At 44.4% G+C, this 57,671-nt stretch carries 53 protein-coding genes and 1 tRNA gene (2 of these 54 cut by a window edge); 19 read left to right on the top strand and 35 right to left on the bottom strand.

The window, feature by feature from the left end:
* From E4T82_RS05840 to E4T82_RS05830, 4 genes are all read right to left on the bottom strand, one after another.
* A protein-coding gene (locus E4T82_RS05840; protein ID WP_135181930.1) for a beta-N-acetylhexosaminidase crosses the window boundary here: on the bottom strand, positions 1-808 show its 5' portion. Its footprint begins 1,070 nt before the window's first position; the window shows 808 of its 1,878 coding nt (coding positions 1-808); it begins with the start codon at positions 806-808; its stop codon lies off the left edge, out of view.
* 22 nt (positions 809-830) lie between these two features.
* Positions 831-980: a hypothetical protein gene (locus E4T82_RS12485; RefSeq protein WP_167753577.1), complete on the bottom strand. Its 150-nt coding sequence runs from the start codon at positions 978-980 to the stop codon at positions 831-833.
* A 121-nt stretch (positions 981-1,101) separates the two neighbouring features.
* On the bottom strand, positions 1,102-3,732 hold the full coding sequence (locus E4T82_RS05835) for an alpha-mannosidase (RefSeq protein WP_135181929.1): 2,631 nt from the start codon (positions 3,730-3,732) through the stop codon (positions 1,102-1,104).
* A gap of 1 nt (position 3,733) precedes the next feature.
* Positions 3,734-5,020, bottom strand: coding sequence for a glycoside hydrolase family 125 protein (locus E4T82_RS05830; protein WP_135181928.1), 1,287 nt, complete (start codon positions 5,018-5,020; stop codon positions 3,734-3,736).
* Positions 5,021-5,186: 166 nt separating this feature from the next.
* Between E4T82_RS05830 and E4T82_RS05825 the strand changes: the two genes are divergently transcribed.
* A complete protein-coding gene (locus tag E4T82_RS05825; RefSeq protein ID WP_135181927.1) occupies positions 5,187-7,274 on the top strand; it encodes a GH92 family glycosyl hydrolase in 2,088 nt (695 codons plus the stop codon).
* Positions 7,275-7,516: 242 nt separating this feature from the next.
* On the opposite strand, the gene E4T82_RS05820 is transcribed toward E4T82_RS05825, so the two are convergent.
* The 6 genes from E4T82_RS05820 to mvk form a co-directional block, all read right to left on the bottom strand.
* Complete coding sequence (locus tag E4T82_RS05820; protein WP_135181926.1) at positions 7,517-7,879, bottom strand: DUF1304 domain-containing protein; 363 nt, start codon at positions 7,877-7,879, stop codon at positions 7,517-7,519.
* Between the two features lie 13 nt (positions 7,880-7,892).
* Complete coding sequence (locus tag E4T82_RS05815; RefSeq protein WP_135181925.1) at positions 7,893-8,327, bottom strand: MarR family winged helix-turn-helix transcriptional regulator; 435 nt, start codon at positions 8,325-8,327, stop codon at positions 7,893-7,895.
* Between the two features lie 117 nt (positions 8,328-8,444).
* Positions 8,445-9,542, bottom strand: a complete 1,098-nt coding sequence (gene fni / locus E4T82_RS05810; protein ID WP_135181924.1) for a type 2 isopentenyl-diphosphate Delta-isomerase — start codon at positions 9,540-9,542, stop codon at positions 8,445-8,447.
* A gap of 9 nt (positions 9,543-9,551) precedes the next feature.
* Positions 9,552-10,628 (bottom strand): phosphomevalonate kinase, encoded by a 1,077-nt coding sequence (locus E4T82_RS05805; RefSeq protein WP_135181923.1) that lies wholly within the window; start codon positions 10,626-10,628, stop codon positions 9,552-9,554.
* Positions 10,621-11,655, bottom strand: a complete 1,035-nt coding sequence (mvaD, locus tag E4T82_RS05800) for a diphosphomevalonate decarboxylase (RefSeq protein WP_135181922.1) — start codon at positions 11,653-11,655, stop codon at positions 10,621-10,623. Before mvaD ends, E4T82_RS05805 begins: the two co-directional genes overlap by 8 nt.
* Entirely contained in the window at positions 11,648-12,583 is a 936-nt protein-coding gene (mvk, locus tag E4T82_RS05795) for a mevalonate kinase (RefSeq protein ID WP_135181921.1), read from the bottom strand. Before mvk ends, mvaD begins: the two co-directional genes overlap by 8 nt.
* 329 nt (positions 12,584-12,912) lie before the next feature.
* Here mvk and gshAB point away from each other — a divergent pair, with 329 nt between their 5' ends.
* Complete coding sequence (gene gshAB, locus E4T82_RS05790; protein WP_416222655.1) at positions 12,913-15,210, top strand: bifunctional glutamate--cysteine ligase GshA/glutathione synthetase GshB; 2,298 nt, start codon at positions 12,913-12,915, stop codon at positions 15,208-15,210.
* A gap of 142 nt (positions 15,211-15,352) precedes the next feature.
* Here gshAB and rhaD read toward each other — a convergent pair whose 3' ends face one another.
* From rhaD to E4T82_RS05760, 6 genes are all read right to left on the bottom strand, one after another.
* Positions 15,353-16,168 carry a rhamnulose-1-phosphate aldolase gene (rhaD, locus tag E4T82_RS05785; RefSeq protein WP_135181919.1) on the bottom strand — a complete coding sequence of 272 codons (816 nt, stop codon included), beginning with the start codon at positions 16,166-16,168 and terminating at the stop codon, positions 15,353-15,355.
* Between the two features lie 77 nt (positions 16,169-16,245).
* Positions 16,246-16,998 carry a class II aldolase/adducin family protein gene (locus E4T82_RS05780; protein WP_135181918.1) on the bottom strand — a complete coding sequence of 251 codons (753 nt, stop codon included), beginning with the start codon at positions 16,996-16,998 and terminating at the stop codon, positions 16,246-16,248.
* Positions 16,999-17,241 carry a hypothetical protein gene (locus tag E4T82_RS05775; protein WP_075104985.1) on the bottom strand — a complete coding sequence of 81 codons (243 nt, stop codon included), beginning with the start codon at positions 17,239-17,241 and terminating at the stop codon, positions 16,999-17,001.
* Positions 17,231-18,580: a PTS galactitol transporter subunit IIC gene (locus tag E4T82_RS05770; RefSeq protein ID WP_075104984.1), complete on the bottom strand. Its 1,350-nt coding sequence runs from the start codon at positions 18,578-18,580 to the stop codon at positions 17,231-17,233. Before E4T82_RS05770 ends, E4T82_RS05775 begins: the two co-directional genes overlap by 11 nt.
* A 23-nt stretch (positions 18,581-18,603) precedes the next feature.
* Positions 18,604-18,906: a PTS sugar transporter subunit IIB gene (locus tag E4T82_RS05765; RefSeq protein ID WP_075104983.1), complete on the bottom strand. Its 303-nt coding sequence runs from the start codon at positions 18,904-18,906 to the stop codon at positions 18,604-18,606.
* Positions 18,907-18,920: 14 nt separating this feature from the next.
* Positions 18,921-19,376 (bottom strand): PTS sugar transporter subunit IIA, encoded by a 456-nt coding sequence (locus tag E4T82_RS05760; RefSeq protein ID WP_135181917.1) that lies wholly within the window; start codon positions 19,374-19,376, stop codon positions 18,921-18,923.
* Between the two features lie 226 nt (positions 19,377-19,602).
* On the opposite strand from E4T82_RS05760, the gene E4T82_RS05755 reads away from it, so the two are divergent.
* The 5 genes from E4T82_RS05755 to E4T82_RS05735 all read left to right on the top strand — a co-directional run bounded on the left by E4T82_RS05755 (position 19,603) and on the right by E4T82_RS05735 (position 24,177).
* The gene (locus E4T82_RS05755; protein ID WP_135181916.1) at positions 19,603-20,340 is read left to right on the top strand and encodes a DeoR/GlpR family DNA-binding transcription regulator; all 738 of its coding nucleotides are present in this window, start codon (positions 19,603-19,605) and stop codon (positions 20,338-20,340) included.
* A 24-nt stretch (positions 20,341-20,364) separates the two neighbouring features.
* Positions 20,365-21,315 carry a 1-phosphofructokinase family hexose kinase gene (locus E4T82_RS05750; protein WP_135181915.1) on the top strand — a complete coding sequence of 317 codons (951 nt, stop codon included), beginning with the start codon at positions 20,365-20,367 and terminating at the stop codon, positions 21,313-21,315.
* 389 nt (positions 21,316-21,704) lie between these two features.
* Entirely contained in the window at positions 21,705-22,571 is an 867-nt protein-coding gene (gene hslO, locus E4T82_RS05745; RefSeq protein WP_135181914.1) for an Hsp33 family molecular chaperone HslO, read from the top strand.
* Positions 22,564-23,556, top strand: coding sequence for a tRNA dihydrouridine synthase DusB (dusB, locus tag E4T82_RS05740; protein ID WP_135181913.1), 993 nt, complete (start codon positions 22,564-22,566; stop codon positions 23,554-23,556). Before hslO ends, dusB begins: the two co-directional genes overlap by 8 nt.
* A gap of 309 nt (positions 23,557-23,865) precedes the next feature.
* Entirely contained in the window at positions 23,866-24,177 is a 312-nt protein-coding gene (locus E4T82_RS05735; protein ID WP_135181912.1) for a hypothetical protein, read from the top strand.
* Positions 24,178-24,573: 396 nt separating this feature from the next.
* Here the strand turns inward: E4T82_RS05735 and E4T82_RS05730 are convergent, their stop codons facing one another.
* Both E4T82_RS05730 and E4T82_RS05725 read right to left on the bottom strand, forming a co-directional pair.
* On the bottom strand, positions 24,574-27,024 hold the full coding sequence (locus tag E4T82_RS05730) for an ATP-dependent Clp protease ATP-binding subunit (RefSeq protein ID WP_135181911.1): 2,451 nt from the start codon (positions 27,022-27,024) through the stop codon (positions 24,574-24,576).
* 1 nt (position 27,025) lies between these two features.
* Positions 27,026-27,484 carry a CtsR family transcriptional regulator gene (locus E4T82_RS05725; RefSeq protein WP_135181910.1) on the bottom strand — a complete coding sequence of 153 codons (459 nt, stop codon included), beginning with the start codon at positions 27,482-27,484 and terminating at the stop codon, positions 27,026-27,028.
* A gap of 284 nt (positions 27,485-27,768) precedes the next feature.
* Here E4T82_RS05725 and E4T82_RS05720 point away from each other — a divergent pair, with 284 nt between their 5' ends.
* The gene (locus E4T82_RS05720; protein ID WP_135181909.1) at positions 27,769-28,113 is read left to right on the top strand and encodes a glutaredoxin family protein; all 345 of its coding nucleotides are present in this window, start codon (positions 27,769-27,771) and stop codon (positions 28,111-28,113) included.
* A gap of 292 nt (positions 28,114-28,405) precedes the next feature.
* Here the strand turns inward: E4T82_RS05720 and tsf are convergent, their stop codons facing one another.
* Positions 28,406-29,446: a translation elongation factor Ts gene (gene tsf, locus E4T82_RS05715; protein ID WP_135181908.1), complete on the bottom strand. Its 1,041-nt coding sequence runs from the start codon at positions 29,444-29,446 to the stop codon at positions 28,406-28,408.
* Positions 29,447-29,523: 77 nt separating this feature from the next.
* Positions 29,524-30,306, bottom strand: coding sequence for a 30S ribosomal protein S2 (gene rpsB / locus E4T82_RS05710; protein ID WP_135181907.1), 783 nt, complete (start codon positions 30,304-30,306; stop codon positions 29,524-29,526).
* 230 nt (positions 30,307-30,536) lie between these two features.
* Between rpsB and E4T82_RS05705 the strand changes: the two genes are divergently transcribed.
* A tRNA-Cys gene (locus tag E4T82_RS05705) sits at positions 30,537-30,607 on the top strand.
* 207 nt (positions 30,608-30,814) lie between these two features.
* On the opposite strand, the gene E4T82_RS05700 is transcribed toward E4T82_RS05705, so the two are convergent.
* The 7 genes from E4T82_RS05700 to pbp2a form a co-directional block, all read right to left on the bottom strand.
* Positions 30,815-31,036 (bottom strand): phage holin, encoded by a 222-nt coding sequence (locus tag E4T82_RS05700; RefSeq protein WP_135181906.1) that lies wholly within the window; start codon positions 31,034-31,036, stop codon positions 30,815-30,817.
* Between the two features lie 165 nt (positions 31,037-31,201).
* Positions 31,202-31,495 carry a DUF4298 domain-containing protein gene (locus tag E4T82_RS05695; RefSeq protein WP_167753576.1) on the bottom strand — a complete coding sequence of 98 codons (294 nt, stop codon included), beginning with the start codon at positions 31,493-31,495 and terminating at the stop codon, positions 31,202-31,204.
* Between the two features lie 144 nt (positions 31,496-31,639).
* The gene (locus E4T82_RS05690) at positions 31,640-32,644 is read right to left on the bottom strand and encodes a YdcF family protein (RefSeq protein ID WP_135181904.1); all 1,005 of its coding nucleotides are present in this window, start codon (positions 32,642-32,644) and stop codon (positions 31,640-31,642) included.
* Between the two features lie 63 nt (positions 32,645-32,707).
* On the bottom strand, positions 32,708-33,247 hold the full coding sequence (gene nusG, locus E4T82_RS05685) for a transcription termination/antitermination protein NusG (protein ID WP_135181903.1): 540 nt from the start codon (positions 33,245-33,247) through the stop codon (positions 32,708-32,710).
* Positions 33,248-33,334: 87 nt separating this feature from the next.
* Entirely contained in the window at positions 33,335-33,511 is a 177-nt protein-coding gene (secE, locus tag E4T82_RS05680; protein ID WP_135181902.1) for a preprotein translocase subunit SecE, read from the bottom strand.
* A 9-nt stretch (positions 33,512-33,520) separates the two neighbouring features.
* Complete coding sequence (gene rpmG, locus E4T82_RS05675) at positions 33,521-33,673, bottom strand: 50S ribosomal protein L33 (protein ID WP_075104965.1); 153 nt, start codon at positions 33,671-33,673, stop codon at positions 33,521-33,523.
* A 48-nt stretch (positions 33,674-33,721) separates the two neighbouring features.
* Positions 33,722-35,905, bottom strand: coding sequence for a penicillin-binding protein PBP2A (gene pbp2a, locus E4T82_RS05670; protein ID WP_135181901.1), 2,184 nt, complete (start codon positions 35,903-35,905; stop codon positions 33,722-33,724).
* Positions 35,906-36,672: 767 nt separating this feature from the next.
* On the opposite strand from pbp2a, the gene E4T82_RS05665 reads away from it, so the two are divergent.
* The 8 genes from E4T82_RS05665 (at position 36,673) to E4T82_RS05630 (ending at position 45,721) form a co-directional block, all read left to right on the top strand.
* Positions 36,673-37,641: an NAD(P)/FAD-dependent oxidoreductase gene (locus tag E4T82_RS05665; protein WP_135181900.1), complete on the top strand. Its 969-nt coding sequence runs from the start codon at positions 36,673-36,675 to the stop codon at positions 37,639-37,641.
* Between the two features lie 4 nt (positions 37,642-37,645).
* Positions 37,646-38,545, top strand: a complete 900-nt coding sequence (locus E4T82_RS05660) for an RluA family pseudouridine synthase (RefSeq protein WP_135181899.1) — start codon at positions 37,646-37,648, stop codon at positions 38,543-38,545.
* Between the two features lie 162 nt (positions 38,546-38,707).
* Positions 38,708-39,607 carry a ribonuclease HIII gene (rnhC, locus tag E4T82_RS05655; RefSeq protein ID WP_135181898.1) on the top strand — a complete coding sequence of 300 codons (900 nt, stop codon included), beginning with the start codon at positions 38,708-38,710 and terminating at the stop codon, positions 39,605-39,607.
* 10 nt (positions 39,608-39,617) lie between these two features.
* Complete coding sequence (gene lepB, locus E4T82_RS05650; RefSeq protein ID WP_135181897.1) at positions 39,618-40,211, top strand: signal peptidase I; 594 nt, start codon at positions 39,618-39,620, stop codon at positions 40,209-40,211.
* 100 nt (positions 40,212-40,311) lie between these two features.
* Positions 40,312-42,684, top strand: a complete 2,373-nt coding sequence (gene recD2, locus E4T82_RS05645; protein ID WP_135181896.1) for an SF1B family DNA helicase RecD2 — start codon at positions 40,312-40,314, stop codon at positions 42,682-42,684.
* A gap of 1,069 nt (positions 42,685-43,753) precedes the next feature.
* Positions 43,754-44,080, top strand: coding sequence for a PadR family transcriptional regulator (locus tag E4T82_RS05640; RefSeq protein ID WP_075104956.1), 327 nt, complete (start codon positions 43,754-43,756; stop codon positions 44,078-44,080).
* The gene (locus E4T82_RS05635) at positions 44,067-44,654 is read left to right on the top strand and encodes a DUF1700 domain-containing protein (RefSeq protein ID WP_135181895.1); all 588 of its coding nucleotides are present in this window, start codon (positions 44,067-44,069) and stop codon (positions 44,652-44,654) included. The genes E4T82_RS05640 and E4T82_RS05635 overlap by 14 nt, the downstream gene beginning before the upstream one ends.
* A complete protein-coding gene (locus tag E4T82_RS05630) occupies positions 44,651-45,721 on the top strand; it encodes a DUF4097 family beta strand repeat-containing protein (protein ID WP_135181894.1) in 1,071 nt (356 codons plus the stop codon). The genes E4T82_RS05635 and E4T82_RS05630 overlap by 4 nt, the downstream gene beginning before the upstream one ends.
* A 194-nt stretch (positions 45,722-45,915) precedes the next feature.
* Here E4T82_RS05630 and E4T82_RS05625 read toward each other — a convergent pair whose 3' ends face one another.
* The 3 genes from E4T82_RS05625 to dinB form a co-directional block, all read right to left on the bottom strand.
* Positions 45,916-46,185, bottom strand: a complete 270-nt coding sequence (locus E4T82_RS05625; RefSeq protein WP_135181893.1) for a DUF4177 domain-containing protein — start codon at positions 46,183-46,185, stop codon at positions 45,916-45,918.
* Positions 46,186-46,200: 15 nt separating this feature from the next.
* Positions 46,201-47,121 carry a 1-phosphofructokinase family hexose kinase gene (locus E4T82_RS05620; RefSeq protein WP_135181892.1) on the bottom strand — a complete coding sequence of 307 codons (921 nt, stop codon included), beginning with the start codon at positions 47,119-47,121 and terminating at the stop codon, positions 46,201-46,203.
* A gap of 154 nt (positions 47,122-47,275) precedes the next feature.
* Positions 47,276-48,343 carry a DNA polymerase IV gene (gene dinB / locus E4T82_RS05615; RefSeq protein WP_135181891.1) on the bottom strand — a complete coding sequence of 356 codons (1,068 nt, stop codon included), beginning with the start codon at positions 48,341-48,343 and terminating at the stop codon, positions 47,276-47,278.
* A 209-nt stretch (positions 48,344-48,552) separates the two neighbouring features.
* Between dinB and pflB the strand changes: the two genes are divergently transcribed.
* Positions 48,553-50,895, top strand: coding sequence for a formate C-acetyltransferase (gene pflB / locus E4T82_RS05610; protein WP_135181890.1), 2,343 nt, complete (start codon positions 48,553-48,555; stop codon positions 50,893-50,895).
* 60 nt (positions 50,896-50,955) lie between these two features.
* On the opposite strand, the gene E4T82_RS05605 is transcribed toward pflB, so the two are convergent.
* The 3 genes from E4T82_RS05605 to gla all read right to left on the bottom strand — a co-directional run bounded on the left by E4T82_RS05605 (position 50,956) and on the right by gla (position 53,600).
* Positions 50,956-51,888 carry a serine hydrolase domain-containing protein gene (locus tag E4T82_RS05605; protein ID WP_135181889.1) on the bottom strand — a complete coding sequence of 311 codons (933 nt, stop codon included), beginning with the start codon at positions 51,886-51,888 and terminating at the stop codon, positions 50,956-50,958.
* Complete coding sequence (locus E4T82_RS05600) at positions 51,885-52,598, bottom strand: CppA N-terminal domain-containing protein (RefSeq protein ID WP_135181888.1); 714 nt, start codon at positions 52,596-52,598, stop codon at positions 51,885-51,887. The genes E4T82_RS05605 and E4T82_RS05600 overlap by 4 nt, the downstream gene beginning before the upstream one ends.
* 150 nt (positions 52,599-52,748) lie before the next feature.
* Entirely contained in the window at positions 52,749-53,600 is an 852-nt protein-coding gene (gla, locus tag E4T82_RS05595; RefSeq protein WP_135181887.1) for an aquaglyceroporin Gla, read from the bottom strand.
* A gap of 90 nt (positions 53,601-53,690) precedes the next feature.
* On the opposite strand from gla, the gene E4T82_RS05590 reads away from it, so the two are divergent.
* On the top strand, positions 53,691-55,961 hold the full coding sequence (locus E4T82_RS05590) for a Xaa-Pro dipeptidyl-peptidase (protein WP_135181886.1): 2,271 nt from the start codon (positions 53,691-53,693) through the stop codon (positions 55,959-55,961).
* 173 nt (positions 55,962-56,134) lie between these two features.
* Here the strand turns inward: E4T82_RS05590 and E4T82_RS05585 are convergent, their stop codons facing one another.
* Together E4T82_RS05585 and E4T82_RS05580 are read right to left on the bottom strand one after the other, a co-directional pair.
* A complete protein-coding gene (locus tag E4T82_RS05585) occupies positions 56,135-57,298 on the bottom strand; it encodes an SIS domain-containing protein (protein ID WP_135181885.1) in 1,164 nt (387 codons plus the stop codon).
* A gap of 159 nt (positions 57,299-57,457) precedes the next feature.
* On the bottom strand, positions 57,458-57,671 hold the final stretch of the coding sequence (locus tag E4T82_RS05580; RefSeq protein ID WP_135181884.1) for a serine hydrolase. It continues 1,379 nt past the right edge of the window; 214 of the gene's 1,593 nt are visible here — the last part of the coding sequence; its start codon lies beyond the right edge, outside the window — the gene reads right to left on this strand; it ends in the stop codon at positions 57,458-57,460.

The following is a 57,671-nucleotide window of genomic DNA, read 5'->3' as shown; positions in this document are numbered from 1 at the left end:
ACATGTCACTCCACATTTGGCAGGTAAAACCGTATTTCTCCGCTATGCTCAAAACCCAATCCAAATGCTCGCACATGATAAGACTGCGCTCTCGTGCACCATGTTTATCATAATAGTGACCAAGCCCGACTAGATAGGCTTCATCCATGCCGATATTTATTCTACGTGTTTTGAGAGCAGACAAGCTCGTGAACATCTGCTCAATCAGTTGGTAAACCTTATCTTCACCAGCTAGCAAAATATCATCTACATCCCGTAGTTCCTGAACTTCTTTGACCTGCCATTTGACAAAAGCACTCAAATGGGCAAGAGTTTGGATACAAGGGACAAATTCCATATCAAAGAGATTGGCATAAGCTTCAATCTCTTTTAATTCCTCAACCGTATACCGTCCTCTGAAGTAGCCAAAGTAGGGTTGCCCCTCAATTTCATAGGTATCTTCCATGTAAAGTTCAAAGGTGGAATACCCCATTAAGGCTAAGAGTTCAATCATCTCCTTACAGGCATCAACTGTTAGCACCGCATTGCGCGAGCAATCAGCCATATAAGCCAAGCGCTCATAGGCTGCATCTTCTGTAAGAGAAACTTCATCTCCCTCTTCCAAGGCTGCTGTTAAGAGACTGAGCCCTCGGTAGAGCCGAAAAGGCTGGTCATAACCGAGACGATACTGGCCTTTTTCGCCTTCAAGGACGATAGAATGCTCTCTACAATGCGAGATTTCGATCTGACAATTCCTTAAATTCAACCGTTTTTGTATTTGCTCAACTGCCTGCTGTTGCTGGTCTGATAACCCTGTTATAACTACCATTGTTGTTCCTCCTGAAGCCAATTCACCAAGCCTTCATATACATTGCATCTTCCTGATAATGGCAAGCGACAATCTTTGGCACAAGGCCATAGTCAGGATACTGATTGACGATTTCTTCAACCTTTTTTCTGTACTCCAGCGATACATTCTCCATTTTGACTGATACTACCACCAATGCTAATCACATCTGGAACAAGGCTGTGCTGACGACGTTTGAAGTTGATTTTCAAAGAGTATTAATTCACTATACTGCCCACGTCTTCCGTTCCTTGTCTGAAAGTTCATTCATTTGACTATAGCAATTCCGTGCGAATTTCTTGTGGGTTCACAAAGTCTGTTTCTACCTGACAAGGCTCTTCCAAGAGATTCAGATACTGAGCTTCGTGTCCCAATGAGACAGGCTCTTGGCTCATATTATAATAGCGTAGAAGGGCCTGCTGACTAGCTGTTTGCTGTTTCAAGGCAGTCGGGCAAATCCGTTCTTCCTGCAAGGCTTTATGCTCCAAAGCACGACCAGTCGCTGGAACTATTCCTGTTTGGACAGGAACTTGAAGAGTGGTCAAAGGTGTCTGGAAGGCTTTAGCTCGTCTGAACGCCGCAAAGCGCTCTTCTGGACGGTGGCATTCCAGCGCATATTCTACTTCAAACGTTCTTAGACATTGAGCATCTGGTGTTGGGAAATAGCCCCAATCGCCCAATTCCCCTACCGATCGTAAAATAGTCAAGGCAAGGGTCTTGTCGTCTAACACTTCATACTCATAGAGTCCTTTATTTGCAACCGTCATTCCTTTTTCATCGTCTGTCAGACTGACAAAGGCTTGTTGGCGTTGGGTATTTTCTGGATTTTCCCAAGTTGCTGACGGCTGATTGAAGCGCTCCACCACTTCAAAAATACTCTCCGCCTCATGGCTTTGACCCGCATGATGCGTCTGGAAGAGCACGCGAATACGGTGGTCTTTTGCAGTATTGGTAAAGCGTGTTTTAAAGCGAATCTGAGGGTCGAAGGCAAGGACACATACATCTGTTGTAAGCTCTATCCTTGTCATTTCCTGCGAACGACCAGCGGTCCGTTTCATGTATTCGACCAATCCCTCTTGTTCCCGTTCTAACTGCTCATCTGCACTCACTGGAACCGTCAAGGCATGGGTCAAACGTAAGCGAGCAGTCTGGCTAGTATTTTCCATTACTGCTACATGAACCAATTCGGCATAGATTGGCTGAGTGTTGAGCGGTTGGAAATAGAGGTATTCATTGCCAATATCACCGCGGTCTTCAAACTGGATGAAATCTTCATAGACCTGTCCTGTCCGCTTATCATAGAGCGTCAAGCTAGACTCTTCCACACACAGTTTGAGATACTCTGTCTCAATCTGTCCATCTTGATAGAGCCCTGTTTCGTGAGCTTGCTCGCCTTCAACCAACTGGAAGGTCTGCCAAGAAACAGCCTCTAGGTCAACAGGTATGGTCACTTTGATTTGACGCGCGATATAGGCTTTACGAAAGGCATCTTTTGGTAACTGGTAGTTGAAATGCGCCCCTAAATCTTCAATGATGGCAGGAATAGGCTGTCCAGCCAAATCCTGCACACAGAAGGTGGGGAGCACCAAGTCTGACATCCGCTGAAAAGCCGTCGTTGGAGCTGCTTCTTTGAAATCACATGTGGCAACTTCTAACACAACACTCGCCTGATCTCGTTTACGATGCAAGCCAGTATTCACCACGGTAAAGAGGTATTCCCCACTTGCTTGTTCGGTATCTAGTTGGTCTTTCCAAGCGCTCAGGGCATTGGTCTTGACAAATGCTGCCACCGACTTGGCTTTTTCAAACCGCACTTCCATTTCGCGGTGAACCTCATCTACACTACAGCCGCAGATGCTATCATGCGGAGCATTTTGCAGCAAGGTTTTCCAAGCGTAGGTCAATTGGTCTTGGTAGTGGTCGCCCTTGGTCAAGACGAGCAGAGGCTCCACCACCTGCTCTAAGAGATTGCTGGTCTCCACATAGGCCTGCTTCAGGTAAATCCGTGCAGAAGCTGTATTGGCCAAGGTATACCAGCCATCCGTCTCCTGACTGGTCAGCTCACCTGTCACCTGCGACAGGTTGGCAGGAAGATGTTCCTTGACGGCGGCCACGTAATCATCAAAATTGCTGTGAACAAAGGTGATTTCTGGGAACAATTCATTGGCGACTCGAATAGCCTCACTTAGGTTTTTTTGCACAGGCTGATGATCACAGCCGTTCATCATGAGCCATTGATTGGTCGCTGCATAGCGCTCTACATCTGCTAATTTTTGTTCCCAAAAGACCTTTGCTTTCTCCTTATCAACTGGAATCTCATTTCCATTGCTGTACCAGTTCGCAAAAAGGATGCCTAAGACCTCACTGCCATCTGCCCCTTGCCACACCATTTCAGAAAATTGAGAGATGAATTGCTGGTCTGCTAGCACCTGATTGTCAAAGCCAATCGGCTTCACGCCACGGCCAAAGGCTGCCACATCTAGCCCTGTTTGCTTGAGCAATTGGGGCGCTTGCCCCATATTACCAAAGGTATCTGGAAAATAACCAATCGCAGTTGATTTGCCCCATTTTTGACATTCTTGATGACCGATGAGACTATTGCGAACATTGGACTCGCTACTGATGAGGTAATCATCTTGCAGGATATAGAAAGGCCCAATCTTTAACTTGCCTTGGTCAATATAAGTCTGTACCTTCGCTCGATTTTCTGGACGAATGGCCAAATAATCATCGAGCACAATGGTCTGACCATCCAGATGGAAGCTCTTAAATTCTGGGTCATGTTCAAATAGGTCAAACAAATCATCAAACAGCTCAACCAGCTGCATTCGATGCCCCTCAAAGGACTGGTACCATTCGCGGTCCCAGTGACTATGGGAAATAATATGAACAACAATGTTTTCCACTCTACACCTCCACTCTCATTCCATAATAATCAAGCACTAGTTCACAAAACATCATATTAGCCCATGAGAACCATTCGCGGGAGAACTTGGTCGGATCATCCACATGGAAACTTTCGTGCATGACACCTGTTCCACCGTCACAAGCCACCAACAGATCCAAAATCCGCTCTTTTTCTGCCTGATCCTTGGTAGTCAAGCCCTCAATACAGAGTGCAATCGGCCAGATATAGCGGTAAAATGTATGCGAACTTCCCAAGCCTTTGGCATATTCTCCCTCGTAATAATAAGGATTTTCCGTGCTTAAAATCGTCCGACGTGTCGCTTGATAGACCTCATCGTCCAGCTCACAATAGCCTAGGTAAGGAGCCGCAAGGAGGCTCGGCACATTTGGATCGTCCATAATGCTAGCATTGCCCAAACCATCCACTTCAAAGGCATAAATGGTTTCACCCGCCTGATTTTTAGTTCGTCCGTAGGTTTCGATTCCCTCTTTGATTTCTGCCTGCAATTCTCTTGCCTGCGGTACAAGTTCATCGCTATTAGGCAGCTGCAACTCTTCAAAGATTTCTACGACATAGCCCAAGACAACCGTCGCAAACATATTGGACGGAACAAGGTAGCTATACTCACAGGCGTCATCGCTCGGCCGAAAACCAGACCAGGTCATTCCCGTAACACCAAAGGCTGGTCCAGCCCCGTTATTCACCAAGGTATCTTCCTGACGGTCTCCTTCTCGGACAAACGAATACGGGGAACGGCTATGGTCTTGTTCCAATTTCCAAAGCTGGATAATTTCTTTCGTAGCTGCGACGAACTCCTCATCAAAGTGACTGGTTTCACCCGTCACCTTCCACAAGAGATAGGCCAACTGTAACGGATAGCAGAGCGAATCCACTTCATATTTCCGCTCCCAGATCCAGCCGGTCAAATCCGTCTGGTCCGTCTCGTGGTGTCCTTTCCAATTTTCTTCCATATTAAAGGCGTTGGCATACGGATCGTGCAAAATAAAGCGAAGCTGGCGTCTCAATACCCCTAAAATGGTCGTACGCAGGCGGTCATCGGTCTTAGCCAAAAACAAATAAGGCTTAATCTGAGCAGTCGAATCGCGCAACCACATGGCAGGAATATCTCCCGTCAAGACAAAGGCTGTATGATCGTCTAACTGTTTCACCGTATTGTCCAGCGTATCCGTATAACAACGCTCAAAGACCTGCACCCACTCTGGATGGTCTTTTGCGCGCTCTGCAATCGCTTGCAACCATTGATTGACTAGTTCTTTTGAATACATATTGTCTCCTTTACTTAGACTATTTCTCAATTTCTAGTATAAAACAAAGCACGATAAAAATCCTACACAAACTATAGTCCTTTCGATAATATCTTTTCCACTTGTCCCTATGAAGACAAATCATGATATAATCATGTTGGAAAACACTTTCACGGAGAGAAATGACATGAAAACCATCCTCGAACACATCGATACTCGCTACGGCTCTGACAACTGCCACGCCTACTCAAACGGCAACACTCTGCCCTACACAGGCCTACCATTTGGCATGAATTACTTTGTCCCCCAGACGACGGATAGTCAGGGAGCTTGGTTTTTCAATCCGACCATTCCGATTTTTCAAGGGATACGGCTGACCCACCAAGCAAGTCCATGGATTGGTGATTACGCTTGGCTACTATTGACCCCTGTTACAGGAAAGATTACACAAGCCAGCCTCTTTCACCGCCAGAGCAGTTACCGACCAAAAGAGGCCTCCTTCCATCCGCACCACCTAGCCATTCACTCTGAGCGCTACCAAATCACGACCGAGCTGACACCTACGACCTATGGTGCCTGCCTAAAACTCCAAAGTCTCCGGCAACAAGACTTGGCCCTTTTTCTCCACAGCGAAAAAGGATGTACATTTGAACAAATCGACAGCCACTCCCTACGAGGTTGCGTAAAGGATGTCACTGAAACCACCCACAAACCCATTACACTCTACGTTCATCTGCGCTTTGACACAGCGATTACAGCTGTGAGCCAACTGGAGCAAGACACCCTCATTGAACTGGCCGCACCACAGGCAGAAGTACAGATTGGAACATCCTACATTTCCCACGAGCAGGCCTTATTCAACACACCAGACCATCCTTTTAAGGACTGTAAAACCCAAGCCAAGAAACGCTGGCTCCGTTACCTCCATCGCTTTGATATTGTCGATGACGGAGGCTACGATACCCGCATGTTTCACCATGCCCTCTATCGAACTTTCCTCTTCCCTCAGACCTTCTATGAACTAGACCCTCAAGGACAGGAAATTCACCTTGACCTTGCTTCTAACCAAGTCCGACCTGGGAAATTCTTTACCAACAATGGTTTTTGGGATACGTTCCGCACCTCCTTTCCTCTCTTTGCCCTCGTAGCACCCGAGCAATACACTGCTTTTTTAGAAGGATTTTTGCATTTCTATCAGGAAACTGGCTACCTGCCAAAATGGCTGGCGCCTGACGAACGAGGGATGATGCCCGGTACCCTAATTGATGGGGTTATAGCCGATGCCTGCACCAAAGAGATTGCTCCAGAGCTTCACGAACAACTCTTTCAGGCTATGCTTGATAAGGCTGAAAAGATCGATCCGAAAAATATCTTTGGACGTCATGGAGCCCATACCTACAAAGAACTTGGCTCCCTCCCCTATACCCAATTTCATGAAAGTGTCAGCCATACCATTGACTACACCTACAGCGACTTTTGCATTGCGACTGTCGCCAAAAAACTCGGATACGATTCCATTGCTGAAGCATACCAGCAACAGTCCAAAAACTACCTACATCTCTTTGACCTTGAGACGGGCTATCTCCGAGCTAAAGATGAGCAAGGCAACTGGCGTCCAAACTTTTCACCCTATAGCTGGGGGCAGGATTATGCCGAATGTTCCAGTATCCAAGCAACTTTGGGGATTCTCCATGATATAGATGGGCTGAGGCAAGCTATGGGAGGAGGGCAAGCCTTCACCGACTGTCTCCTTCACATCTGCAATAGCAAACCCCTCTTTGAGGTCACAGGTTATGGCTACGAAATCCACGAGATGAGTGAGATGGCGACCCAAAACTTCGGCCAGCTAGCCATTTCCAACCAACCGAGTTTCCACATCCCCTACCTCTTCCAAAAGAGCCTGCGCCCAGAATACACTAGCCTCCTGATCAAAAGTATTCGCCAAGAAAGTTTCCAACCGGGCTTTGAGGCCTATCCGGGTGACGAAGACAATGGCAGTATGTCTGCCTGGTACCTTTTTAGCTGCCTAGGCTTTTATCCACTCTGCCCCGGTAAGGACGAATATGTCTGCGGCGTCCCCCTCTTTCCAAAGCTCAAGATTTATCTCCCCACAAATGACAAGTGGTTCACGATTACAAGCCATGATAACCACCCTCATTTCAACTTTGTCAAAACCATTGACCTTGATGGAAAGCCCGCAACCAGTTTTTCTCACCGCGAGCTCCTTGCCAGCACTCAACTCAACTTTAGCCTTGCTTGGTTACCAGTATCCTAGCATAGCAAAAATCCCAGCCACACGACTGGGATTTTTATAGTGGATTGAGGAGAAAGGATTAAGACAAGGCAAGGATCTATAGCTAGAACTAGCCTTCATCAAAACGACTTCACGATGTCCTAACCTTTATTCTATTTACCATAGGTATGGAATGTCGCAGGACGTCGCTATCGTCCGCACCACCTAAGAAAAGGATCACAACAGAACCTTTTCTTCAATCTGAAACGAAGAACGACCTCCGTTTATTTCAATAATAAGATACTCAAGAGCGCTAAAATCGCTGGTCCACCTTGTTTCAAGAGAATCGATTTGTTAGAGGTTGCTGCGCCATAAACCGCTGCACCAATCACATACAAGACGAAAAGCGTCACAATTTCCAAGTTATGAGAAATGAAAATCCCATAGAGAAGAAAGACTGCTAATAATCCATTGTAAATCCCTTGGTTTTTAAAGAGAACTGTAACGGATGGGCGCGCCAACTCGTCTTGAGCCATCTGAAAAGTCTGACTGGTCTTGGCTGAGGTCGTTGCAATCGTTTCAAGATAAAAAATGTAGAGGTGTTCGAGAGCAACAATGGTTGCTAAAATTGTAGTAATGAGTGACATCGTTTCCTTCTTTCTAATCTTTGTCAATCGTAATTGTTTCTAAGCCTGTTACTAGCTTAACCAACAGGGTTTGAAGCGTATGCATTTCCTCATCCGTCAAAATCTGCTCCATCTGCGCTTTTGCAGCCAAATGATGGCGCGGCGGAGACGTGACGAGCTGTTTTTTTGCAAACTCTGTCACATCCACCAGAATCTCCCTTTGATTTTGCGGATTGCGGGTTCTAGTCACATAGCCATTTTCCTCCAACACCTTAAAATGGCGAGTCAGTGCAGCCTGATTAATTTTCAACACTTCCTGTAGTCGAATCTGGCTACAAGGAGCTGATGCCAATAAAAACTGTAAGAGTTCATATCGTGTCAGACTGATTCCCAAACGCTTTTCAAACAACTGGGTAATCGCCTGATCCGTTACGTGGAGTTGGAATAGTAGGTCGTTTATTGCTAGCATGACATTTCCTTTTATGATTGACTTGTCAATTATTGACCAATCAATTATAATCCAAGCAAAAGAAAAAATCAAGACCTATGCTTGAAATTTTCATCGTTTTTCAAAAAACTTACGAAGTTACTTTTCAATGCTTTTGGACGAACGGTTGGCATAATGCGTCCAATCAATCCCCCGAGCCGAACACCAGGCTTGAACTGCTGGCGCTAGGACAAGATCCGTTTGACGTAGATCAGCTACCTTTCGAGCGCCTAGCAAGGTCATAATCGAAGCAAGGCTTTCGCAAAATACCTGCACTTCTTCAACAACCTGTTCAACGGAATCTTTCTCCTTGACTAGCTGCAAAAAGCGGTTGGACAAGCCTACTGCTTCAGCCCCTACTGCCAGTAATTTGACGATATCTAAGGGATTCTTCACACCGCCTGAAGCAATGATTTGCGGACGACTAGTTGCAGGTAAACTCATGGCTTCTACCATGGAAATCATAGTCGATTGCCCCCAACCATGGAGATAGTCATAGCGGCTTCTTGTCCAACGAGCATTCTCAATTTTCGCAAAGTCCGTGCCGCCTACTCCAGAAATATCAACCGTTTTAACACCAATAGAGGCTAATTGAGCCACCGTTTCATGGCTCATTCCAAAGCCGACTTCTTTCACAATGACTGGTACCTCAAGCACAGTAACAATCTGCTCTATATTCTTCAGCCACATTGAAAAGTCACGGTCTCCCTCAGGCATAACGATTTCTTGAGGGGCATTCAAGTGGATTTGTAGACCGTCTGCTTCTAGTAAATCTACAGCCCGCTTCGCATTTTCCACACCGTGATGAGCTCCTAGGTTTGCAAAGATAATCCCATGAGGGTTTTCTTTACGCATAATGGAAAAAGTATCCGCCACACTCGGATCTGTTAAGGCAACACTCACCGACCCCGTCGCCAAAGGAACCTTTGTTTCATGACCTAGAATCCCTAATAGTTGATTGATTTTCCCTGTTTTTTCACTCCCGCCTGTCATCGCATTGACAAAAAAGGGCATGGCAAACTCTAGACCTGCTACAGAAGTTTTTAAACAAACATCGGCCACTTTCATCTCTGGTAATGAATGATGGACAAAGCGTGTCTGTTCCATATCGCTTGCTGATGCCATTGTAAATTGCTGATTGGCCAGGGCTACATGCTGATCTTTGCGATTTGGACCAACAAGTTCATTTTCCAACATGATTTCTCCTTACTCTCTATAAGCGATTGACAAAGGTAAGGGAATAATTCCTACTTCTTCCCAGGCCTCTGTAATCTTCTCTTTCTGTTTAGGGGAATCTACCAAGCAAATGCCACAGTCCCCGCCGCCTGCTCCTGAAGATTTGGCAACGGCTCCTTGTGCTAGAGCCAGCTGGCATAATCGGGCAAGTTGAGGTGTTTCAATCACAATCCCCATACCTGCCGAAAATTCCTGTAACTGCTTCCGATTGGTCACTATGGTTTCTCTGACAATTTTCCTATCATTTTCGTGACAAGCTCGAATCAGCCTTTCTACACAAGTCCGATTACTTGCTAAAAATTGACGGTGGACAGCTTCTTTTTCGTCCTCCCCTAGTTGGCTTTGCATATCTGCTACCAATTGCTCTGTCGAAGCCGCAGAGCCTGTCCAACCAACCAGTAGGTCTAAGCCATCTGGTAAATCAAGTGACTCAACAGACAAACCCTGCCAGTCTTGCGTTACCAACTCAAGAATCGTCAAGTGCTCCATCATGTCTTTAAGCCAAGTCCTATCAACCGAATGATAGGCGACAATTCCACCAAAACTGGAGGCAGCAAGGTCCCCAAAGGAGCCTGTCATCCCGATTCGTAACTGGGCAAGGGCTGAGAGCTTATACACCAATAGCGGTACCACAGCTTGTTCATAATAAGCCAACACGGCCTTGACCACGCCAACTGTTACTGCCCCTGAAGAACCAAGCCCATACTTAGTACCTGACTGCTCATCATCTAAGTCCGAACGGATTTCAATCTGGTATAAGGTTTCTGTGTCAACTCCCAAAGTACGGACATAGTCCTCCACCACCCGCATACTGCTGGTAATCAACTGGTAGGGGTGGGGCGCATCTGGGCAAATGTGATGGTCATGACGGCTCCAAGTAACAAATAAGTCAGGATGTTGAGTGGAATGAATCTTTCCTGTCTCAGCCTGCTTCAAGCGGACAAATAAGTGCTGGTCAACCGCTGCAATAACAGCCGGATACCCTGCTTCAACGACCGCGTATTCCCCTGCTAGATACAATTTCCCAGGTGCGCTCGCTTCAATCATGGTCTCCACCTCTTGGAAAAGCACCTTGCGACTCCTGCCAGTCCGCGTCTGATAAGGTATAGGCGCCACATCCCGGAAGACTGGTTAAGACTTGCTCTGTCGGCAAATACTCAGTCAAGCCATTGACCAGCCGCCCCATGTCACTCGCTCGGCAAAGCACCTTGACATTCGGCCCAGCATCCATGGTCATATAAGCTGGCAAGCCCAAATCTTCCCGCACCTGACGAACTGCGTCCTGCGCTCGTAAGGTATCGGCCGTCCAGTAGGTAAAAGGAGGATTGGCAGACAGGGTTGTCGCATGCATTTTCATACCATTATGCTCGGTCAGTTGCCCCACTCGCTCAAAATCTCGCTGTGCAATCGCAGCCTTCATCTCTTTCAAATCCTGAGCAGCCGTCTCCACCCACATCGGATAAAAAGGCGAGGTCTGAACCGTATGCTCCATACCTACACGACTGGCAATCTTTTTCTTGCCCGTGTCCACCGCAAGAATAATCATCCCAATATCCCAACTGGCATCGTCAATCGGATGCGCCATCGAATCTGCTGCACTCATCCCCATGTCCCATTCGACAAAACCACCGAATAAACTGCGGGTACTAGAGCCTGAACCACGTCTAGCAAAGGTTGACAATTCCTCGCGGGACATGTCTAGTCCCAAAGCAGTTGCGGTCGCTAAAGCCAGAGCTGCAAAGGCAGAAGCTGAGCTCGCTAGCCCTGCCGCTGTCGGCACAAAATTGAGACTGTCGACACGAGCGTATGTTCTCTCACCTGTATATTCGCGAAATAAATTCAAAAATTGCGAAATTTTTTGATTTTCTTTTTCGGATTGTTTTTGATGGTTCAAATAAAACGCGTCTGACGTCAAGGAGTCATCAAACACAACCTTGGTGTCTGTATAAAAGGCGTCCAAGGTCAACGATAGGCTCGAATTCATCGGCAAAAATAAGTCCTTGTCCCGCTTTCCCCAATATTTAATCAGGGCAATATTGGTATGGGCACGCGCGATTCCCATTTTCTTACTCATGTCGTTCTCCTAAATACTGTATCCACGTTTGGCTAGCACCTGCTCCAGCTAAGGCCTGCCCAATTATCTCGGCTCCTTCCTTGGTTTTAGCAAGGGCAATCATACAGCCACCCCTGCCACCGCCAGTTAATTTTGCCCCCAAGGCCCCCGTTTGACGGGCAATGACAACCAGCCTATCCAAGCTCTCATCTGACACCGTCAAATCTTTCAGATAAGTGTGTGCTTGATTCATCACCCGTCCTAGCAATTCTGCTTGGTTATGCGCCAAATAATCCCGCGCTTGATAGGTCAAGTCTCCCAAAACTTTTATCCAATTTTCCACTTCACTACGGCGCTTGTAAAGCAATGCCACATCGGTGATGGCTTCCAAGGTATTGCCCGTCTTTCCCGTATCTGCTACGACAAGATAGGCATCAAGAGAAAGTGCCACGGGCTCAATCGGCTGACCCTTGATAAAAAAGACTGGTGCTGTTCCCGTCACCGTCGTTGCATCAATTCCTGACGGATTGCCATGAGCGATTTTTTCAGACGACTGGACAATTTCCCACAATTCCTCATCGGATAAGTTTTTTTGATAAAAAGCAAACAAGGCCCGCGCTACGGCTGCGGCTACGGCCGCACTAGAGCCCATCCCTCGTTCGGCTGGAATGGTGGAGTGAATTTCAATATGAATTGCTGGATCTGTCGGCGCCCCAATTCGGTAAAGGGAAAAACGAATGGCATGTTTCAAACTTTCCCAGATTTTGGGCATCTCATGAACCAACCCTTGATAAAAATCACAACTAACAGACAGAGCCTGCCCTTCTTCTTGAACTTCCGCCATAATCTGAACAGCAGAAAAAGGCATGGCAATGGCTGGCTGACCATAGACCACCGCATGCTCTCCCATCAAAATAATCTTACCTGTCGAATTTCCTCTTGCAATCATGATCTCTCCTTATACTCGTCAAAAATCAACATCTGACATCCTTCGTTCACCTTGCTGAACGGTTGAGAAAAGTAGGTACTTTTCTTATTTCCAACTTGAAATAGTTCTCAACTATTTCAACGACCTGCGGTTTTGAGGAGGCTAGCAAGACTAGCCTTATCTCCAGCCTTTCACAATTCTCAATTGTGAAAGCTAGTCAGATTTTGAAATTTATAGAGTATTCTGCAACTTATATTATACCATGTTTCAAGAAAAAGTTTCTACTATCTGATATTTCAGACCCAGGAAAGCACGTAAAACGTAGCAGAAATTTGTTTTTCCTCGCTAAAATCGCTACAATATTACTAGTAGAAATGACGAGGAAACAATCTATGACGATGAATTATTTACTCCAGCAAGCACCACAAAATCTCCCCATTCTGCAAGCCCGTTTTGGATTAGAACGCGAATCACTACGCATGAATGCAGCCCATCACATCGCACAAACCCCGCACCCCAAAAAGCTAGGCTCTCGCAATTTTCATCCCTACATTCAGACCGACTATAGCGAGTCCCAATTGGAGTTGATTACCCCTGTGAGCAACTCTACAAAGGAAGCCAGACGGGTACTGGGAGCTATTACCGACGTCGCCTACCGCTCCATGGAGACAGACGAGTACCTTTGGCCACTTTCAATGCCCCCGAAAGCGAGTGAAGAGGATATCCGCATCGCCCAGTTAGACGATGCTTTTGAGTACCAATATCGACAAGGTCTAGGACAACGCTACGGCAAACTCCTCCAGTCTATGTCTGGTATTCATTATAATATGGAGCTAGGAACTGATTTGATCCAGCAGTTATTTGAGACGAGTAACTACAGCTCTCTGCTTGCCTTTACCAACGACCTCTACCTCAAGCTAGCTCAACAATTCTTACGCTATCGCTGGTTTTTGACCTACCTATACGGCGCAAGCCCTGTTGCTGAAACAGGATTTTTAAAAGAGGACTTGAAACATCCTGTCCGCTCTCTTCGCAATAGTTCCTATGGCTATGTCAATGCTTCTACTATCCACGTGTCTTTTTCGGACTTGGCAAGCTATGTTCGTGATATCGAGCATCATGTTGCAACGGGCGACCTCTCTGCCGAGAAAGAATTTTACTCAGCTGTTCGCTTGCGTGGCCACAAGCACAATCGGGATTATCTGACCGAGGGAATCCGCTACTTAGAATTTCGCTGTTTTGATCTAAATCCTTTTGATACTCTTGCTATCAGTCAAGAAACCTTGGATACCGTGCATCTCTTTGCCCTTGCTCTACTTTGGATCGATAGCCCTGAGCAGGTAGACGAAACGCTCAAAACGGCCGCAGAGCTCAACAACCAAATTGCCCTAACCCATCCACTCACCCCACTACCCGCAGAAGCGGATGCGCAGACCATTCTTGACGCTATGGAAGCTGTCGCCTCCCATTTCCAACTGGAAGAGTATTACCAAGATTTGGTCGATACGGTTAAACAACAGCTTGTCCAGCCTGAGTTGACCCTATCAGGACAATTAGTCCGCCAGATCAAAGATCAATCGCTTCAGGAATTTGGCCGCATGCAGGGACAAAATTTTCATAGCCATGCTTGGAGAGCCCCCTATGCCCTCAAGGGCTACGAAGAGATGGAACTCTCGACCCAGATGCTCATGTTCGATGCCATTCAAAAAGGAGTTCATCTTGAGATTCTCGACGAAGAAGACCAATTTCTCAAACTCTGGCACAAGGACCATGTCGAATATGTAAAAAATGGCAACATGACCTCCAAAGACAACTACGTGGTTCCCCTTGCCATGGCCAATAAGACGGTCACGAAAAAAATCCTTGCAAGAGCAGGATTTCCTGTACCAGCAGGTGCTGAATTTTCAAGCAAGTCCGCAGCCCTACGCTACTATGGACAGATTGAAAAGCGTGCCATTGTGGTTAAACCAAAATCAACCAACTTTGGGCTTGGTATTTCCATTTTCCAAGATGGTGCCAGTCTGACAGATTACGAAAAAGCTCTAGACATCGCCTTTTTAGAAGACACACAAATCTTAGTTGAAGAATTTATAGCAGGCACTGAATACCGCTTCTTTGTCCTAGATGGAAGATGCGAGGCTGTGCTGCTACGTGTCGCTGCAAACGTGGTGGGAGATGGAATTCATACGATTGCAGAATTGGTGGATCTGAAAAACCAAGATCCACTGCGTGGACGCGACCACCGTTCTCCACTTGAAATCATTCATCTAGGCGATATCGAACTACTGATGTTAGACCAGCAGGGCTACCGTCCCGAAACCATTTTAGAAGTAGGACAAAAAGCAGAATTGCGCGGTAACTCTAATATCTCAACGGGTGGTGACTCAATTGATGTGACAGCTCAGATGGAAGAGAGTTACAAACAACTGGCAGCCGATATGGCGACGTCTATTGGAGCTTGGGTCTGCGGGGTTGACCTGATTATTCCAGATCCGACCTTACCGTCTAGCAAGGAAACTCCGAATTGCACCTGCATCGAGCTCAACTTCAATCCGTCCATGTACATGCACACCTACTGCTATGAAGGTCCCGGACAGGCACTCACTCCTAAAATTATCGCTAAGCTATTTCCTGAGATAGCGGATTGACGAACAAAAACGAGGTAAGGAACATATATATGTTCCTTACCTCGTTACGTTTTATAGATTTAACAGGTTGACGCAGTAGTTGTCGGGGTGGGACAACGAAATCAAACTCTTACGAGTTATCGATTTCTGTCCCACTCCCTTTTTACTCCTCTAAATATTTTCCTTTCACTTTCAGAGCCTGACAGACTGCTCTGAGGTTATCCTTTGATAGGACGTTGTTTTCTGCGATTGGTTTTCCACTAATCCGTTGCAAATCTAGGGCCAGTTTTGCTGCCTTATCGGCTGTTTCAATCAAGCCAAAGCAATCTTGATAATCAACCCCTGTCGATAAGACGCCATGTTTGGCCCATACGACAATGCGGTGCTCCGCCAATTCCTCCGCCGTATCCAATCCAATCTGGTGCGTACCAGGCACTTCCCATGGTAACACCGCAATCCCATCTGGAAAAACAACGATTGACTCTGTTAACACCGACCACAAATCAAGCGTCAACGATTGACTCGTCACCTCATTTAAGAGGGAATACAGCACGATATTCGTCGCGTGATTATGCACCACCACTCGATGGTGGGGGTTGATTGACAAGCGTTTTGCATGCGCCAAGATGTGCATATAAAATTCACTCGTAGGTTTGCGATTTTCCTCAAATCCCCAAAGAACTTCATACCCATTTGTTACAATCCGTACAACTCCTGTATCTCTTTTTACATGATCCTTTAAGGTCCTAAAATGGCTTCCCGACGCTGTAATCAACAAACACCGTCCAACAAGGCTCTCTGGAATCGCTTCGACTTCTACCTTGACCCGAGGTGCTGCCTCTTGCAGTTCACCTACCTCATCTTCTGAGAGCAAATAACTGACGTTTCCACCATTATATTCATCCCAACCATTGCGCCACATATCATACGTTATCATACAAAGTTCTTGGACTACCTGAGAATGCTCAAACTGTTTCATATCAACTGTCTCCTCTATGCTTATTTACAACCAAAAGGAGACTGGTCTTTCTCCCAGCCTCTCCCTCTCATGTCTACTTATTCATATCCTTCATCTTGTTCAATCTGATTCCAAATCGGTCTGTGATGAATTAAATCATCAATGGTTCCGATTTTACGGCCTTTTGAATAGTAGCCATCCAAAATACCTAATTTTTGGAAAATGGTCTGTTTATATGCTATTTCTGCATTCCACTCGACTGTATCAAGAATTTGAAGAGCTTTGTTTAAAGCCTCTTCTCCATCAGCACCTGGCGTTAAAATCAATACCCCATGGCTATCGAGCAGGTATTCTTTCGGCAGTTTGCCATCTGACTGCAACAACTCTTGGCGGACAATTTCTGCTAATTCAGGTGTCGTATTTGGAGCAAAATCCAAGACCTTGATATATTCTACTTTCTGCGTTGACTCTGTCACATTTGGCATGTCCAGATGGCTCGTTGCCCAGAACATCGCATTTGGTGCATGCGCATGGAAAACACATTTGATGTCAGGATTTGTACGATAGCAAGCAAAGTGCATGTTAATCTCACGCGTTACTTTCCCTTCACCAGCAACGACTTCCTCTGTATCATAATCCACAACTAAGACTTGTGATGGACTAATCTTTCCATGGTAAGCCTCTGACATCATTGACGGTGTCATGATAATGTATTCCTTACCATTTTTATCAACTGTTTTGAAGGAGAAATTCCCTCCAGCTGTATTTGTATTCTTACGGTGATATGTTAAATATACCGCATCTGCGAGAGCCTTTCTTTCTTCTGAAAATAGAATTTTTCCACTCGTCATCTACTCTTCCCCTTTCTTTTTTCCTTGGCGTAAGGCAGCATAAATTTTTTCTGCTGTTTCACGTTTTTCTTTTTGACTGTCATCATATTCTTTAAATAATTCATCGTATCCTTTGCGATAGACGATAAAACTTAGCACAATCGCCACGAGATTATAGAGATAGTAGCCCGTATTGAGACCAAGCAAGAACAAGATGACAGCAACCAACAATAGCATTAGCCAAAAGGCTTTTTTAGTTTTCATAACGTTTTGACGGTACTTCTTGTTGCATCATTGTTTTATACAACCATACGAACAAGACAAGGAATAACACCGCCCCTCCAATCGCAAGCACATTGGCATTAAAGGTTTCGGCAAATAATATCCGCAGTTCTGGTGCTTCAATCGTAGACCAAGTAATCAATTTCCCTTTTTCTACATCAACAGCGCCAGTCTGGTTTGCGAGACCTGTTAAAATCGGTGCAAAGTATGTTGCACTGTAAAGATAGAGTGGTAGGTAGATAACACCTAAAATCATCATCCGTGCCAAATTACCACCGGTCAGCAAAAGTCCGCCGACTGCGATAGAATAGTTTAATACACCTGCAATTGGTAATACCGTATTCCCCGGTAAAATCAACGAATAACCAATGAAGAATGGTACCATCAAGATAAGAGTTACCCAAACTTCTGAACGACCCGCGAGTAGCGGCCAGTCCATTCCGATATACACTTCACGGTCATTAAAGCGTTTTTTCATAAATTCAGACATGGCATCCGCAAGTGGTGAGAGAGATTGCATAAACAACTTGCTGACCATTGGGAAGAGGGCCATCGCTGTTGCAACCTGAATCCCTAGATTCAAGGAATTAGAGACAGTATACGCTCCTGCAAAACCAAGACACACCCCGATAATGAAGCCCATCACAGAGTTTTCTGAGAAGATACCAATCTTCTTACGGAGAGAGTCCGTATCTGCTTTTTTATTCAAGAATGGAATTTTATCCATCAATTTATTCACTGGCAACATGAATACAGCCGATAAATTCATACAGTGTGTAACAGTCACCATTGGAATACCTGTCAAATCTTCAATATGTTTTTGGAACATATCACCAAGTTTCAACTCAAGGACAACTTGGAGAGCTGCTACGAGGAAACCAGCCCATAATTTTCCACTCACATAATATACGAGGTAGCCAGTAAGAGCCTTGCCCCAAACGTTCCACATATCCACATTCAATGTTTTGGTCCAGTTAAAGCTGAGCATTAAAATATTAATCGCAATTTGAACAGCAAAGAAGGTGAAGGCAAAGGTCCAAGACCATACAATACTAGCGGCACCTGTCCAACCCAAGTCCAAGGCTGGCAGAGAAATACCTGTATTCAAAGCGAGTGCTTCAGAGGCAGGCGATACCGCTCCAGACATGAATCCAATAATCATGCCCATTCCTGTGAACGCAACCCCTAGCGTAATAGCTGAAATAAATGCTTTTTTAACTTTCATTCCAACCAATAATCCTAAAACTAGAATAATCAAGGGAACAAAGATAGCTGATCCTAAATTCAAAATCCATTGAATGACATCTTTAAAGATACTCATAATTTTTCACTCCTCGCCACGCATCATTTTTTTGTTGCGGCTACAATTTCTTCATAAACACCATCTACACCCATACCAGTTAAAAATGGTACACCCGGAAATACCGCTACACCTAGACGCTCTGCTTCTTCCAGAACTTCTGTTTCTGGTTTTGCAATGTAGACATAGATACTTGCTTGAGGTAGCTCGTTTAAAATTGATTTGTAATCAACCGCTTCAACAGGATAGCTAATGTTATCATCTTCAAAGCGTGATTTAATTTTCTCTGCAATGGTAGTACTAGTTGCCACTCCGCTACCACATGCGACAATAAGTTTTTTAGCCATAACAATGGACTCCTTTATAAATAATGATTTACTAACTGATACATGTCCAAATCTGTTGTTGTTTGAACAAATTCCTGTACAAATGCTTCCTGTGAAAAAACTTCCATCAGCTTTGCAAGTAGACCTACCTGTCCTGTAGGATCTTTGATCCCTAGGAACATGAAATAGCAACACGTCATCTCGGAATTATCTCCCATTTGGAGCATATCGAGGGGGGTGCTATTTTTTACAATAAAAATAAACGGTTTTTCAATCACCTGCGGATCGGTATGAGGAATTGCAATATTGACAAATTTTGTCTTTAGGCCTGTTGGAAATTGCTGTTCTCTCTCCAATAACGCCTCCACATACTGATCTGTTACATAGCCTTTTTCTTTTAACTCCTTTCCAATTAATTGAAACAGATCAACATGGTTAGAAACATTACAATCCAACTTTACCAAATCAGCTTGCAACATATCCTTATACATTTTTCACCTCTTTTTGTTAACATTTTGTTAAACTTTTGTTATAATTTGATTATAAGTTATTTTTTAGATGTTGTCAACGCTTTCAATGATGTTTTTTGATTTCTTTGTTAAACTTTTGTTTTTTTTTTTAGAGAAAACATCTACCATACCATTTGTTTTTGTATCTAGTTTTTTTATGATATGATAGTCTTAAAGTGTCTGAATATAAGAAAGGAATAGAAACTATATGAAAGCCAATCGGCAGAAGGAAATCCTCGCACTAGCAGATAAATTTGAGATTATTTCTTACACAGCACTCGCTCAATCATTAGGGGTTTCCGTCATGACCATCCGTCGTGATATCAATGAGCTCGTAAAAGAACAAAAGATTATCAAAGAACATGGTGGTGTACGAAAAGCCATTCGCATCAAACCAACTTATGAAAAGATGACGCTCTTTACAAAAGAAAAAGAGTATATCGCCGTCCTTGCGGCCAATATGATACTCCCTAAAAGCGTTCTCTACTTAGGAGCTGGAACAACTGTTCTTGCTCTGGCAAAACATCTCCGTAATGATCACAAGCACATCATCACTAATAGTTTGATTACATTTAATTGGTTAATTGAAAACCACTTTGAAAACGTTCTACTAACTGGTGGAGAATTTTATGCAAAAACAGGAGAATTCCATGGACAGCATGCCGAGCGACTGATTACTGATTTCTCAATCGACTACGCTTTCCTTGCAACAAATGGAATTACTGATGAAAACATGACCACTTTCTCTCCAACTGCAGGACGCTTGCAATCGGTGGTTCTCAATCAATCCAAGGAGACCTACCTATTAGCAGATCATTCAAAATTTGGGAATAGTGATTCATATATCTTTGGAAAATTAGACCGTCTGACAGCGATTATCACCGATAAAGATATTTCAGACGAGATCAAAGACTACTACGGAGTGTATACCGAAATTATCAACTAGTCTTTATCGAGAAAGGAATCATATATGGTACTAATTGTTACATTAAATCCATCTGTTGATCTACTTTATTTTGAAAAAAACTTTTCTCTTGCCGCTCATAATCGTTTTCAACATTCAACTATTATGGCTGCCGGAAAAGGCATTAACTGTTCACGCGCGCTCTCCTATTTAGGAATCCAAGCGACCTCACTAGCACTCGTAGGCGGCAAGACAGGTGTCTTCTTTAAAGAGCTACTCAAAACAGAAACCTTTCATCCCGTCTTTTTATCTATAGACGATGAGACACGGCATTCGATTACCATCATGCATAACGATGGTGTTCATACCGAAATTGTAGAGGCAGGACCAAAAGTATCAAGCCCTGAGCTCAGAATGGAAATATTTGATACCATTATAAAACTCGCAACAAAAGAAAAACCACGAGTTATCTCACTCAATGGCTCTATTCATTCAGATGATCCTTACTTCTATAACGATTTAATTGCTCTTTTAAGACAAAAACTTCCGACAACCACGAAAATCTTTGCAGATTTCTCCAAAGAGTCGCTCCACCTCATCGTAAATGACTCGTTCTACAAACCTGATTTCATCAAACCAAATATAGATGAATTTTCCGAGCTGATCGGTCAAGTCGTACATGATAAACAACAAGTGCTCGACTACTTAATAACCAATCCTATCCCTGTTCCATACACCTTGGTGTCCTGCGGCGAACAAGGAGCAATCGCCCAATTCAACGGCAAATTATACGACGTCACTGCGCCTAGTATCGAGCTCGTCAATCCGACTGGTTCAGGCGATTCTACTGTTGCAGGAGCAATCTATGCTTTTGAACATGGAATGAGCGATGAAATGGTGATTCGCTACGCTATAGCTAGCGGCACAGCTAACGCTATGGAGCAAGGTGTGGGGATTGCCAAAAGCGAGGTTGTCTCACAACTCCTTGATCAAGTCATCATCAAACCAATTCAATAAGCCTTTATTTAACAGAGGCTGGGCAAAAGTCACTTGCCTCGTTACGTTTCATAGTTTTAACAGTTTGGCGCAGTAGTTGTCTGGTTTGTAAAACGTTGATAAATCAACATTCTATTAGAAGAGGCTAGCGAACGATTCTTCGCTAGCCTTATTTCCAACCTTCCACAATTCTCGATTGTGGAAGCTAGTCAACTTGCGAGGGTGGGAGTAAAATAATCCAGTGGATTATTTTAGCCCGAACCTAGAAATAAAGGAGTGAGGATAATCGATTTCTACGAAATCACGATTTTTGTCCCACTCCCTGTTTTTTGATACCCCAAACCGTTTTTAGATGAGCTTCCAAACCCAACCTGCTGGTATTTTAACGCTGTTGTGCTATAATAATTCTTATGGACAAAATGATTAAAACAATTTCAGAAAATGGGCACTTTCGTGCCTTTGTGTTGGATAGTACAGAAACGGTTCGGACCGCTCAGGAGATGCACGATACTATGGCTTCCTCAACGGTTGCTCTGGGTCGTACCTTGATTGCCAACCAGATGCTTGCCGCAAATGAAAAGGGCAACACCAAAATCACCCTTAAGATTCTTGGCAACAGCTCGCTTGGTGCCATTATTAGCGTGGCAGACACCCACGGTCACGTCAAGGGCTATATTCAAAACCCAGACATTGACTTGAAAAAAACAGCAACGGGTGAAGTTATCGTAGGTCCTCTGGTCGGTCAGGGGCAGTTTTTAGTGATTACGGACTATGGCATGGGACATCCCTACAACTCCATGACCCCCTTGATTTCAGGGGAAATTGGTGAAGATTTTGCCTACTTCTTAACAGAAAGCCAACAAACACCATCAGCAGTTGGGCTAAATGTCTTGCTTGATGACGAAGACAAGGTCAAGATTGCAGGAGGTTTTCTCGTGCAGGTCTTACCTGGTGCGACAGAGGCGGAAATTGCACAGTTTGAAAAACGGATTCAAACCATGCCTGCCATTTCTAACCTGCTTGAGTCGGATAACCATATCGAGGCAGTTCTTGAGGCCATTTATGGTGACCAGCCTTTCAAACGCTTGTCTGAAGATACCGTCAGCTTCACCTGTGATTGCTCAAAAGAACGCTTCTTAACTGCTCTTGCGAGCCTGCCCAAAACAGACCTAGAGGAAATGAAAGAAGAAGATCAGGGAGTGGCAATTACCTGTCAATTCTGCCAAACCCACTACCAATTTGACGAAAACGACTTGGAGGAACTCATCAATGGCTAATCTCAACACTCCATTTATGATCGGAAATGTCGAAATCCCCAATCGAACAGTCCTAGCCCCTATGGCTGGTGTCACCAACTCTGCCTTTCGTACAATCGCTAAGGAAATGGGAGCAGGGCTTGTGGTCATGGAAATGATCTCCGAAAAAGGACTCCTGTATAACAACGAAAAAACCTTGCACATGTTGCACATTGAGGAAAACGAAGCCCCCATGTCCATTCAACTCTTCGGCGGAGATGCAGACGGACTATCACGCGCCGCAGAATTTATCCAGAAAAATACCAAGGCCAATATAGTCGACATCAACATGGGGTGCCCTGTCAACAAGGTGATTAAAAATGAAGCAGGTGCCAAATGGCTCAAAGACCCCGATAAGATTTATCAGATTATCAAGCAGGTCAGCTCTAGCATTGACCTGCCTCTGACCGTCAAAATGCGGACCGGTTGGGCAGACCCCAGTCTAGCGGTTGAAAATGCCCTTGCTGCAGAGAGTGCTGGGGTAGCAGCCCTTGCCATGCACGGTCGCACGCGGGAGCAAATGTATACGGGAACCGTTGACCTTGACACCCTCAGTAAGGTCGCAAAAGCCCTGACCAAGATTCCATTTATCGCCAACGGAGACATTCGTTCCGTCCAAGATGCTCGCCAACGTATCGAAGAAGTCGGCGCAGATGCCGTCATGGTTGGACGGACTGCTATGGGAAATCCCTACATTTTTGAACAGATCAATCACTATCTTGAAACCGGTGAGGTACTTCCTGACTTAAGTTTTGACGACAAGCTCAATATCGCCTTTGAACACCTCACTCGTTTGGTTCAGCTCAAGGGCGAAACCATTGCCGTACGTGAATTTCGCGGACTGGCTCCCCACTATCTACGCGGAACAGCTGGAGCGGCAAAAATTCGTGGCGCAGTCGCCCGCGCCGAATCAGTGCAAGAAGTGGAGACCCTCTTTCAACAAGCACGTGAAGCATATCAAAAATAAGAAGTAACTTAAAGAGTATCGGAAGCTGGACAATTCCAGCTTCTTCTTTTATAGGGAATGTCTCATAATCCCTATCTGTCTATACTCTCCTCCAGCATACAAGGTTTCCACTAAGCGATAAGGCAGAGCCTTCCCAAACCCATAAACAAAATAAAGAACCAGCCCTTGCTGCTTTTTTACATCGTGCATATCGTTGACTTTTCTTATCAATCCTTTTACAATAGAAGTATATAGAAAGCGTTTTCTCATTCCTGCCATTGTCTCTGATAGGGGCATCGACAAAGAACTCACTTAAAAGGAGGGGCAACCATGCATGACTACCACACTATAAAAAATAGTCATTTCGATATCTATTTTATCCTGATCATCCTCTTTATCTGGTCTATGATTGCTTGGTTTCCAGCGGATATTCCTTTCCCTTTCGGGAACCATTCGATGTCAGTCATCGACGTTATCTTTCGCTATTTTCTGCCAGCCAGCGGCTATCTGTCTATCCTAGCCTCTCTCCTTTTTAGGCGAATCAAGTTATTCCTATTTGGTCTACTCTGCTTACAACCTATCGTTGTCACGCTGGCGCTCTCCTACTTCATTTTCGGGCTGTTTGGCCTGGACGCTCGATGACCTGATACTCTTTGAAAATCAAAAGGTTACTTTGTCACCTTAGTATAAGTAACGAAGACGTAAAGAAATCTGTATGAAAATAGGAAACTGACGCAGTGTGTAGTACACACAAGGAAGTTTATCCCTAAAGGGAGCCTCAGCTGTAACCTGCTAAAGCTAGGACATCTGCGTCTCTTTTTCACTAAGATTTTAGTCTGAGTACAATTCTTGATGAAATTCAGTTCTATCTTTGATTGCGTTCCCTCGTCTATTGCTGATGTTCTTTGAGTATAACCTATCTCAGACACTATAAAAAGTCGTATCAAACCTAGATGTTGATACGACTTTTATATATACACGGGCTTACTCCCAACTCCGCCCCACAGCGACAGACTGCCACTCAGAGACTGGACTATCCTAGCGATGAATAGCAAAAGTTAATTCACCCGCTTTGACACCGATTTTCAACGTGTCCCCTGCCTGCAATTCTCCACGAAGAAGTTTCTCGGCCAGTAAATCTTCAACCTTGGTTTGAATCAAGCGACGGAGCGGTCGCGCGCCCATTTCCCGATCATAGCCCTCCTGTGCCAATACTTTCAAGGCTGACGGTTGAATCTTAAACTGAATCCCCTTTTCCTGCATGATTGCCTGAAGCGGACGAATCATCACCTTCACCACCTCTTGCATGTCCTGATCCGTTAGGCTATGGAAAACAATTTTTTCATCGATACGGTTGATAAACTCTGGACGATAGGCCTTTTTCAGCTCTTCAAAAATCCGTTTTTCTACGTGTTCGTGGCTATGTGAGACATCAACGGCTCCAAAACCAACTGTCTTATCATCTCGTAAGGCTGTCGCCCCAAGGTTTGAGGTCATGATGATCAGGGTATTTGAAAAGTCAACTTTCCGCCCCTTGCTATCGGTCAAGACACCGTCATCTAAGACCTGCAACAGAAGATTAAAGGTATCCGGATGTGCCTTTTCCACTTCATCAAAGAGCAGGACTGCATACGGCTTATTACGGACTTTCTCAGTCAGCTCTCCCCCTTCTTCATACCCTACATAGCCCGGAGGAGCACCATTCAAACGACTGGCCGCAAATTTTTCCATATACTCACTCATATCAAAGCGAATAAGAGCTGATTCATCGTCAAACAAGACTTCCGCCAGGGCCTTTGCCAATTCGGTCTTTCCGACACCTGTAGGACCTAAAAACATGAACGAGCCAATCGGACGTTTGCCTGTCCGAATCCCTGATTGATTACGACGAATGGCACGACTAACTGCAGAAATGGCTGCATCCTGCCCAATCACGCGCTTGTGCAGTTCCGTTTCTAAGTTCAAGTATTTCTTGACATCCATCTTACTCAACTTGGCAACTGGAATCCCTGATAAACGGCTAAGCGTAAGCAAGACATCCTCTTCTGTCACTTGAGCATCACCTAGGATTTCTTGGTTTTCTACTTCCAATTCTTTGATCAATAATTGGCTGACTGTTTTGTGTTTTCCAGCCATGAGTGCCTGATCTGCTACAGATAATTCAGACTGCTGACCACTTGATTTTTGCTGATTTTGCACTGTCGCACTCGCCTCATCTAGCAAGTCAATCGCTGAGTCTGGTAAATTTTTACTGGTCAAATAGCGCTTGGCAACCGTTACCGCTGTGCTAACTGCTTCATCTGTAATCTGAATCTTATGATGGCGTTCGTAAGCCTTCTTCAAGCCCTGCAGAATGGCGATACTATCTGCCACACTAGGCTCTTCAACCGTCACCTTGGCAAAACGACGAGAAAGGGCTGCATCTTTTTCAATATGCTTTTGATACTCGTCTTGTGTCGTTGCCCCCACTGTGCGAAGAGTTCCTCGCGCAAGGGCTGGCTTCAGGATATTAGCAGCATCCAAGGTAGAATCAATCCCGCTCCCTGAACCCATAATCGTATGCAATTCATCGATGAAGAGAATCACCTGCCCGTCCTCTTCAATATCACTGATGATATTGTTCATCCGCTCTTCAAAGTCGCCACGGAAACGCGTTCCTGCGATGACATTCATCAAATCCAGTTCCAAGACCCGCATCTTAGCTAGACTAGCTGGGACTTCACCATCCGCCACCCGTTGAGCCAAGCCTAGAGCAAGCGCTGTTTTACCAACCCCTGCATCTCCGACCAAGACAGGATTGTTCTTGGTCTTACGAGAAAGAACCTGAATCATTCGAGAAATTTCAGCCTCACGCCCAATAACAAGCTCAATCTGTCCCGCACGCGCTAGGGCTGTCAAATCCCGTGTGTAATCTTCCAAACCACCTGTCTGTGGTGCTGGAGGCATGCCCATCATATTGGCCATGGTTGGACGATTCGTCTTGCCACCTTTCATGATACTACGAATCGACTTCAAATCTTCCTTCGTAAATCCAGCCTTTGCTTCCAAATTCTTACGCAAATCGATGAAACGAATCTTGGTATCTGAATCCTCAAAATGAAAGCCAGCCTTGTCCAAGATTTGTGATGCAATGGATCGCTTATCCAAGAGCATGGCCATGAATAGATGCTCTGTCCCAACTTGCCTTGCCTTGACGACTTCTGCAATCTTCTGAGCAAAACGCGTCACCTCATTGAGGCGCTTTGAGCTTTGCAACAATGTAAATCCTTCCAATTCCTCCCGATAAACACGCTCGGTTACCAGATAAGTCGCATGCTCATAGTCCGCAACATCTGCGGGATAATCCGCCAAAGCGGCTCCCGCAATCGTGTCTAGGTTGATCACAAAAGCCAGCAACAGATGCCAGGTTTCCAAGTAGTCACACATATACCGTTGCCCGATTAACTGCGCATCCTCATAGGTACGTTGCAATCCCTTTGAAAATTCCATTCTAATCCTCTTTCCTATCCAATCGTCGTAAAATCTGTCGCATCATCCGTGCTCGAATCACACTTGCGTCTTGTCCTAAGACCTCATCGGTACCAGTTGCTAAAAATAAATTGCCTTCTCTCTCTGTCATCAACTGCTCATCAAATAAGAGCTGCAAAATATCCGCAAAGACTGTGCTGGACAATTCTGTTCCCATATTGTGTAACAAATCGTGAACCAATTCATGCTTATCCGAAAAGGTAATCCGACCAATCCGGATATAGCCTCCGCCTCCACGCTTACTTTCTACAATATAGCCACGACTAGCTGTAAATCGTGTCTTAATCACGTAGTTAATCTGACTTGGCACCACCTCAAATCGGCTCGCCAACTCACTCCGACGCAACTCTGCCACACTCACCTGATCTAAAATCGCCTTGATATGTTCTTCAATATAATCAGATGTATTTTTCATCACCATAGAATCCACCTCTTTCTCTGACTATCTTTGACTATCGTACCATTTTTGTTCAATAAAATAAAGTAAAAGACTTAAAAAGGCTTTAAATCAAGGGTTTCATCCCCTCATCATTAAAGCAGAACAGGGAGAGAACGGAGCTACTAACCTTCCACAAGCGAGCTGACAAAGTGTCCGTTTGGACCTCCCTGCTCGTGTTCGGAAGAAGGAAAGCCCTCAAATTCCAAACAGCATTCCTTGCCTTTCTCACTTGTTTTTTCTATAATAAAGAAAAGAAAGGAGTTACGATGTTTACCAATTCATTTCAAGAACTCGTACAAGATTTTACCCCCGTTTCAGTAGAAGAAGCGGAACACCTGCTTTTGCAAGAAGGGACGATTCTCTTTCTAGGGCGTGCAACCTGTCCCTATTGCCAACGTTTTGTACCCAAACTCCACAGCGTAGCAAAATCAGCTGGATTAACGGTGTATGTTATAGATAGTACCAATCCAGACCCTAGACTACAGGCACTTCGCCAGCACTATCAGGCAGCTACTGTTCCAGCCCTCTTATACACAGGACCAACGGGCGTTCAGGTTCGTTGCGACAGCTCCATGACAGAAGACGAAATCCGTCAATTCCTAACAGCCTAGTCCACATCAACAAGCAAACGGATACCTGTCAACTCACCTCAGTGAACGTTGGTTTCCTAGCCTAATGTTGAATTTCATTGAACAAGCAGAAATAGATCCCTATAGCCACACCTAGCTGCAGCTCTCCTGCGGAAACAGGTGTGGCTTTATAATAGTCGATTGAGAAAGGAATAGGACAAGGAAAGGATCTGCAGATAGAACTGGCGTTCATCAAAGCGACAGAACATTACAAATCTTGTATGAAAGCACAGAAAAAGAGAAGAACGGGGGTTCCTCTCTATTTATTTCAGTCTTATTTGCCAAGAGCTGCTGCCATTGTTGCAGCAACTTCTGATTCAAAGTCATTTGCTGCCTTTTCAATTCCTTCACCTACTTCAAAACGAGCAAAGGCTACAACGCTAGCATTTACTGAGTCAAGGTAGGCTTCAACGGTCTTGCTATCATCCATAATGTATACTTGTGCAAGAAGTGTGTAGGCTTGGTCAACTTTGGTGTTGTCAAGCATGAAGCGGTCCATTTTACCTGGAAGAATCTTATCCCAGATTTTTTCTGGTTTGCCTTCTGCTGCCAATTCTGCCTTGATGTCTGCCTCTGCTTGGGCAATCACATCGTCAGACAATTGTGCTTTTGATCCATATTTCAAGAATGGTAGGGCTGGTTTGCCAACCATTGCACGGCTTTCGTTGTCTTGCTCAATCTTGTGGTTTAATTGTGCCAATTCATCTTTCACGAATTGCTCGTCCAATTCTTTGTAAGAAAGAACAGTTGGTTTCATTGCAGCGATGTGCATAGACACTTGTTTTGCAAGGGCTTCATCACCACCTTCGATAACAGAGATAACTCCGATACGGCCACCATTGTGTTGGTAAGCACCAAATGCTTGGGCATCTGTTTTTTCAATCAAGGCAAAGCGACGGAATGAGATTTTTTCTCCGATAGTTGCAGTTGCATTTACGTAAGCTGCTTCAAGCGTTTCACCTGAAGGCATTGTAAGAGCTAGTGCTTCATCATTGTTAGCTGGTTTGCCTTCTGCGATTACTTTTGCTGTTTCATTTACCAATTCAACGAATTGAGCATTTTTTGCAACGAAGTCTGTTTCAGCGTTAACCTCAACAACTGCTGCTACGTTTCCGTCCACATAAACACCAGTCAAACCTTCTGCTGCAACACGATCCGCTTTCTTAGCTGCTTTTGCCATTCCTTTTTCACGAAGCAATTCAATCGCTTTTTCGATGTCACCATCTACTTCAACAAGGGCTTTCTTAGCGTCCATGACACCAGCACCAGATTTTTCGCGCAATTCTTTTACAAGTTTAGCGGTAATTTCTGCCATAGTATGTATGTCTCCTATTTCAATATTGAATAAAAAGGGGAGGGCTGAGCCCTGCCCCTTAGGTTGTTTCCAAATAATTAGTTGTTGTCACCTTCTACAACTTCAACGATTTCTTCAATAGATGCTGCTTCTGTTTCAGTAGCTGCCAATTCTGCTTCTACTGATTCAACGCTATCTTCACCTTGACGGCCTTCGATAATCGCATCCGCCATTTTCGCAGTGATCAATTTAACAGCACGGATGGCATCATCGTTTGCTGGGATAATCACATCAATATCATCTGGATCTGTGTTTGTATCGACCATCGCAACAACTGGAATACCCAATTTTTTCGCTTCTTTAACAGCGATTTGCTCTTTATGTGGGTCAACAACAAACATCACATCTGGAATACGTGGCATGTCTGCGATACCGCCCAAGAATTTTTCAAGACGAGCACGTTGTTTGTTCAACAATGCGACCTCTTTCTTAGGAAGAACATCAAATGTTCCCTCTTCTTCCATGCGGTTGATTTCTTTCAAACGCGCGATACGTTTTTGAATCGTTCCCCAGTTTGTAAGAGTTCCACCCAACCAACGGTGGTTAATGAAGTATTGACCTGCGCGGATTGCTTCGTCTTTCACTGCTTCTGCAGCTTGTTTTTTCGTACCAACGAACAAGATAACTGCATCGTTTGCAGCTGCTTCACGGATAAAGTCGTAGGCTTGGTCCGCTAATTTTACAGTTTGTTGAAGGTCGATGACGTGGATACCATTGCGTTCTGTAAAGATGTATTTTGCCATCTTAGGGTTCCAGCGACGAGTTTGGTGACCAAAGTGAACACCAGCCTCAAGAAGTTGTTTCATTGAAATTACTGCCATGAGTAATGTCTCCTTTTTGTTTTTTCTCCTCTCTCAAACGTCAACTTGCAGTCCAACCTTACGGCAACAGGCCCACAATGGATTTGAGATGAGTATTTGTTGCCTCTTGCAACTCTATTATCTTACCAAAATCCCAAGGATTTAGCAAGAGATATGTTGTTAAAAAATCATTCTGGGTGAATTTCCCGCTTGACCAATCGCATTTTTTTCGGTAGAATGTTAATTGTTATGGCGGTATAGCCAAGTGGTAAGGCACGGCTCTGCAAAAGCTTGATCGTCGGTTCAAATCCGTCTACCGCCTTTCAGTACCTGATTTATCAGGATATAACCGAATGAAAAGTCCGATTTTACGGGCTTTTCATCTTTTTGTTCGGATACAGTTGGTGGGCAAACTAAAAGACCTACTTTCCTCTTATTTTTTCAGAACATACAAAAAGCCCGCCCAGTTTCCTAAGCGGATGTAGCTGTATTATTCTAACGTTCTCCTAGAGGGAGATACGGTTGCCATTCACCCTTTTGTCGGGGGTTCTATGTCGGCTTCTTTGTTTAGCACACCTAAAAAGACAAGGGTACTAAAAATGATACAGGCCGTTTGCTCTATTTGATTCAAAGCACGACTAATCTCAATATTGAAATAACCAACCAAGATATTGTCAACTAGCATGAGTAATAGGGACATGAGACCAATCCAAAACATCTGACGCCTGAAACGGATTTTTAATCGATTCATAAACTACCTCCTCGCTTTTTATAAAAATACATTTTATCACATAATAATACATTAACAAAATAAAAAGCACCAACGCGATTGCTGGTGGTAGGCGGGAGAAACCATTTTTTAGAATCTAGATGTTCGAGGAGCTAGTCTACTCAAGAGCGAGTAGCAATACTCCCCCTACTTCTCTACCCCCACCTCTCCTAGCTCTTTCATGGTTTGCGTCAAGTCACGGTAGCGTACGATTAGATTGTAGACAGCATCTTGGGACAGGACACCTCGCGAGAAACTCTGCGGAATTTTCCCCGCCTCATCCATCTCGTAATGGCGCAGCCAGTCGCTACTCTCATAATAGGCAAACAAGGTCATCAGGGAGGGGAGAAAGTGTTCAAAGTCACCCAGTGCGACTTCTAAGACCTTGACAATCGTTTCTGCCTGATTCAAGATTTCATCCATTTCTTGGATTTGTTTCATATCGTTCATGGTCTTAGTATAACAAAAACACTAGCGGATTTGCTAGTGTTTTTAAGGAGATTATGAAAAATATTTAGGATTGACTATAGTATAGCCTCTTTTAGCTCAAATGAAATCAGTCTGTAGACCGATATTTCATATTTATCATAAGATACTCAGCAACATAAACACCAAAAATAAAGCAGACAGGATGAGCAGGGGGCGTTTCAGTTTTTGGAGAATCGCAACGTACTCACGGATAAAGGCGCTCGGTAGGTAGTAGGAAGCCGTCTGACAGCCCAAGCCTGCCCCTCTCATCTTTAGTTTTTTTGCATAGAAACTCGTCCGCAAGACGTGGTAGTCATTGGTCACAAAAAGGTAATAAGGATTGTCCCCTTTATCTGTCAATTGTTTGGAAAAAAGGAGATTTTCATAGGTGGTTCGTGATGTATCTTCCAGAATCATGACCTCATCTGGAATCCCCTTCTCACGGAGATATCTAGCAATGGCTGCGGCTTCTGAGACCTTCTCATCTAGTCCTTGACCGCCACTTGGAATCAATTTTACAGACGGATTTTTAGCCTTATGAAAGGCTTCAATCGCCTTATCAATCCGTTTAGCAAGAAGCGGCGTCACAGTCTCTCCATTTAACAAGCCTGCACCATGAATAATAATATAGTCATAATTCCGTTTCTTAGGCAATATGTGGTACAAGATGGAATAGAGGAAAAAGGCGACAAAGATTCCCGCAAAGAGGATGAAAAGAAAATTCATGTAGATGAAGCAGTAATAGATAAAAGGAGCATGTCGCGCAAGGAAGGGAGCATACTGGATTCCTAAAAATGCCAATCCTATGTAACTCAGGAGGCTGAAGCCCAAAAGGAGCGACAGACTATTCCCAAGGGACTTCCCCTCCTTTTTCAAGATGATAAAGCCGTTGAGGAAAAGAAAGACACCAACTAGGATAATCACAAAGGGCACTGACAGAAAGACCATGAGCAACAAGAGATAGATCGCGTCTGAATGGGCAAAGGCCAGCTCTAGGGCTGAAAGATACAGAAAACCCAAAGCAAACAGGAATAAAAAGGCATTGAGAAGATTTCTCGGTTCTCGCCAAAAGCTAATGACAAAAGCCAGTACAAACATTACAGTTAAGAAATAGAGTGGCATAAAATTTCCTTCATACATTTTTAACGATAAAAAAGAGAGAACAAATTCTCCCTTTTGATCCGACTACAATTCTGCAATCTGGCTCAAGTTTACTTCGGCAATAGTGTCATTTCCAAACATGGAGATGACCATTTTCACCTTGTTGTTATCAATTTCGGTAATCTTACCTGTGTAGTCAGTAAAGGCACCATCGATGATGCGCACGGTGTCTCCGACCTTGACATCCATGTCAAATTCTTGAACAGTTTGGCCCATAGATACCAAGATTTGACGAATTTCTTCTTCCAAGAGCGGTGTTGGTTTTGAACGGTTCCCGTGCGAGCCGACAAATCCTGTCACGTTCGGGGTATTCCGCACAACAAACCAAGCTTCGTCCGTCATGACCATTTCGACCAGGACATAACCCGGGAAGCGGTTTTCTTCTACTTCTTTGAACTCACCATTTTTCTCTACTTGGACGGTCTGAGTAGGGATTTCTACGCGGAGGATATTTTCCAACATATTGTAGGTATGGGCGCGTTGCAACAGGTTTTCCTTGACCTTGTTCTCATATCCAGAATAAGTTTGAAGGACAAACCAGCCTTTATCAAAACTATCTAACATAGCTTTCTTCCTTTCATAATAAAAAAGCCCGGAGGCTTTTCCCTTTTCTTCATTATAGCATGGCGATTTTCGTCTTGCAAGTATTTGCTAGAAAAGATTGATAAGGCTGATAATGCCTTTAGACAAGATCAAGTCAAAAAGATAAATAATTGCTACGAAAAAGATTGTGTATTGAATAACAGACACAAAATCTCTCCAGCTTTGCTTTTTGGTTGGCCAGGCTGTTCCTTTTAAAATCTGTATCGTATCGCTTAAAAATTTCACAACAAACTCCTATCTAGTTTCTTTGTGGACGGTGTACTGTCCACAGTGTTTACAATATTTATTTACTTCTAATCGTGTCGGCTTAGGATTGCTTGAAAGTTTAATCGAATAGTTTCGCGATCCACAAACTGCACACGCTAGGCTTGCTTTTTTCAGTGCCATAAAGCCCTCCATCTTTGCTATTTTATCATGTTTTCTAGAATTTGGCAACTACTCAAACCAACTCTTGAATTTATCCCAAAGGCTTTTAGCCCGTTGTGGAAGTTTGGCATCAATAATCTCTTGCTTGGTTTGGTCAATCAAACTCTGAGCCCGGTCCTTGATATCCTTGATTTGGTCTTGGTAATTGCCTGCACTTGGTGTTGGTGCAGGTTGAGCTGGTGACTCAATTCCATTTTGAACATAGGCATTTTCCACTGTAAAGTCTGTTCCAGCTGTATTTGGTAAGATGGATGCAACAACCGTTTGAAAGACACTAGGTGCCATCCAGGAATTCGTACCATCGATGTAATGTTGCTCATCTGTCTTTTCAAATCCGACCCATTGGCTGATGACCAAGTCTGGTGTATAGCCAATAATCCATTGATCATTGGTCAAATTAGAATTAAAGTTGGTCTCTGTTGTCCCTGTTTTCCCAGCCAGTGCATAGCCATAAACAGCCGCATTAGCTCCTGTACCATTGGTAAAGGTGCCAAGCATCATCGAGGTCATCTTATCTGCCACAGCCTTGTCCATGACACGACTTGTTTCTTCCTTGTGCTGGACCAGCACTTTTCCACCTGCGGTCTCAATCCGCGTAATCAAATGACTGTCTTTCATTACCCCAGCATTGGCAAAAGCAGAGTAGGCCTGAGCCATTTCAAGGGGATTGGTGGATACACCGCTTCCGATTGCCACTCCTAATACTGGCTCCACCTTGTCCATATTGAGGCCGAATTTCTTGCCGTATTCAAAGGCCTTATTCATCCCCAAAGTGTTAACCGTTGCGACCGCAGGTAGATTGTAAGACACTGCTAAGGCTTGATACATCGGAACCGTGTCGGACGTTGAATAGTCAAAATTATGCAGCGTATAGGTCCCGTAGGTCTCAGTATGATTGTCTAGCTCCTTGTTCATCGACCAGCCTGCTGCAATGGCGGGCGTATAGGCCACTAAAGGTTTAATGGCAGAACCTGGGCTACGCTGAGATTGAGTAGCAAAGTTAAAGCTGCGGAAGGTCGGATTCTCTGAGCTATTGACCCGCCCTACAAGCGCACGAATACCACCTGTTTTTGGATCCATCGCAACACTTGCAGATTGGGCATAGGAGCCGTCATAGTTCGAGGTCGGAAAAAGCGATTCGTTGTCATAAATCAGCTGCATGCTGGCCTGAGAATTTTGATCCAACTCCGTGTAAATACGATAGCCGTTGTTGATGATATCACTTTCTTTCAGACCATATCGGTCAATGGCTTCTGCCATGACAGCGTCAAAATAAGACGGATAGCTATAGTTGCTCTGCTTCCCTCCATAGGTATCCTGTAATTGACTCGCCAAGTCAATCTGAGCATCGGCATCTGCGGTCGCCTGATCTAGGTAGCCTGCATCTACCATGGCCTGTAGCACCGTATTTCTTCGATTGGTCGCATATTCAAGGGAATAATAAGGATTGTAAATCTCAGGACCTTTGAGCATCCCTGCAATCACCGCTGCCTGCTCAACCGTCAGTTGGCTCGCTGAGATCCCAAAATATTTCTGACTCGCATCTTCAACGCCCCAAACACCATTTCCAAAATAAGCATTGTTGAGATACATGGTCAGAATCTCTTCCTTGCTGTATTTTTTATTGATTTCAAGGGCTAGGAAATATTCTCTGGCCTTTCGGCTGATGGTCTGGTCTTGGGTCAGAAAGGCATTTTTAGCCAACTGCTGGGTAATGGTCGAGCCACCACCAGAGCGTCCCAAGGTTAGGATAGCCAGAATGGTTCGCTTGTAGTTGATCCCAGAATTTTTATAAAAAGTGCGGTCTTCCGTAGCTATAACGGCCTGCTGTAAGTTGGGACTAATCGCATCTAGCTCGACATAGGTTCCCTTTTGACCAGAAAGGGCTCCTGCTTCATTGCCGTCCTTGTCATAGATAACTGTGGTTGCTTTTAAGGCAGCCTGTAAATCCCCAACATTGGCGGTCTTAGCAAGAAAAAAGAGATACCCTCCTACGGTCAAAACCAGTAACCCCATCAAAATCAAGGCAATCTTGGTCAACTGATATCTTCTCCAAAACTTGCGAATAGGCTCAGGAATGCGGGATTTCTTCTTGGACTTCGCTTCGTGGTCGGTAGGCTTGCGCCGACTGCGGCGCATCTGACGGCCTTCTGCAACTAGATCTTCATCTTCTCTTCCATCGTATTGGTCCATAATCCTCTCTCTTTCTATTTAATTTTGTACCATTATACTACATTTTGCGCCATTCGACCCGATAGAACCTTCAAAACGGATTGTAGGAGCTAGAAAAGCCTTTCGATTTATAACAGCCCAAAAAGAAAGCGCCAACAAGAACGAAAACTCCCCATGTATCACCCTTTCAAAAAATCCGCCAAGAATACCGTGAAACTCGTGAAAGTCAAACAAAGATTTTTTAGAATGGTTTCTCAAGCGCCATCTCTCTAGTAAAGGAAAGATTATCCTAATGCTTCTTGTCTGGCTTGCTTGGACGTAAATGTGGGCTTATCCTGCCCTCTTTGTCTACCTGTCCGAAGGTATTGTCGTCCTGTATCTCCTCTACTGTTTTGATTTTTTAGTGACCTATCGTAACCATCGCAAATGACATTGTCATTTGTCAGAACATAGATAAACCCAAGAACTATTTAAACAAGTAAAAAAGCTCTGCTCACTCAACATTTCATTTCCGCGAGCGGGGCGATCCCCAACAGATACTTTACGCTGTGGTAAAAGTAGCATCATAACTAGTGGTGACGCTACTCGGAAATGTTGAGACCTTAGGGTCATCATTTAGGTATGGAATTCCGTAGGAAGTCGCTACCGTCCGCACTACCTAAGAAAAGGAGAGTATAAGAACTTTTTCTTCAAGCTGGCAAATGGCATTGTCATTTGTTTTTTCATTTGAGCGATAGCGCATAGATTGTGGTAGAATAGAAATATTCTGATTGAAAAGAGGCATTTGAATGACGGAACTGTATGATATTACGATTATTGGAGGTGGCCCTGCAGGCCTATTTACCGCCTTTTATACGCATTTACGCCAAGCTAAGGTGAAAATCATTGACTCCCTTCCTCAACTGGGTGGGCAGCCTGCTATTTTATATCCTGAAAAGACGATTTTGGACATCCCAGCCTTTCCTCGCTTGACAGGTCAGGAATTAACAGACAATCTCCTTGCTCAGCTCGAACCCTTTGAGACCAGTATTTGCCTCAACGAAACCGTAACGGCTATTTCACAAGGTGAGCATTTCACCATTACCACTTCAAAAGAAGAGCATGCCTCAAAGGCTATTATTATCGCTATGGGAGGCGGTGCTTTCAAACCGCGCCCGCTTGAGATTGCAGGGGCAGATGCATTTGAAAATATCCATTACCATGTAGCCAATATCCAGCAATATGTAGGACAACATGTAGTGGTCCTAGGCGGCGGAGATTCTGCAGTGGACTGGTCACTAGCCTTTGAGCCAATCGCTGAAAGCACTCAGATTGTACACCGGAGGGATCACTTCCGCGCTATGGAACATAGTGTCGAAGCCCTTAAAGCATCGAGCGTTACGCTCCATACTCCTTACAGTCCTAAAGCTCTCCAAGGAGAAAATGGACGCGCGACAGCAATTGAATTGACCAAGGTCAAAAGTGATGAAGAGCTGACACTCCCCTTTGATCATCTCTTTGTCAACTACGGCTTCAAGTCTTCTATTGGAACATTAAAAGAATGGGGACTAGAACTGGGGCGCAACCGCATACTCGTCAATAGCAAGCAAGAGACCTCTATCCCTGGTATCTATGCGGTCGGTGACTGTTGTTCTTACGAGGGAAAAGTGGACTTGATTGCAACGGGTCTGGGTGAAGCGCCGACTGCTGTTAACAACGCCATGCATTTTATCAATCCAGCTGAAAAGGTGCAACCAAAGCACTCTTCAAGTTTGTAAGCCTATGAAATATACCATTACCATTCCTGCTCAATTTCCCGCTATGACGGTAAAGGAAGCCTTAGAAGATTACTTCTTGATTCCGCGCAAAGTTCGCCACTTCCTGCGCACCAAAAAACATGTCCGCGTAAACGAGCAAGCCATCAACTGGCAGAGCTCAATTACGGCAGGTGACCAGCTAGAACTCATTTTTGACGAGGAAGATTATCCCGAAAAAGCCATTCCTTGGGGGAAAAGTGAATTAGTTGATGTTCTCTATGAGGATGAGCACCTAATTGTGGTCAACAAGCCTGAAGGCATGAAGACCCACGGCAATGACCCGACTGAAATCGCCCTGCTCAATCATGTATCCGCTTATGTCCAGCAAACCTGCTATGTCGTGCATCGTCTCGATATGGAGACCAGCGGTGCGATTGTATTTGCCAAAAATCCTTTTATCCTACCGATTCTCAATCGACTCTTGGAAGACAAGGTGATTTTTCGTGAATATCTGGCCCTCTGCCAAGGGCGATTCCCAGAAAACACACGGACCATAACAGATAAAGTCGGACGCCACCGCCATGACAGACGCAAACGAGTGGTAGACCCGCAAAAAGGGCAGCCAGCCCTTACTCATGTCACTCGATTAAAAACACTGGGAAAAACGAGCCTTGTTGCCTGCCAGTTAGAAACGGGACGAACACATCAAATCAGAGTCCATCTCTCTCATCACGGATATGCCATTATCGGAGATCCTCTCTACAGCACGATTCCTGCTAGTAGGCTCATGCTCCACGCCCACAAACTCACCTTTACTCACCCTTTTACCCTTAAAACCATTTCTGTTCAGGCGACTTCAAACAGTTTCCAAGAGGAATTGAACAACAAAGCTGAGGGGCAAATCGACACGTTCGATTTCCTTTAAGAAAAATTTAAGCTTGTAGCGCTATACTGTACCTATCCTAAAAATTTTTCTTTTTCATCAATCTCCTCAAACATCCTGAGACTGTTCAGGATGTTTGTTTTTCTCTCTAAACAGCTAACCTCTTGCTTCCATGCTTTCACACCTTTGTGATATAATAAGAAGATGAACAATCTTGTGATAACTGTAGATAAGAGACAGAAAGAGAAAATCAAGGCCTACTATACTGCCTACCAACAGCCGAATAACAATCCCTATGTGGAAGCTTTTTTCAAGACAGACGGTGTCATTATCACCCTTTATCGGTCAGGAAAGGTTATGTTTCAGGGAGAACACGCTAATCTCCATGCTCAGAAATGGGGATATCAAGCAGACAGTCTACACCCGCAGCAAGCCTTGTCCCAGCAGATAGCCATGATTGGAACAGATGAGGTGGGGAACGGTTCTTATTTTGGTGGACTTGCGGTCGTTGCGAGTTTCGTCACTCCAAGCGACCATGCCTTTCTCAAGTCGTTAGGTGTTGATGATTCCAAACGATTGACAGATCAAAAAATCTGCCAAATCGCACCCTTATTAAAAGAGAAAATTCCGCACCAGTCTCTGCTCCTTACCCCTCAGAAATACAACGAGGTCATTGACAGAGGCTACAATGCAGTCTCTGTCAAGGTGGCGTTGCATAATCAGGCGATTTTCCTGCTTTTGCAAAAGGGGGAGGCACCAGAGCAGATTGTCATCGATGCCTTTACTAGTAGCACGAACTACAATCGCTATCTGGCTCAAGAAGCCAATCGCTTTCCAAACCCTGTCGTATTAGAAGAAAAGGCAGAAGGAAAATACCTAGCAGTCGCCGTGTCATCCATTATCGCACGTGCCATGTTTTTGGAAAATTTAGCCCAATTAAGCCACGAAATCGGGTATGCCCTACCCTCTGGCGCTGGGAAAAAGTCTGATTACGTCGCGCGCGACATCCTTGCCCAATACGGCATGGCAGGACTAGAAAAAACGGCCAAACTGCACTTTGCCAATACCCAAAAGGCACAAGCGCTTTTATCACATCGTAAATGAGGTTTTATCAATGAAATATTTTTTGAAAGAATGGGGTGTCTTTTCCTTTATTCTCGTACTGATTCTGCTTTCCAGATTATTTATCTGGAGTTTGGTGAGCGTTGAAGGGCATTCAATGGATCCTACCTTGCGCGACAAGGATGCACTAATCATGCTAAAAATTGGAAAAATTGACCGATTTGACATCGTAGTCGCAAGCGAGATAGATGATGCTGGTAAAGAAAAATTGATTGTAAAACGCCTCATCGGACTGCCTGGCGACACTATCCACTATGAAAATGACACTCTCTACATCAATGGCCAGGAAGTTAAAGAAGAATATCTGGAAGAGTATAAGGCAGCATTTGCCAAAGACAAGCTCCAATCCACCTATTCTTATAATCCAAACTTTCAGGCGATTGCGCAAGACGCATCAGCTTTCACATTAGACGCACAAAGGAACTCTACTTTCACCGTCGAAATCCCCGAGGGACAATACTATCTTCTAGGAGACGATCGCCTCGTATCAGCAGATAGCCGTAAGGTCGGAACCTTTAGAAAAACGGCCATCAAGGGAAAAATCATCTCCCGTGTCTACCCATTTAATCGTATCCAAGGCTTTTAAAATCAATCACAGGCTTATCAAGCGCATATCCAGCACTAATTCGCACCTGGAGAGCGAGTGGCTTGTGATTTTTCAATAGCTTATAGAACTAGGAACTGATATGAGTGAAGTTTATTTTACAGGAACCATCGACCGCATTATCTTTGAAAATCCGTCCAATTTTTATAAGATTTTACTCCTTGAGATTGAGGATACCAATAGTGACTATGATGACTATGAAATCATCGTGACAGGAACTATTGCTGATGTCATTGAGGGAGAGGACTATCAATTTTATGGCCACTTGGTCACCCACCCCAAATACGGTCAACAACTACAAATCACGCGCTATGAACGCACCAAACCAACCTCTGCTGGCTTGGTCAAGTATTTTTCTAGCAATCAATTTAAGGGAATTGGGCGCAAAACTGCCGAGAAAATTGTTGAACTCTACGGCGAAAATACCATCGACCACATCTTAGCTCAACCTGAAAAGCTGACGCAAATCACAGGACTTTCTGCTAAAAATCGTCAGGCCTTTATCGAGAAACTGCGTTTCAACTACAGGACAGAGGTCACTCTGGCAAAGCTGGCTGAATACGGCATCCCCAACAAACTCGCCTTTCAAATCCAAGACCAGTACAAGGAAAAAACGCTGGACATCATCCAAGAGAATCCCTATCAACTGGTGGAAGATGTTCAAGGGTTGGGCTTTACCATCGCCGATAAGATTGCAGAAAACCTAGGGATTGCAAGCGACTCACCACAGCGTTTTCGGGCTGCCATGCTCTTTAGTCTGATTCACCAGTCCATGGAGACAGGCGACACCTATGTCGAAGCCCGTGACCTACTTGCGCACACCATAGAAGTACTGGAAACAGCCCGCAGAGTGGAGCTAGACCCTGCCCTTGTCGCACAGGAATTGACAGGCTTGATTCAGGAGGGGAAGGTACAGCAGATTGACACCAAAATCTTTGACAACTCCCTCTTTTTTGCAGAGCAAGGCATCCATAAGCAGATCACGCGCCTATTAGACAAGCAAGAGGTTCACACCTTTCCTACTGAAAAGATTGATGAAGCCATCGCAGAAGTCGAGCAACTCTCTGGCTTTTGCTACGATACGATTCAAAGACAGGCCATTCACCAAGCCCTCAACAATCCCCTTTTTATCCTAACTGGAGGACCTGGAACTGGTAAAACAACGGTCATCAATGGTATCATTTCCATCTACGCTATGCTCCATGGAATCAATCTGACCAAGGTGATGGGAGATTGCCCGATTTTACTAGCTGCGCCAACGGGTCGAGCGGCTAGACGGATGAATGAGTTAACAGGACTTCCAAGTGCGACCATCCACAGGCATCTGGGCTTGACCGAAGGACAAGAAGAAAGCTACCGCGATGACTATCTGGATGCTGAATTTATCATCATTGACGAATTTTCCATGGTGGACACCTGGCTAGCAAACCAACTCTTTCAGCACATTTCATCAACTACTCAGGTTCTCATCGTGGGTGATGCCGAACAGCTCCCGTCTGTCAGCCCCGGTCAAGTCCTTGCAGACCTACTGAAAATCCCTCGCATTCCAAGCATTACCTTGGAAAAAATCTTCCGCCAATCCGATGATTCGACCATTGTGACCTTAGCCAACTATATCCGTCAAGGGCATCTGCCCCCTGATTTCCGGGAGAAAAAGGCTGACCGTTCCTACTTTGAAGCGCAGAATGAACAGATTCCTGCCCTCATCGACAGAATTGTCAGCGCAGCCATTCAATCAGGAATCAAGGCACAGGAAGTCCAAATCCTTGCTCCCATGTATCGAGGACCAGCAGGGATTGACCAGCTCAATATCACGACTCAAGCCCTCCTCAATCCGCTCGCAGAAGGCCAACTGGAATTTCTCCAAAATGATATCCACTTCCGCCAAGGAGATCGCGTCATTCACTTGGTCAACGACACCGAAGCCAATGTCTTTAACGGAGATTTGGGCTATATTACAGACCTTCTACCTGCCAAGTACACCGATTCCAAACAAGACGAAATCACAATGAACTTTGACGGGAGCGAAATCGTCTACCCCCGCAACGAGTGGTACAAAATCACCCTGGCCTATGCCATGTCGATTCACAAATCACAGGGGAGCGAGTTTCAGGTGGTCATTCTGCCCATTACACGGACCAGCTACCGCATGCTCCAACGAAACTTGCTCTATACAGCCATTACCCGTTCAAAGAGCAAGCTCATCCTCTTGGGAGATTACAGCGCCTTTGACTACGCTGTAAAAAATGCAGGTACTGTTCGCAAAACCTACCTCAGAGAACGCTTTGAAACGGAGCAGGCTGAGCTAACACTGGAAACTCCGACCATGGAGACTACCAGTCCAGAAGAAACGCCACCTCAGTCCTACCTTCTCAGTGAGGAAAATATCCTAACGATTAATCCCATGATTGGGATTACAAAGGAAGATATAGAAGCATTTTTTAAGAATAATTAGCACAAACAAACTGGAGAAATACTTCTCCAGTTTGTTTGATTGTCATCCCCCATTTTCAAAGAAAATCAAAAAATAGCCGAATGTTATAAAATAAAGACCTTCTTAGATAGTGAAGAAGGTCCTTTTAAATCAACTTAAGCTCCGATAACGAGATAGCCCAACATCAGTGTGATATAGAATGCAAAAATCAAGCATATCCCGAAAATAAGGTATTTGATATTTCTAAAAAAAGCGGATAACACAATGAATAGGCCACCAATAATTGGGAATATATCAAGTAACATTTTATTTCTGATAACGTAATCTCTCCCAGATATTGACTTGGAAGAAATAGTAGAGAAATCCAAATGAATAGTATCACTCCAATAATGTGATTACTATATGTATTTCCGATTTTATATATCACTTTTAAAGAATTTTTCATCACTCTATTAAACTCCTTTTCAAACAAGTTAGGCTGATATTTCTTATTCTCAATATAGCACTACAGTTTTCAAAAAACAAGTCTGTTTTTTGAAAAATAGTGATGTTACAATAAAATAGTTAGGCTAAAATGTATAAAAATAAATCCTACATCATTTAAAGGTCACAGCCTTTCCCTCGTAACAGATACCTGACCTTTTATGCCATAACCTTCCGTGAAAGTAGGTGGCTTATACACCAAATCGACTATCAGCTATTTCCCTCTAGTAGCGCCTAAAGACGTTCGCTGGTAAATGCCATGATTACTTGACGAACGCCCGTAACAACGGGCTTTTATAGTGGATTGAGAAAGGAATAGGACAAGAAAAGGAGTTGCAGATAGAACTGGCGTTCATCAAAGCGACTGAACGATGTCCTAACCTTTATTCAATTCACTATATCTTGTTCTAAAACTGCCGCCTGAAATAGATTTTCTTTCAACAAAAGGAAATGAGTAAATGGAGGCCCCCTATAAATTCTCTTTTTTCGCAAAAATTCTATTGACATTTCCAAACGATAGGTGTATATTTAATATATATCATATTTTGATATATAAATAATCACAACCTATTCTCAGCGTCTACCACAAAGAAAAGGAGGTCTTGAGATGTACTTTCCCGTACCCGCTGTACTGACAGAATTTCTCATCCTAGCGATTCTAGAGTCCAATGATTCCTACGGTTATGAGATTAGCCAGACCATTAAACTGATTGCCAACATCAAAGAGTCAGCCCTCTATCCCATTTTAAAGAAAATGGAACAAAATGATTACTTGGCGACCTATTCCCGAGAATACCAAGGTCGTACTCGGAAATACTATGGCTTGACCCAATTGGGACACGAGCATCTCATCAATCTCAAGGAAGATTGGGATACCTACACATCAACTATCAATGGCATCATAGAAGGGAGCATTCGTCATGACAAGAACTGAATACATGGAGCAGTTGGAAAAACACCTGAAAAAACTGCCCCACAAAGAATACCAGGAGGCCGTCAATTATTTTAAAGAATACTTTGATGATGCGGGCCCAGAAGGAGAAGCTGCCTTGATTGAAGAATTAGGATCACCCAAGGAAGCTGCTAGCGACATTATCAACAATATCCTCGACCGCCATATCGAAGAAGAAATGACAGCCGAGCGAAAAAATAAGACTAAGACCATCTGGCTCGCTCTGCTTGCACTCTTATCACTTCCGATTGCCATTCCGCTCTTGCTATGCTTGATTGGAGTGCTCCTTCTCATCATAGCAGGAGTTGCAGGATTAATTCTTTCAGCCTTTCTTTTGGGACTCGGTCTCATCGTGACAGGTGGCTACTTTATCTGGGAAGCCTTTACCCTCTTTAGCCAGTCCCTTCCAGCCTTTCTCATGGGATTTGGTACTGGGATTGGTCTCATCGGTGGCGCTACCATTCTCTATGTGGTGACCGGCCTCTTTGCCTACTGGTCAGGTCGCCTAGTCAAGACCCTCTTTCAATGGATTCTTAAGCGAGGTAAAACAGCATGAAAAAGAAAGTTACCATCACCTTACTAACTGGTTTTGTCGCCTTGATTTCTGGCCTGATTCTCTGCGGTGTCGGCTATTTTCTAGGTGGCATTGAGGACATCGAAACCATAGCCACTCCTGTCTTAACAGAAGAAACCTATCAGGATATTCGAGAAATCAACCTCAATTTCCAAGCACGAGAGGTACGAGTTGAGCAATCACCCGACGACAAATTCCATGTCCGCTATGCCAATTTCGATAATTTTCGCTATCATCACCTCTCCCTCCACCAAGAGAAGCAGACCCTCACCGTTGAAGGGAACAATTCCACATTTCACATACAAGGAATCATGCAATTCCTAGGGCAGGAATTAGCCATTCAGCGCAATCGAGAACTTCAAGAATTGGTGATTACAGTTCCCAAAGGAAAAACCATTGAAAGACTTTCTGGCGCAACCTATTTCTATCCCACTTCTCTCTCCCTAAACAATGTTCACATCAAACACTTGGACTGGGGTGGTTATATCAATGGGGACAATGTGACAATGGAAGGCGGAACCATCAGTGTAGCTAATAGCCTTTATTTCGCTAACTCTCATTTGAAAAACACGACGATTGATGCGCCCATCGAGACACAGTCCTACCAAACAAGTACCCTCGAAAATGTCACGATTCAACGGGCCAACTCCATCCACCTACATGATACAACGATTCTCGGCACCACCAAGATGGAGGCAACTAGTTCCTACCATATATACATCAACGTCAACCTATCTGAAAAGAGCCAAAAAGATACCCAGCTAGATTTGACAGTAACCTATGATTGGGATCAACTGCGCGAACACTATTACTATCCGGAATATGTCGAGCCAGAAACAGATGAAGCAACCCAAGCGCAAGAAGAGTTCCGCAAAGAACATCTGGAGCAGATGGGCATCAAGGCCGGTAGCGAGTACAAGGACGTCAAAATCGAAGAAGACAAAGACGGTGCCAAGGCAAGCTATACTCCCAAAGACGCAACCAATAAACTGATTATCCGCACAACCAATAAACAAATCAACCTTGGAGCAGTGAAGTTGAGTCATTAAAAGCAAGAAAAAACAACGAGTCTAAGACAAAAAGTCTAAGCCTAAATATAAAAAACGAGCAAAACTAGTTTTCTGACACTAAGAATTCTGTTTTGTTCGCTTTTTGTTCTAATTTATCACTTTAAAGATTTGATGATAAAGAATCTCAAAAATCAAAATCATAGTTTGTCCTAGACTCTTTCTTTTTCACCACTTTACACAATCTTTTCAAAAACCATCGTAGCTTGAATGCGGTCACCTCCGCCCAAGCCTTTGCTTCCACCATTAGCTGTTGTAATAGTGTGAAGTCGATAGCCTTTCTGAACCTGTTGATTGATGACACGCTCTAGTTCCGTTAGATTGCCAGACCCTGTGCCCCAAAACTTCTCTTTCAATGTCACCTGAAGGACTACGTAATGTAGATTTTCCACACCAGAAGCTACTGAAAAAGAGCTTTCTTCTTTCATCGTATCAAAAAATCCCATCGTCTACTCCTTTTCTTACACTTCCTCAACGGTCACTTTTTCAAGCAAGTCTTGGTACTGGTTCTTATCCACCTCTGGGAAATACTGCAAGCAGTTGGCTGCAGAAAAGGCTGCCGCTTCACGCAAGTAGAGTTCAGGCACTTCTTGTCGGCTCAACCCCTTAACCAAGACTCCCAAGTAAAAGTCACCTGAAGCAATCGGATTGAGCGCCTCAACCTGCAGAGGGGCTACTCGGAAAAAGCGTTGCCCAATTTTTGCCAAGCTCCCTTTAGCTCCCATGGTCACAATCATATTCTCATGAGGCGTTTTTCCTTTTAAAATCGCTAAAATTTGCTCTGGACTATCCTCGTCCAATTCTGGATAAATGTCTTTCAACTCCTCATTGTTAATCTTGACCAAACTCGGCTGGGATTGATAGGCTGCACGCAAGGCTGCGCCACTCGTATCCACAATAGTATGTACTCCCGGGTGACGGTTGATCAATTGCTGGATGTAGTCATCTGGCATTCCCTTCATCAGACTACCCGAAAAAACCAACCAGTCTCCGTCTGACAAACTATCTTCCAACTGGCTAGTGAATTGTGCTAGCAGGTCTTCCGTCAAGTCCAAGCCTTTCTCATAAAACAAGGTCACATCGCCTGTCTCTGTTTCGACATAAATGTTACAGGTACGGGTATTTTGCGAGTTTTCCACAACCTGCAAGGCATTGCCCTTATCCGCATTTAAGTCCTGAATATACTGGCCAATACGACCTCCCAAAATGGTGTGAATGACGTAGTCAGACTCACCATTTTCCTTGAGCGCATAAGCGACATTAAAACTTTTCCCACCAGGATACTCCCTTACCTCTCTCGGACGAAGAGGGATATTTTTTTCAATCTGCCCTACTAAAAGCGTTCTGTCTAAAGCAGGGTTGGGACACACTAAATGAATCATGATACAAAGGCCTCCTTAGGTGTTTTTTTTTTTATTGTACCACCTTTTTTATTATTTGTATATATTTATCTATATATATTATTACACTGACTTAAGAATTCTGTTATTGATAGAATCCCCTCACAGACCATCCGTTTTCTCTTCTTTCCAATGACTACTGTTCAAAATTCGTTAGCGTGACCCCGAGCAAGCGAATACCCTTGTGCCACTCTGCCACCTGCTCCAAGATTTCTTCGACCCGCTGCTGGATGAGTTCTGCCTGATCGGTGGCCTCTTCCATACTCACCCGTTTGGTCAAAGTGGTAAAGTCAGCATAGCGAATCTTAAGAACGATGGTGCGTCCTTTTTTCTCGTGGCGTTGCAGGTTTTCAGCTACCCGCTTGGAGAGGCTAGCTAGTTCTTTTTTAGCATCTTCTTCCAGATAGAGAAGTTTCCGATAGGTGCGTTCCTTGCCAATCGACTTGCGGATGCGGTTGACCTTGACAGGTGAATTGGAAATCCCCCGCGCCTTACGGTACAAATCATAGCCAAAGCGCCCGAAGGTATCAATCAAAGTCATCTCTGGAACTTCCAGTAAATCCGATCCCGTATAGACCCCCATATCATGCAGTTTTTCAACGGTCTTCTTGCCAACCCCATGAAATTGCTCCACTGGTAAGTGCGATAAAACATCTATTGCCTCATCTGGTAAAATCACGGTCAACCCGTGGGGTTTTTCCATGTCTGAGGCAATTTTTGCCAAGAATTTATTATAAGACACGCCCGCAGAGGCTGTCAGATGGAGTTCACTCCAGATGTCATACTGAATGAGCTTTGCAATTTTGACGGCCGACTTGATTCCTTTCTTATTTTCCGTTACATCAAGATAGGCTTCATCGATACTCATGGGCTCCACAAGATCTGTATAGCGGTGAAAAATCTTCCGCACCTGCTGACCAACTGCTTGGTATTTTTCATGATTCCCTGAAATGAAAATTGCCTGGGGACAGCGCTCATGGGCTTCCTTGCTACTCATAGCCGAATGCACTCCAAAGACCCTTGCCTCGTAGTTGCAGGTTGAAACAACTCCACGACCACCAGACAAGCGCGGATCCCGCCCAATGATGACAGGCTTACCCTTCAAGCTAGGATTATCCCGCACCTCAATGGCAGCAAAAAAGGCATCCATATCGATATGAATGATTTTTCGTGATGTATCATTGATTAAGGGAAAAATCAGCATCGTTTGACCACCTCTTCCCTCTAGTATAGCTTAACTTTTCCATTTGTGCCAAAAATCGCTACAAGTCTATGAAAATTAATGAAAGAATGTAAGAGAGGTGCAAGTCTTTTCATTGATTTTCAAGAGTTTCTCCCTTGTATAAAGTGGTTGCAAGTGGTATAATAAGAGCATAAAGACGCATTGCGCCTAAATATAAAAGGAGAACCCTCATGTCAACAAAGGTTAAAACCAAAAATGTAACTGAAGACATTTTCGCTCAGGCTTGGGAAGGCTTCAAAGGTGATGACTGGCAAGAAAAAGCTAGCGTAACCCGCTTTGTTCAAGCAAACTACACTCCGTATGACGGAGACGAAAGTTTCCTTGCAGGCCCAACGGAACGCTCTCTTCACATTAAGAAAATCATCGAAGAAACAAAGGCAGGATACGAAGACACTCGTTTCCCAATGGATATTGACCGTGCGACTTCAATCGCTGATATCCCAGCTGGTTTCATCGACAAAGAAAACGAAGTCATCTTCGGTATCCAAAACGATGAATTGTTCAAATTGAACTTCATGCCTCGTGGTGGTATCCGTATGGCTGAAACCACATTGATTGAAAACGGCTATACTCCTGACCCTCTTCTTCATGAAATCTACACCAAGCATGCTACAACTGTAAATGACGGTATCTTCCGTGCCTATACATCTGATATTCGCCGTGCGCGTCACTCTCACCACGTTTCTGGTCTTCCAGATGCTTACTCACGTGGACGTATCATCGGTATGTACGCTCGTCTTGCCCTTTACGGAGCAGACTACCTAATGGAAGAAAAAGTGGCAGACTGGAACTCAATCACCGAAATTGATGAAGAGTCTATCCGTCTTCGCGAAGAAATCAACTTGCAATACCAAGCATTGCAACAAGTTGTTCGCCTAGGTGACCACTATGGTGTTGATGTCCGTCGTCCTGCTTTGAATACAAAAGAAGCCATCCAATGGACAAACATCGCTTTCATGGCAGTATGTCGCGTGATCAACGGTGCTGCAACTTCACTTGGACGTGTACCAATCGTACTTGATATTTATGCAGAACGTGACTTGGCTCGCGGAACATTCACTGAATCAGAAATCCAAGAATTCGTTGATGATTTCGTATTGAAACTCCGTACAGTTAAGTTCGCTCGTACAAAAGCCTTTGATGAAATCTACTCAGGAGACCCAACTTTCCTTACCACTTCTATGGCGGGTATGGGAAATGATGGACGTCACCGTGTTACAAAAATGGACTACCGTTTCTTGAACACACTTGACAACATCGGTAACTCTCCAGAGCCAAACTTGACAGTTCTTTGGTCTGACCAACTTCCATACTCATTCCGTCGCTACTGTATGGCAATGAGCCACAAACACTCTTCTATCCAATACGAAGGGGTTACAACTATGGCGAAAGACGGATATGGTGAAATGAGCTGTATCTCTTGCTGTGTGTCACCACTTGACCCAGAAAGCGAAGACAAACGCCACAACATCCAATACTTTGGAGCACGCGTAAACGTTCTTAAAGCACTTCTTTCAAGCTGGAACAACGGTTATGACGATGTCCACAAAGACTACAAAGTATTTGACTGTGTAGAGCCAAATAACTCTGAAGTCTTTGAATACGACGAAGTGATCGCAAACTTTGAAAAAGCACTTGACTGGTTGACTGATACCTATGTAGATGCGATGAACATCATCCACTACATGACAGACAAGTACAACTACGAAGCTGTTCAAATGGCCTTCTTGCCAACCTTCCTTCGTGCAAACATGGGATTCGGTATCTGTGGATTCGCCAACACTGTTGACTCACTTTCTGCGATTAAATACGCACAAGTAAAACCAATCCGTGACGAAGATGGCTTCATCTACGACTACGAAGTAACTGGTGACTTCCCACGTTACGGTGAAGATGATGACCGTGTAGACGATATCGCGAAATGGCTCATGGAAGCATTCTTCTCTCGCTTGAACAAACATAAATTGTACAAGAACGCAGAAGCAACTGTTTCTATCTTGACCATCACTTCAAACGTTGCTTACTCTAAACAAACAGCGAACTCACCTGTTCACCGTGGAGTATTCCTCAACGAAGATGGCTCTGTCAACACTTCTAAAGTAGAATTCTTCCCACCAGGTGCAAACCCAACTTCTAAATCTCGTGGTGGTTGGTTGCAAAACTTGAACTCATTGTCTAAATTGAACTTCAAACATGCAAATGACGGAATTTCATTGACAACTCAAGTATCACCAAAAGCACTCGGTAAGACATTTGACGAGCAGGTTACTAACTTGGTAACAATCCTTGATGGTTACTTTGAAAATGGTGGACAACACGTTAACTTGAACGTTATGGACCTTCAAGATGTTTATGATAAAATCATGAACGGTGAAGACGTTATTGTACGTATCTCAGGTTACTGTGTAAACACCAAGTACCTCACTAAAGAACAAAAAACTGAATTGACACAACGTGTCTTCCACGAAGTTCTTTCAATGGACGATGCTGCTCGCGAAGTTGCAGGTAACTAATACTAAAAAAGTAGTTCTGAAAAATCAGAACTACTTTTTATCAATTATTATCTATGCAAGTTAAGCTTGGCTTTCCAGAGCTGTTACGATGACCTGATACAGTTCTCTGCGTTTTTCAATCCACAAGGGACGGTCATCCCCGTCATAAGTACGATTGGTGAGAAAGATGGCTGCTAGTTGTTTTTCAGGATGGACTAGCAGAAAAGGACCTGTATAGCCTGTGTGGTCCAGCCAACCACCGTCTTTTAAGCTCCAGACGATCGAACGCGGTTGGGAGGAGCTGATATTCTGAGCCAGATGTCTCGCAAAGTCCTCTTGCAGATAATGGTCGAGAAAGACTTTCAAGTCCTCTAGGGTTGAAAATAGGCCCGCAGAGCCACAATGCACTCCCAACACTTTGGCCTTAGGATCGTGGACGATACCTGCCTGTACTCCCTTGACGGTCGGAACAGCAGGAGAAACAGGTCCAAACTGTGTTTCTTCCATCCTCCACGGTATAAAGATACGCTCCTGTAAGATGACATCTAGGGGTTGACCGAGCAACTCTTCCAGCATAAAGCCAAGTAAAATCAGGTTGATATCGGTATAGTGAAAGTCCTTATCATCTGTCACCCGAATCTGGTCGATTGCCTCTTTTAATCCTGCAAAGTCTAAAGAATCCCGATTTGGGATATAAGGGTCAATCCCTGTCGTATGGGTGACAAGTTGACGAATGGTCACACTATTATCATGAAAGCGAGGATAATAGGTCACAAGAGGCTTATCTAGCTCAAGGATACCCTCTTGTAGTAAAAAAATCAGGACTGTACCTACGCCGACAACCTTTGAAACAGATGCCAAATCATAGGTCAATCCTGCTTGCGTTACGATACCTTCCTCACTATGACCGAGGTAATATTCTTCCCATTTACCCTGGTGATAGAGGGCTAGACTCGCCCCTCGGTATAATCCTTCTGCTATTTGCTGGTCAATTTTTTCTAAGATAGCTTTCATTTTTCAAACCACAGCTCAATATTGCTCATATCCCTTGTCTGCAAGAAGCGCTCTTTCTTATCCTTAAAGAAAGGAACCTGTAGCTTTTCTTCTAAAGTTGCCCAATCTATATCAGCTGAAACAGGGATGCGCAAGCTGTCCAAGTCCCAAGTGGACTCGCTAGATGCAAGCAAATCCTGTCCGACTGCTTCACGGAAGGCAAGCATTTGCTGCCCTGGCAAAATCTGCTCATAAAAGCTACGACTTTTTTCGGGTTGTGCCGTGTTAATAACAATTGTTTCAACGGAAAAAGCAGTCAATTTCTCAAAGTCGTCCAAGGCCTGAAAGGCTACTGGCGGTAAGTTCTCCACAAGTTGTGAAGCATCATCTTCTGCGTGAAGCAAGAAACAATCATTTTCTGGTGAAATAGCTTCAAAAGCGTAGCCACGAGCTCCTTTATAGAGCTTGGTAAAAACTGCTCCGCGTGCTAGTAAGGCCTCGATTTCTGTGGGATGCTCCACCCGAATCACGATTTTATGTAACTTTTTAGGACCTTTCACAGCCCGTGTCCGCATACTTGGTGACTCTACCAAAATAAGCTTAATCTCTGCACTTTCTTTCGCTCCAAATTCTGCAAAAGCAGCATCCTCTAAATAGGTCTTGAATCCAAGATTATCTTCTAAAAATTGCTGATTGGCTCTTCGATTATTTATCCGAATGACTGGAATCATCTTCTTTACTTTTACCTACTCCATTTCCCTTACTTCAATACCTCTCTATTGTAATGGAAAACGCTAAAATTTACAAATAATTGACTGTACATCGAGATCAATTCTTCTTCTCTTTAGACAACAAAAGAGGCTACAAGGCCTCTTTTTGTTTTATCCGTAGATGAGTTTGTAAAGTGCGACGGCGCTGATACCTGCTGCGATTGGCGCAAGGACTGGCACCCATGCGTACCACCATTTTGAATCAGCTTTCGCTTGACCAAGAACAGATTTTGGTAACAATTGGTGCAAGATACGTGGACCCAAGTCACGAGCAGGGTTCAAAGCTGGACCAGTTGGACCACCGACAGCCGCTACAAGAGCCATTACCAAGAAACCAAGTGCCAAGTGAGCCACGTTCAACCCTGGGTTCAAGAAATTGCTCATTTGCACTTTCAAGGTTGGATCGGATAAGTCTGCACCCTGTTTTGTCAAAAAGCCAAGCACTTCTGCACCAAAGTAATGTTTGGTAATCGCCATTGCACCGAAGAACAAGACGAATGAACCGAAGAACTCGTTCAAGAATCCGTTGATCCATGACGCCTTACGGCTCGCTACTGTCCCGTCATCAAGTGCTGAAATCGTTGAAAATGATCCCAAAACATGATTTGGATTTTCTGTTTTCATGAAGTAAGGACGGTAAACACCAACGACCACTGCTTGACCTGCAATGGCACCGAGCAACTGGGCTACGATATAACCGGGAACCAAGGCCCAGTCAAAGTAACCAGATACTGCTAAACCAAGTGTGAAAGCTGGGTTGATGTGGTTTCCAGAAACATTTCCGAACATCAAAGCGGGCATCATCACTGCCAAACCATAACCGATGGCAATCAAGATCCAACCTGCGTTGTTTCCTTTTGTGCCTTTCAAGTCCACATTCGCCACTGTTCCGTTACCTAAGATCACAAGTAAGGCTGTGGCAAGAAATTCTGTAATGTACTTAATATGTACTGCTACATCCATTTTTCATATCCTCCAATAATTTTTAGACAAATACTATTCTATCAGCTATAATAGGTAATGTAAAGACTATTTTATCATTTAGGAGAATGTATGCGTTTTAACCAATTTTCTTATATCAAAACACCCCTAAAAACCATGCTAGCAGAGCTTGCAGACTTAGGATTCTCACTCCAGCCTGAACTCAGCGACAAGGAAAATTTGGAACACTTTGTCCGCAAGATTTTCTTTTTGACAAAAAATACGGACTTTGCCCTGTCCAATCTCATCGCCGACTGGGAGACTGACCTGCTGAGCTTCTTTCAGTCAGATGACGAATTGTCGCCTCAAATCTTTTATCAAGTGGCTTTTCAGATCCTCGGATTTGTGCCCGGTGTTGACTACACGGATGTCATGGACTTTGTCTCAAACAGCCGATTTCCAATTCAATATAGCCATCTTATCGAAAACCTCTACCAGCTTCTAGTCACACGCACCAAGTCTGGGAATACCCTAATAGACCAACTAGTCAGCGACGGTTTCATTCCTGAAGATCAGACCTACCATTTCTTCAATGGAAAGGCTTTAGCAACATTCTCAACGAGCGACGTGATTCGTGAAGTGGTCTATGTTGAAACACCTGTTGACACGACCAAATCTGGACAGGCAGACATCGTTAAGGTTTCGATTTTACGCCCAGCCTTCGCAGGAAAAATCCCTGCGGTCATCACCAACAGCCCCTATCATCAGGGAGTGAATGATCAGGCCAGCGACAAGGCGCTCCATAAAATGGAGGGCGAACTCGCCATCAAAGAGCCTCGCACCATCGAGGTGGAGCGGCCAAACTCCACAACGGTTCCTGCTGACCAACGCCCACTTCCTATCAGCAGCACAACTGAGAAGGTCGCCCACATCAGTTCTTACTCGCTCAACGACTATTTCCTAGCCCGTGGCTTTGCCAGCCTCCACGTCTCAGGTGTCGGGACTCTTGGCTCGACAGGCATGATGACCTCGGGCGATTACCAGCAGGTCTACAGTTTTAAGGCCGTCATTGACTGGCTCAATGGCCGTGCAAGAGCCTATACAGACCACACTCGCTCGCAGCTTGTCCTCGCTGATTGGGCAAGCGGTAAAGTGGCTACAACAGGACTTTCCTATCTAGGGACTATGTCTAATGCCCTTGCAACCACAGGTGTAGAGGGGCTGGAAGTCGTCATTGCCGAAGCCGGCATCTCTTCTTGGTACGACTACTATCGGGAAAATGGACTTGTGACAAGCCCTGGAGGCTATCCAGGTGAAGACTTGGATAGCTTGACAGCTCTGACCTATTCTAGAAGCCTACAGGCAGGTGATTTCTTACGAAATAGGGCCCACTATCAAGCCGCAATTGATGCTGAAAAACAGGCGCTTGAACGCATGTCTGGCGACTACAATCAATACTGGCATGACCGCAACTATCTCCTTCAGGCAGAGCAGGTGCGGTGTGAAGTTGTCTTTACCCATGGTTCACAAGACTGGAATGTGAAGCCCATTCACGTCTGGAATATGTTTCACGCCTTGCCAAACCATGTATCCAAGCATCTCTTCTTCCACAATGGTGCTCATGTCTACATGAATAACTGGCAGTCGATTGATTTTAGGGAATCAATGAATGCCTTGCTCACGCAAAAGCTACTCGGGCAGGATAACCACTATCAGCTTCCTAATCTCATCTGGCAGGACAATAGCTTGGAGCAGACGTGGACAGAATTGACTCAATTTGGTGGACAAGAAGAAAGAACCTTCCCTCTCGGAAACAGCATCCGCACCATTCAAAATCAGTACCCAGAAGAGCAATTTGCAACATATGGCACATCCTATCCACGTTTCCTCCAAGACCTCTTTGAAAACAAGGCCCAGCAAATAACAATGGATATTCCTCTTTCAGAAGCCCTGCACCTAAATGGGCGGGCACGCCTGCAATTGCGGGTCAAATCAAGCGTTGCAAAAGGACTTTTATCAGCGCAGGTATTGGACTTGGGAGCAGCCAAGCGCCTCGCTCCAATTCCTAGCATAAAAGCTCGGGCTAGTCTTGATAACGGCCGCTTCTACGCTACAGAAAACTTGATGGAACTCCCCTTTATGGAAAGCCCACACCGCGTCATCACTAAGGGCTATCTCAATCTGCAAAACCGCAACGACCTGCTCACAATTGAAACAGTCCCTGCAGGGGAATGGTTGGAGTTTACATGGGAATTGCAACCGACTATTTACAAGTTAAGTAAGGACAGCACCATTCGCCTCGTTCTTTATACGACCGACTTTGAATGTACCATTCGCGACAATGGCAACTGGCAGCTGGACGTCGATTTGGACCATTCGACATTGATTTTACCTCATGAATAACCAAAAGCAGGAGAGCCTCAAACTCCCCTGCTTTTTTGTTCAATATCGCTCCCCTTCCTCTCAGTATCCAGAAGAAAAGAAGCGAATCTTCGAAAGCTAGTATGTACTAGGAAAAAGATAAATAGGGTAAAGCGTCTCTCCCTCCCATTCAGTCTAACCTTCTCTTTTGAATCCTATAATGGGTGTATGGTCACTCCCTGTACGACACGGTTGACAGTTCCTGTTGGCGATGGTGTGTCTGGGAGATTCTTGCATTTCAATGCTGTCATAATGGCAAAGGTTTGACCAAATAAGATGTACGGGAAGGTCAAGAAGACATCTGGTAAACTTGATCCGCCTTCGGCTAGGACAAAGTTCGGTGCCTCGGTATTGGTCAATGTATCTGCTGACAGTGCAACGATACGAGCTGCAATCTGATCACCATAGACTTCGTTGACCAAGTCGACATCATATTGTCTTGTATAGGTATCGTTTGATGTGAACAGAATGACAACGGTCTTCTCATTGATCAGCGATTTTGGTCCATGACGGAAGCCGAGTGGGGACTCGTACATGGTCGCAATTTTTCCTGCTGTCAATTCCAGAATCTTCAACTGTGCTTCGTGGGCAAGGCCATAGAAACCACCAGAGCCTAGGTAAATCACACGTTCAAAGTCTAGGTCAACCAATTCTTGCACATAGTCTTCACGATCTAAAACATCTTGCCCAAGACGTGCGATAGTTTCCACCCAGCCTGCTTTTACTTCTGGTGTTTCAGGTGAAAATACCAACAGGGCTGTCAAGGCCATGCAGGTATAGCTCCCTGTCATCGCAAAACCTTTATCATTTGACAGCGCTGGTTGAAGCAAGAGCAGATTTGTAGCGTCACCTTCTGCTACTTGAGCTAATTTCCCTTCTGGTGCACAGGTAATGGTCACTTGATAGAGGGTATCGACTAGTTTTTTAGCAATCTCAACGGTCGCCAAGCTCTCTGGTGAATTGCCACTACGGGCAAAGGATACGAGAATCGTTGGAATATCGGTCTGTAGATAATCATGCGGACGACTGACAATTTCCACCGTACCGACTGTCACAAAGCGGATATGCTTCATGTCATTGACCTGATTCAAATGATTGGCAATACTTTGCCCCACAAAATCTGATGTTCCAGCACCTGTAAAGATGACCTGCACAAAGTCATGTTTTGCCTTAATGTCATTCAAAAATGCTGTAATCGTCTCGAGCTTATCATGATAGAGTTGATAGGCCTCTTTCCACAAGCCCGGTTGCTGATAAATTTCAGGCGCCGTAATAATCGCACCTAGTCTTTTCAATTCTTCTTTTGGTAAATGAAACATAGGACCTCCTCTATAGTGGTTATAACCAGTTTTTCTTTTATTATACTCCATAAAAACGCTTTCGTCAATAAAAAGTAGGTTAATATATCAAAAATATCGTTGACACTCCGCCAACGATATTCTGCTTTTCATTTTTTACCAGCCTTTAAGAATAACGTTCTATTCCAGCTCTGCCATTTCCATATGGGTTTCATTCAAAGCAAGTATCATATTATTCAAGGCTGAAACTGTGGTATTGAGCATTGGTAATTTAGCGTCAGCATCTGTCATAATGGCAATGATATAAGGGCCAGACTTGGCATAGACAATGCCTGCATCACTAGCCGCATGATAACCTGGATAGCCAATCCATCCTGCTTTACTACGGACACGG

Origin of the sequence: Streptococcus cuniculi, assembly GCF_004570575.1 — a bacterium.
Classification (GTDB): Bacteria; Bacillota; Bacilli; order Lactobacillales; family Streptococcaceae; genus Streptococcus; species Streptococcus cuniculi_A.
This window is presented reverse-complemented; position numbering and strand designations above follow the sequence as displayed.

Excerpts from the sequence above, each read along its gene's own strand:
- E4T82_RS05700 (WP_135181906.1), bottom strand. The coding sequence starts at position 31,036 with ATGAATCGATTAAAAATCCGTTTCAGGCGTCAGATGTTTTGGATTGGT.
- E4T82_RS05735 (WP_135181912.1), top strand. The coding sequence starts at position 23,866 with ATGCATGACTACCACACTATAAAAAATAGTCATTTCGATATCTATTTT.
- E4T82_RS05630 (WP_135181894.1), top strand. The coding sequence starts at position 44,651 with ATGAAAAAGAAAGTTACCATCACCTTACTAACTGGTTTTGTCGCCTTG.
- E4T82_RS05605 (WP_135181889.1), bottom strand. The coding sequence starts at position 51,888 with ATGAAAGCTATCTTAGAAAAAATTGACCAGCAAATAGCAGAAGGATTA.
- rhaD (WP_135181919.1), bottom strand. The coding sequence starts at position 16,168 with ATGAAACAGTTTGAGCATTCTCAGGTAGTCCAAGAACTTTGTATGATA.
- E4T82_RS05830 (WP_135181928.1), bottom strand. The coding sequence starts at position 5,020 with ATGTATTCAAAAGAACTAGTCAATCAATGGTTGCAAGCGATTGCAGAG.
- dinB (WP_135181891.1), bottom strand. The coding sequence starts at position 48,343 with ATGCTGATTTTTCCCTTAATCAATGATACATCACGAAAAATCATTCAT.
- E4T82_RS05780 (WP_135181918.1), bottom strand. The coding sequence starts at position 16,998 with ATGACGAGTGGAAAAATTCTATTTTCAGAAGAAAGAAAGGCTCTCGCA.
- pbp2a (WP_135181901.1), bottom strand. The coding sequence starts at position 35,905 with ATGGACCAATACGATGGAAGAGAAGATGAAGATCTAGTTGCAGAAGGC.
- mvk (WP_135181921.1), bottom strand. The coding sequence starts at position 12,583 with ATGATTGCAAGAGGAAATTCGACAGGTAAGATTATTTTGATGGGAGAG.
- E4T82_RS05755 (WP_135181916.1), top strand. The coding sequence starts at position 19,603 with ATGAAAGCCAATCGGCAGAAGGAAATCCTCGCACTAGCAGATAAATTT.
- E4T82_RS05765 (WP_075104983.1), bottom strand. The coding sequence starts at position 18,906 with ATGGCTAAAAAACTTATTGTCGCATGTGGTAGCGGAGTGGCAACTAGT.
- E4T82_RS05805 (WP_135181923.1), bottom strand. The coding sequence starts at position 10,628 with ATGATTGAAGCGAGCGCACCTGGGAAATTGTATCTAGCAGGGGAATAC.
- E4T82_RS05640 (WP_075104956.1), top strand. The coding sequence starts at position 43,754 with ATGTACTTTCCCGTACCCGCTGTACTGACAGAATTTCTCATCCTAGCG.
- E4T82_RS05825 (WP_135181927.1), top strand. The coding sequence starts at position 5,187 with ATGAAAACCATCCTCGAACACATCGATACTCGCTACGGCTCTGACAAC.
- E4T82_RS05695 (WP_167753576.1), bottom strand. The coding sequence starts at position 31,495 with ATGAAACAAATCCAAGAAATGGATGAAATCTTGAATCAGGCAGAAACG.
- E4T82_RS05750 (WP_135181915.1), top strand. The coding sequence starts at position 20,365 with ATGGTACTAATTGTTACATTAAATCCATCTGTTGATCTACTTTATTTT.
- E4T82_RS05585 (WP_135181885.1), bottom strand. The coding sequence starts at position 57,298 with ATGTTTCATTTACCAAAAGAAGAATTGAAAAGACTAGGTGCGATTATT.
- E4T82_RS05625 (WP_135181893.1), bottom strand. The coding sequence starts at position 46,185 with ATGGGATTTTTTGATACGATGAAAGAAGAAAGCTCTTTTTCAGTAGCT.
- E4T82_RS05775 (WP_075104985.1), bottom strand. The coding sequence starts at position 17,241 with ATGAAAACTAAAAAAGCCTTTTGGCTAATGCTATTGTTGGTTGCTGTC.
- E4T82_RS05690 (WP_135181904.1), bottom strand. The coding sequence starts at position 32,644 with ATGCCACTCTATTTCTTAACTGTAATGTTTGTACTGGCTTTTGTCATT.
- E4T82_RS05620 (WP_135181892.1), bottom strand. The coding sequence starts at position 47,121 with ATGATTCATTTAGTGTGTCCCAACCCTGCTTTAGACAGAACGCTTTTA.
- E4T82_RS05635 (WP_135181895.1), top strand. The coding sequence starts at position 44,067 with ATGACAAGAACTGAATACATGGAGCAGTTGGAAAAACACCTGAAAAAA.
- E4T82_RS05725 (WP_135181910.1), bottom strand. The coding sequence starts at position 27,484 with ATGGTGATGAAAAATACATCTGATTATATTGAAGAACATATCAAGGCG.
- tsf (WP_135181908.1), bottom strand. The coding sequence starts at position 29,446 with ATGGCAGAAATTACCGCTAAACTTGTAAAAGAATTGCGCGAAAAATCT.
- mvaD (WP_135181922.1), bottom strand. The coding sequence starts at position 11,655 with ATGAGTAAGAAAATGGGAATCGCGCGTGCCCATACCAATATTGCCCTG.
- E4T82_RS05660 (WP_135181899.1), top strand. The coding sequence starts at position 37,646 with ATGAAATATACCATTACCATTCCTGCTCAATTTCCCGCTATGACGGTA.
- rnhC (WP_135181898.1), top strand. The coding sequence starts at position 38,708 with ATGAACAATCTTGTGATAACTGTAGATAAGAGACAGAAAGAGAAAATC.
- lepB (WP_135181897.1), top strand. The coding sequence starts at position 39,618 with ATGAAATATTTTTTGAAAGAATGGGGTGTCTTTTCCTTTATTCTCGTA.
- E4T82_RS05590 (WP_135181886.1), top strand. The coding sequence starts at position 53,691 with ATGCGTTTTAACCAATTTTCTTATATCAAAACACCCCTAAAAACCATG.
- E4T82_RS05600 (WP_135181888.1), bottom strand. The coding sequence starts at position 52,598 with ATGATTCCAGTCATTCGGATAAATAATCGAAGAGCCAATCAGCAATTT.
- fni (WP_135181924.1), bottom strand. The coding sequence starts at position 9,542 with ATGTTGGAAAATGAACTTGTTGGTCCAAATCGCAAAGATCAGCATGTA.
- hslO (WP_135181914.1), top strand. The coding sequence starts at position 21,705 with ATGGACAAAATGATTAAAACAATTTCAGAAAATGGGCACTTTCGTGCC.
- gla (WP_135181887.1), bottom strand. The coding sequence starts at position 53,600 with ATGGATGTAGCAGTACATATTAAGTACATTACAGAATTTCTTGCCACA.
- E4T82_RS05730 (WP_135181911.1), bottom strand. The coding sequence starts at position 27,024 with ATGGAATTTTCAAAGGGATTGCAACGTACCTATGAGGATGCGCAGTTA.
- recD2 (WP_135181896.1), top strand. The coding sequence starts at position 40,312 with ATGAGTGAAGTTTATTTTACAGGAACCATCGACCGCATTATCTTTGAA.
- dusB (WP_135181913.1), top strand. The coding sequence starts at position 22,564 with ATGGCTAATCTCAACACTCCATTTATGATCGGAAATGTCGAAATCCCC.
- rpsB (WP_135181907.1), bottom strand. The coding sequence starts at position 30,306 with ATGGCAGTAATTTCAATGAAACAACTTCTTGAGGCTGGTGTTCACTTT.
- E4T82_RS05760 (WP_135181917.1), bottom strand. The coding sequence starts at position 19,376 with ATGTATAAGGATATGTTGCAAGCTGATTTGGTAAAGTTGGATTGTAAT.
- E4T82_RS05815 (WP_135181925.1), bottom strand. The coding sequence starts at position 8,327 with ATGCTAGCAATAAACGACCTACTATTCCAACTCCACGTAACGGATCAG.
- nusG (WP_135181903.1), bottom strand. The coding sequence starts at position 33,247 with ATGTTAGATAGTTTTGATAAAGGCTGGTTTGTCCTTCAAACTTATTCT.
- rpmG (WP_075104965.1), bottom strand. The coding sequence starts at position 33,673 with ATGGCACTGAAAAAAGCAAGCCTAGCGTGTGCAGTTTGTGGATCGCGA.
- E4T82_RS05770 (WP_075104984.1), bottom strand. The coding sequence starts at position 18,580 with ATGAGTATCTTTAAAGATGTCATTCAATGGATTTTGAATTTAGGATCA.
- E4T82_RS05720 (WP_135181909.1), top strand. The coding sequence starts at position 27,769 with ATGTTTACCAATTCATTTCAAGAACTCGTACAAGATTTTACCCCCGTT.
- E4T82_RS05820 (WP_135181926.1), bottom strand. The coding sequence starts at position 7,879 with ATGTCACTCATTACTACAATTTTAGCAACCATTGTTGCTCTCGAACAC.
- pflB (WP_135181890.1), top strand. The coding sequence starts at position 48,553 with ATGTCAACAAAGGTTAAAACCAAAAATGTAACTGAAGACATTTTCGCT.
- E4T82_RS05665 (WP_135181900.1), top strand. The coding sequence starts at position 36,673 with ATGACGGAACTGTATGATATTACGATTATTGGAGGTGGCCCTGCAGGC.